The organism is Longimicrobium sp., from assembly GCF_035474595.1.
Classification (GTDB): Bacteria; Gemmatimonadota; Gemmatimonadetes; order Longimicrobiales; family Longimicrobiaceae; genus Longimicrobium.
Genome location: NZ_DATIND010000039.1, coordinates 1 through 40430 on the forward strand (window position 1 = coordinate 1; position 40430 = coordinate 40430).

The 40430-nt window shown below is 70.2% G+C and carries 26 protein-coding genes, 5 tRNA genes and 2 pseudogenes; 6 read left to right on the top strand and 27 right to left on the bottom strand.

What is annotated here, in order from left to right:
• Together VLK66_RS06585 and VLK66_RS06590 are read right to left on the bottom strand one after the other, a co-directional pair.
• Positions 1–929: glycoside hydrolase family 15 protein (locus VLK66_RS06585; protein ID WP_325308591.1), on the bottom strand; the 929-nt coding region annotated here is incomplete at its 3' end.
• Positions 930–1291: 362 nt separating this feature from the next.
• The gene (locus VLK66_RS06590) at positions 1292–1477 is read right to left on the bottom strand and encodes a hypothetical protein (RefSeq protein ID WP_325308592.1); all 186 of its coding nucleotides are present in this window, start codon (positions 1475–1477) and stop codon (positions 1292–1294) included.
• Positions 1478–1919: 442 nt separating this feature from the next.
• On the opposite strand from VLK66_RS06590, the gene VLK66_RS06595 reads away from it, so the two are divergent.
• Both VLK66_RS06595 and VLK66_RS06600 read left to right on the top strand, forming a co-directional pair.
• Positions 1920–4757, top strand: coding sequence for a TonB-dependent receptor (locus VLK66_RS06595; RefSeq protein ID WP_325308593.1), 2838 nt, complete (start codon positions 1920–1922; stop codon positions 4755–4757).
• Between the two features lie 229 nt (positions 4758–4986).
• Positions 4987–5559 carry an NYN domain-containing protein gene (locus VLK66_RS06600; RefSeq protein ID WP_325308594.1) on the top strand — a complete coding sequence of 191 codons (573 nt, stop codon included), beginning with the start codon at positions 4987–4989 and terminating at the stop codon, positions 5557–5559.
• 228 nt (positions 5560–5787) lie between these two features.
• On the opposite strand, the gene VLK66_RS06605 is transcribed toward VLK66_RS06600, so the two are convergent.
• From VLK66_RS06605 to VLK66_RS06630, 8 genes and pseudogenes are all read right to left on the bottom strand, one after another.
• Positions 5788–7089: a tetratricopeptide repeat protein gene (locus tag VLK66_RS06605; protein ID WP_325308595.1), complete on the bottom strand. Its 1302-nt coding sequence runs from the start codon at positions 7087–7089 to the stop codon at positions 5788–5790.
• A 43-nt stretch (positions 7090–7132) separates the two neighbouring features.
• Positions 7133–7705, bottom strand: a complete 573-nt coding sequence (locus VLK66_RS06610; RefSeq protein ID WP_325308596.1) for a hypothetical protein — start codon at positions 7703–7705, stop codon at positions 7133–7135.
• 289 nt (positions 7706–7994) lie between these two features.
• Complete coding sequence (locus tag VLK66_RS28595; RefSeq protein WP_349260488.1) at positions 7995–8144, bottom strand: GxxExxY protein; 150 nt, start codon at positions 8142–8144, stop codon at positions 7995–7997.
• Positions 8145–8247: 103 nt separating this feature from the next.
• A pseudogene (locus VLK66_RS28600) lies at positions 8248–8313 on the bottom strand (hypothetical protein); the annotation flags it as partial.
• 159 nt (positions 8314–8472) lie between these two features.
• The gene (locus VLK66_RS06615) at positions 8473–9828 is read right to left on the bottom strand and encodes a sigma-54 dependent transcriptional regulator (protein WP_325308597.1); all 1356 of its coding nucleotides are present in this window, start codon (positions 9826–9828) and stop codon (positions 8473–8475) included.
• Between the two features lie 173 nt (positions 9829–10001).
• Positions 10002–10442 (bottom strand): IS200/IS605 family transposase, encoded by a 441-nt coding sequence (gene tnpA / locus VLK66_RS06620; protein WP_325308598.1) that lies wholly within the window; start codon positions 10440–10442, stop codon positions 10002–10004.
• Between the two features lie 461 nt (positions 10443–10903).
• Entirely contained in the window at positions 10904–12361 is a 1458-nt protein-coding gene (locus VLK66_RS06625) for a S8 family serine peptidase (protein WP_325308599.1), read from the bottom strand.
• Between the two features lie 181 nt (positions 12362–12542).
• Entirely contained in the window at positions 12543–13985 is a 1443-nt protein-coding gene (locus tag VLK66_RS06630; RefSeq protein WP_325308600.1) for a S8 family serine peptidase, read from the bottom strand.
• A gap of 445 nt (positions 13986–14430) precedes the next feature.
• Between VLK66_RS06630 and VLK66_RS06635 the strand changes: the two genes are divergently transcribed.
• Positions 14431–15849 (top strand): HD domain-containing phosphohydrolase, encoded by a 1419-nt coding sequence (locus VLK66_RS06635; protein ID WP_325308601.1) that lies wholly within the window; start codon positions 14431–14433, stop codon positions 15847–15849.
• A 97-nt stretch (positions 15850–15946) separates the two neighbouring features.
• Here the strand turns inward: VLK66_RS06635 and VLK66_RS06640 are convergent, their stop codons facing one another.
• The 3 genes from VLK66_RS06640 to VLK66_RS06650 form a co-directional block, all read right to left on the bottom strand.
• Positions 15947–16165 (bottom strand): hypothetical protein, encoded by a 219-nt coding sequence (locus VLK66_RS06640; protein WP_325308602.1) that lies wholly within the window; start codon positions 16163–16165, stop codon positions 15947–15949.
• Positions 16162–16386: a transposase gene (locus VLK66_RS06645; RefSeq protein ID WP_325308603.1), complete on the bottom strand. Its 225-nt coding sequence runs from the start codon at positions 16384–16386 to the stop codon at positions 16162–16164. Before VLK66_RS06645 ends, VLK66_RS06640 begins: the two co-directional genes overlap by 4 nt.
• 222 nt (positions 16387–16608) lie before the next feature.
• Positions 16609–17856, bottom strand: a complete 1248-nt coding sequence (locus VLK66_RS06650) for a GGDEF domain-containing protein (protein WP_325308604.1) — start codon at positions 17854–17856, stop codon at positions 16609–16611.
• 569 nt (positions 17857–18425) lie between these two features.
• On the opposite strand from VLK66_RS06650, the gene VLK66_RS06655 reads away from it, so the two are divergent.
• On the top strand, positions 18426–20018 hold the full coding sequence (locus VLK66_RS06655; protein ID WP_325308605.1) for a S8 family serine peptidase: 1593 nt from the start codon (positions 18426–18428) through the stop codon (positions 20016–20018).
• A 101-nt stretch (positions 20019–20119) separates the two neighbouring features.
• Here VLK66_RS06655 and VLK66_RS06660 read toward each other — a convergent pair whose 3' ends face one another.
• The 9 genes and pseudogenes from VLK66_RS06660 to VLK66_RS06700 all read right to left on the bottom strand — a co-directional run bounded on the left by VLK66_RS06660 (position 20120) and on the right by VLK66_RS06700 (position 33891).
• The gene (locus tag VLK66_RS06660) at positions 20120–22129 is read right to left on the bottom strand and encodes an amidohydrolase family protein (RefSeq protein ID WP_325308606.1); all 2010 of its coding nucleotides are present in this window, start codon (positions 22127–22129) and stop codon (positions 20120–20122) included.
• A gap of 298 nt (positions 22130–22427) precedes the next feature.
• Positions 22428–22868, bottom strand: a complete 441-nt coding sequence (locus tag VLK66_RS06665) for a hypothetical protein (RefSeq protein WP_325308607.1) — start codon at positions 22866–22868, stop codon at positions 22428–22430.
• A 331-nt stretch (positions 22869–23199) separates the two neighbouring features.
• On the bottom strand, positions 23200–23925 hold the full coding sequence (locus VLK66_RS06670) for an SH3 domain-containing protein (RefSeq protein WP_325308608.1): 726 nt from the start codon (positions 23923–23925) through the stop codon (positions 23200–23202).
• A gap of 134 nt (positions 23926–24059) precedes the next feature.
• On the bottom strand, positions 24060–25316 hold the full coding sequence (locus VLK66_RS06675) for a hypothetical protein (RefSeq protein WP_325308609.1): 1257 nt from the start codon (positions 25314–25316) through the stop codon (positions 24060–24062).
• Between the two features lie 358 nt (positions 25317–25674).
• Positions 25675–27015 carry a GAF domain-containing sensor histidine kinase gene (locus VLK66_RS06680; RefSeq protein ID WP_325308610.1) on the bottom strand — a complete coding sequence of 447 codons (1341 nt, stop codon included), beginning with the start codon at positions 27013–27015 and terminating at the stop codon, positions 25675–25677.
• Between the two features lie 177 nt (positions 27016–27192).
• Positions 27193–28239, bottom strand: a complete 1047-nt coding sequence (locus VLK66_RS06685) for an alpha/beta hydrolase (RefSeq protein WP_325308611.1) — start codon at positions 28237–28239, stop codon at positions 27193–27195.
• A 208-nt stretch (positions 28240–28447) separates the two neighbouring features.
• Positions 28448–29797 carry an epoxide hydrolase family protein gene (locus VLK66_RS06690; protein ID WP_325308612.1) on the bottom strand — a complete coding sequence of 450 codons (1350 nt, stop codon included), beginning with the start codon at positions 29795–29797 and terminating at the stop codon, positions 28448–28450.
• Between the two features lie 302 nt (positions 29798–30099).
• Positions 30100–30915: pseudogene (locus tag VLK66_RS06695) on the bottom strand (alpha/beta fold hydrolase); the annotation flags it as partial.
• 588 nt (positions 30916–31503) lie between these two features.
• Positions 31504–33891: a sigma 54-interacting transcriptional regulator gene (locus VLK66_RS06700; protein ID WP_325308614.1), complete on the bottom strand. Its 2388-nt coding sequence runs from the start codon at positions 33889–33891 to the stop codon at positions 31504–31506.
• Between the two features lie 402 nt (positions 33892–34293).
• Here VLK66_RS06700 and VLK66_RS06705 point away from each other — a divergent pair, with 402 nt between their 5' ends.
• Together VLK66_RS06705 and VLK66_RS06710 are read left to right on the top strand one after the other, a co-directional pair.
• Positions 34294–35973 carry an FAD-dependent oxidoreductase gene (locus VLK66_RS06705; protein ID WP_325308615.1) on the top strand — a complete coding sequence of 560 codons (1680 nt, stop codon included), beginning with the start codon at positions 34294–34296 and terminating at the stop codon, positions 35971–35973.
• Between the two features lie 368 nt (positions 35974–36341).
• Positions 36342–38717: an alpha-ketoacid dehydrogenase subunit alpha/beta gene (locus VLK66_RS06710; RefSeq protein WP_325308616.1), complete on the top strand. Its 2376-nt coding sequence runs from the start codon at positions 36342–36344 to the stop codon at positions 38715–38717.
• 1116 nt (positions 38718–39833) lie between these two features.
• Here VLK66_RS06710 and VLK66_RS06715 read toward each other — a convergent pair.
• The 5 genes from VLK66_RS06715 to VLK66_RS06735 form a co-directional block, all read right to left on the bottom strand.
• Positions 39834–39916: transfer RNA gene (locus VLK66_RS06715), tRNA-Ser, on the bottom strand.
• Between the two features lie 21 nt (positions 39917–39937).
• Positions 39938–40011, bottom strand: a tRNA-Pro gene (locus VLK66_RS06720).
• 35 nt (positions 40012–40046) lie between these two features.
• A tRNA-Ser gene (locus VLK66_RS06725) sits at positions 40047–40133 on the bottom strand.
• Between the two features lie 9 nt (positions 40134–40142).
• A tRNA-Ser gene (locus VLK66_RS06730) sits at positions 40143–40229 on the bottom strand.
• Between the two features lie 41 nt (positions 40230–40270).
• A tRNA-Gln gene (locus VLK66_RS06735) sits at positions 40271–40343 on the bottom strand.
• Positions 40344–40430 lie beyond the last annotated feature (87 nt).

The window sequence follows — 40430 nt, forward strand, 5'->3', positions numbered from 1 at the left end:
GGAATGCCGTCGCCTTCCTCGGCGCAGCGCTCGGCGATCCACTGCATGAACGGCGCGGTCTCGTCCGTCAGTCCCAGGCGAATCAGCGCGTACAGGGTGAACGCGGCGTCGCGCACCCAGGTGTAGCGATAGTCCCAGTTGCGCGCCCCGCCCAGCGCCTCCGGCAGCCCAAAGGTGGGCGCGGCCACCAGCGAGCCGTGCGGATGGCTGAACAGCATCTTCAGCACGAGCGCCGAGCGGTGCACCTCGTCGCGCCAGCGGCCGCGGTAGGTGGATTTCCCGATCCACCGCCGCCAGAAGTTGGTGGTGCGCTTGAAGGCCTCGGCCACGTAGTGCGGGGCCGAGGCGGGCGAGCGGGCGGAGACGTCGCCGACCTCGAAGACGAAGGTGGCCGCCTCGCTGTGGCGCAGGGTGAACTCGGCCACCGCGTCGCCCTCGTGGAAGCGCACGGGGATGGTGGTCCACAGCCGCGCGGCGACGGTCCCGTCCCGCGGCGTGAAGAGGACGCAGCCGTCCTCGCCCCTCGCGCGGTGCGTCTCGGGGCCGTAGCCGAAGCGCGGGGCGCAGCGCACGCAGAAGCGCAGGTCGCCGCGCACCGCCTTCACCCGGCGCACCACGGCACGCACGTGGTCGCTCTCGCCCACGGGCATGAAGTCCGAGATCTCGGCCACGCCGTCGGGCGAAAGGAAGCGGGTGAGGAGGACGTTGGTGTCGGGGAGGTACAGCTGCTTCAGCCGCGCGCCGTTCAGCACCGGCGACAGCTCGAAGCGCCCGCCGCGGCCGCGGTCCAGCAGCGAGCCGAACACCGGCGGCGAGTCGAAGCGCGGCGCGCACATGAAGTCGATCGTGCCGTCCCGGCAGACCAGCGCCACGGTGTGCAGGTCGCCGATGATGCCGTGGTCCTCGATCGGGGGGTAGTCGCGCTCCATTCGCCTCGCGCCGGGCTCGGGGTCATGCCGCGTTTCGCCCGCGGACAGGGCAAGACCCGTGCGCCGTCTGCCGCGAAGGCTGGAGGCGGAGGACGGAACTGTGCCGAAGTGATGAACGGATGAAGACCAAGGGCGCTTGGGCGTGTTTGGCGCCGAGGCGCCAAACCGGGCTGCGCGCGCGGTAGGGCACGATACTACTGTGCCCAACCGCGCCGGGCCCCCGCCGCGCAACGCATCTTCCCGATTCCCAGGCATCTGCGCGGGCGCGGCGGGTTCCCGGCCCTTCGGGCGCGCATCCCTCACGCGGTTCGTGGCAGGACCGAACGATCGTCCCCCGCATCGCGGCCGCGGGGGCGCAAGGTCTACACCGCCTGCACCTCCGCCAGGCGGTGTCGGTGCTTCTTCTTGCCGCCCTGCTTCCGCGCGGCATCCACCGCGGCGCCGACGAGCGCGGACGCGAGCGCCGTCACGATCTCCGAGCCGTGCTTGCGCACCAGCTTCCGCACGCGCTTCCTCAGCGACTTCTTCGCCTTCTTCCTGTGGCCCATGCTCGTCCTCCGTCCGGGGTTCGAGAGCGGGGTGCCCCGCACGCGGCGTACCCGCAACGGCGCTGCATCGTCACAATTCCGTCACGAATCTCCATCCCTCCTTCAATCTCCCCGTTCCCGATCGAGATTGGCCGCGGAGCCATCCCCACGGAGCGATTGGGCCCTCGCGGGGACAATCTCCCGGAAATCCCGCCCGCGTATGGGCCCCGATGCGCCGGAATGCTTGATCTTGCAGCGGATTCGGCGTATCGTGCGCTCCATTCACCGCCCGCCCCTGACGCACCTTCCGCCCGGTCCACCGCCCCAGCGACCCGCGCCTCCGCGCGGACGGACGGGCGTTCCCGCAAACGCATCGCCCGCGGCCGCCGCCCGTCTCCCGGCGGCGTGCCGCCGTTCCTCGCCGGCGCCGCCGGCCCGCCCCTCCCCATCCAACGAGGACCGCATGCCCCGCAGACCCGTACGCAGCCTCGCGCTCGTCGTGGCCTTCCTCGCCCTCACCGCCGTTCCGGCGCTGGCCCAGCAGGACGGCAGCGTGGGCGGCAGCGTGAAGGACCCCACCACCGGCCGCGCCGTGGCCGGCGCCCACGTGGACGCCGTATCGAGCGACGGGCGCGTGGTGGGCAGCACGACCACCGACGCGCAGGGGAACTACCGGCTGGCCGGGCTGCGCCCCGGCTCGTACACCATGGTCATCAAGAACGAGGGCGGCTCGGAAAGCAGGCTTGGCGCGGTGGTCGCCGCCGGGCAGGCGTCCACGGTGAACGTGGAGATCTCGGCGGGCGCCGTCGCCCTGAACCCGCTGGTCGTCTCGGCCTCCAAGCGCCCCGAGAAGGCGCTCGAGGCGCCGGCCCGCGTGGAGGTGGTCTCCGAGCGCGAGATCGAGGCGCGCCCGGCCATCACCACCGTCGACCACCTGCGCTCCGTCCCCGGCGTAGACATCGCGCAGACCGGCGCGGGGTCGGCCAACGTGGTGGCGCGCGGCTTCAACAACATCTTCTCCGGCGCCCTGCACGCGCTCACCGACTACCGCCTCACCGGCGTGCCCAGCCTGCGCGTGAACTTCCTCCAGTTCGTTCCCGCCAACAACGAGGACATCCAGCGGATGGAGGTGGTGCTGGGCCCCGGCGCGGCGCTGTACGGGCCGAACACGGCCGACGGCATCCTGCACATCATCACCAAGAGCCCGCTGGACGAGCAGGGAACCACCCTGGCCGTGGGCGGCGGAAGCCGCAGCACCCTGCAGGGCGAGTTCCGCACGGCGCAGCTGCTGGCGCCCAACTTCGGCGTGAAGCTCAGCGGCCAGTACGTGCGCGCCGACGAGTGGCGCTACACCGACCCGGCCGAGGTGCTGGAGCGCAACAAGTTCGCCTCGAACCTGGCCTTCTACCGCGCCGACCTGATGCGCGCCTCGGGCATCACCCAGGCCGAGGCCGACGTGCGCATCGCCCGCATCGGGCAGCGCGACTTCGGCATCGAGCGCTGGAGCGGCGACGCGCGCGCCGACTGGCGCGTGAGCGACGACTTCACCGCCGTGCTGAGCGCCGGCGTGAGCACCGAGGTGAACGGGATCGAGCTGACCGGGCTGGGCGCGGGGCAGGCCCGCAACTGGCGCTACACCTACGGCCAGCTGCGCGGCAACTGGCGGCGGCTGTTCGGGCAGGTGTACGTGAACCACAGCGACGCCGGCGAAACCTTCCTGCTGCGCAACGGCGCGCCCATCGTGGACCGCTCGAGCGTGGTGGTGGGGCAGCTGCAGCACGGGTTCGACCTGGGCACCCGCCAGCGCTTCACCTACGGCGGCGACTACACCTGGACCAACCCGGTGACCGAGGGAACCATCAACGGGCAGTACGAGGGGCACGACCAGACGCGCGAGTTCGGCGCCTACCTGCAGAGCGAGACGGCCATCACCCCCAAGCTGGACCTGGTGCTGGCCGGCCGCATCGACACGCACTCGGCGCTCCCGGACCCGGTGTTCAGCCCCCGCGCGGCGCTGGTGTTCAAGCCGGCCCCGGGACACGCGCTGCGCCTCAGCTACAACCGCGCGTTCAGCACGCCCAGCTCGCTGAACCAGTTCCTGGACCTGGGCTCGTCGATCCCCAACGACCAGCTGGCTGGGCTGGGGTACTCGCTGCGCATCCAGGGAACGGGCGACGTGGGCTTCTCGTTCCGCGACGCGGGCGGCAACTACCAGGTGCGCTCGCCCTTCACCCCCGCCGGGCTGGGCGGCCCCGGCCAGCTCCTCCCCGGCAACTCCACCACGCTCTTCCCGCTGGCGGTGGGCGTGCTGGCGGCCCGCGCGGCGCAGGCGGGAACGCCGCTGCCGCCGACGCTGGTGGCGTACCTGAGCGGGCTGCACCCGACGTCGGGGCAGGTGGGGCTGAACTACCTGAACGCGGTCACCGGGCAGGTGGGCGACCTGGCCTCGCTGGCGCTCCCCGACGTGAAGCCGATCCGCGAGTCGCCCTCGAACACGCTGGAGGCCGGATACAAGGGAATCCTGGGCGACCGGCTGCTGATTGCCGCCGACGCGTGGTGGTCGCGCAAGGAGAACCTGGTGACGCCGCTCACCATCCAGACGCCGCTGGTGCTGCTGAACGGGCCGCAGCTGGGCGCGTACCTGGTCCCGCGCTTCATGGCGGACCTGGGGATGAGCCAGGCGCAGGCCACGGCGCTGGCCGCGCAGCTGATCGGCAACGCCACCTCGCCCGGGCTGGCCACGATCCCCGTGGGCGTGATCTCGGCGCCCAGCGTGCACGCCAACAGCGCGCAGCTGCTGGTGACGTACGTGAACGTCGACGAGAACATCGACCTGTGGGGAAGCGACCTGTCGGCGCGCTTCATCGTGAACCCCGAGTGGTCGGTGAGCGCCAGCGGCTCGTACGTGAGCGACGACCGCTGGCAGACGCGCAACGCCGGGCTGGTGACGCTGAACGCGCCCACGAAGAAGGCGACGCTGGCGCTGACCTACGACGCCGCCGAGGGGAACGGCTTCTCGGGCGAGGCGCGGATGCGCTACACCGCGGGCTTCCCGGTGAACTCGGGGGTGTACATCGGCACGCGCTGCCTGGAGGGCGCGTCGACCAGCCCGCTGGCCGAGGACTGCGTGAGCGCGTACACGCTCTTCGACATGAACGTGGGGTACCGGCTGCCGGTGCGCGGGCGCAAGACCACGCTGCAGGTGGCCGTCACCAACCTGTTCAACGAGGGCTACCGGCCGTTCCCGGGCACGCCCAACATCGGCCGCACCATCCTGGCCCGCGTGAAGTACGACTTCTGACTGCGAGCGGTGGGGCGATGAACAGAAGGCCGGACGCTCTGTCCGGCTTTCTGTTCAGGTCCTGCCGAGCTTCTGTTTACCTTCCTCTTGACTGCAGCGCCTCCGGGCGCTAGACTTGTCGTCGCTCCCCACCTGCGGGTGGTGTGAGTACATAACTCCGGGGGGTTGGGCCTTATTGGCACAACCCCTCGTTATTTTATCCAACTACAACTCTCTTGGAGCCGTAGCATTGGATACCACGCCTTTCCCGAGGCCCTTCAAGCCATCCGTAGAGATCTTCGTAGACGGGCCAAACTTCAACCTGGCGCAACGGTACGAAGGCATTCCGTTCCGTATCGACCTGAACCTGCTCGCTACGCGGCTCAGCCGAGGTTATCACTTCGTCAAGCTGCGGTACTACACGTCGCCGCTCCCCGATCAGCACAGCCACAGCTACCGCGCGCAGCAGCGGTTCTTCGCGCAGGTCTCCCGCAGCAGCCGCATCGAGCTGGTGCTGGGGCGCCACGAGCCGCGCATCGACCGGGAAACCGGCCGCAGGTACCACGTCGAGAAGGAAACGGACGTGAACCTCGCCGTCGACATGGTCGTCGGCGCCTACCGCGACCGCTACGACGTGGCGATGCTGGTGGCGGGCGACAGCGACTACGTCCGCGCAGCCGAAGCGCTGAAGGATCGCGGCAAGCAGCTGGTGTGGTGCCCGCTTCCGGCACAACGAAGAGTCGACCAGCTGGCAAGGCTGGCCGACGGAACGCGGGAGCTCGATCTCAAGTTCCTGCGGACCTGCGCACTGCCGCAGCGGTAGCGCGCACGATCTCGCCGAAGCGGCTATAGGAGCGGAGGCGGAGCCTTACGCCGACGCCGGTCCAGGATCCGGCGAACGCTTCGCATGCTGATCTGCATCCCCCTGTCGAAGCCATCCTGATCGTCCGGACGTTCGGCGGAGGCGAGGGGGACTGGTTGCTCTCCATCCAACGGCAGGGCGGAGGGATCGTCGTCTTTCATCGCCAATCTTCCGAAGTCGGCCCGACGATCATGCAGCGACCGCCCGCTCCAGCGTGGCCAGGTCCGCATCGACGCGGGCGAGCTCGGGGAGGAAGCCTACGGCGTCGTAGATCTCGCGGGCGGCCTCGAGGTAGGCGCGGGCCTCGGACGGGCGGCCGCAGGCGGCGTGCAGCAGGCCGTAGCCGTGCAGCACCGCCGCCTCCTGCTTGCGCGGAAGGCCGCGCTCCTGGCAGACGCTGAGCGCCTGCTCGTAGAACACGAACCCTTCCTCGTCGGCCCTGGCCCGCGCGATCCCGCCCAGCAGCAGGTACACGTCCACACAGTCCTCGATCAGCCGGTCCACGATCGCCAGCTCCTCGGCGCGGCGCGCCTCTTCCTGCGCCTCGAACAGACGCCCCTGCCGCAGCAGCACGTCGCCCAGGTTGGTGCGCACCGTCATCTCCCAGCGCGGCTCCAGCCTGCGCGCCAGCGCCTCGCGCAGCACCGCCTCGGCGCCCGGCAGGTCGCCGTGCTCGGTGAGCAGGAGACCGCGGTTGTTCAGGTAGAAGGGCATGGCGTCGTCGGCGCCGGTGGCCTCGATGCGCTCGCGGGCGCGGGCCAGCAGCGCCTCGGCGTCGGCCAGCTCGCCGTGCTTGATGGAGATGACGGAGAGGTTGGTGTAGAACGGCCATTCCAGCGCGGGATCGCCCAGCCCGCGGGCGATGGCCAGCCCGCGCTCGTACCAGTCGCGCGCCCGCTCGCGCTCGCCGCGGTCGTCGCAGAGGTTGCCCATCCCCTGGCAGGCGATGGCCTGCGCGGCGGCGTCCATCTGGTCGACGGCCAGCGCGTGGCTCTGCTCGTACCACTCCCACGCCTCGTCCGGCCGCCCGGCGGCGCGCGCGGTGCGGCCCAATCGGCGCAGCGCCACGATCTGCGGCGTCTTCTCGCGCAGGTCGCGCGAGATCTCCAGCGCCAGGCCGTAGATCTTCTCCGCCTTCTCCAGCCGCCGGTCGGCTTCCTCGGCCTCGCCCGCGCGGATCAGCGCGGCGGCGGCGGCGGCCAGATCGCCCTCCTGCTGGTGGCGGATGGCCTCGAGGACGTGCGTGTACAGCTCCTCCAGCCGCTGGCGCGAGCGCTCGGCCAGCGCGGGGATCATCTCCGCCAGCCGCGCCGGGTCCACCACGCGCTTGCCCAGCGTGGCGTACGCGCCCGAGCGGGCCCACACCTTCTCGCGGTCCAGCCGCGACGAGCCGATGACGGCGTCGCTGAGCGGCAGGAACTCTTCCGAGTCGGGGACCAGCGCGAGCGCGCGCTCCACCAGCAGGTGCGGCGGCGACGACGGCCTGCTCACCAGATGAACGGGTCGAGGATTGGAGACGGGAAGCCGGCGGCGCTCAGCCGCCGGCCATGATGTACTTGCCCCCGTAGTACGAGAAGTGGGGCGTGGTGCCGGACAGCCGGGTGCCGTCGGTGCTGATGGAGCCGCCCAGGTTCACCCAGTGATCGCCCTCCCAGCGGGCGACGCCGATCGGGCCGCTGCCCAGCAGCACGCCGGCGAGCGGGAAGCTGAGCGTGACCGGGGTGTTGAACTGCACGCCGTGGGGGCCGAACTCGGCCACCAGGCGCTTGGCCAGCACCGCGTCCGACGGGAGGTCGATGGTGACGGTGGTGTCGCGCGGGAGCGCCCCGGCGGGGATGTCGACGCGGAAGCCGTTCAGCTCCACGAAGCCGCCCTCGCTGGCGCGGATGTACTTCTGCGCGTGGCGCGGCGGGCTCAGGTCGGGGGTGCCGATGAACTGCAGCAGTCCGCTGACGTCGATGCTCCCGCCCAGCGCGTGGGCCGGCGCGGCGGGCACGACGGGCGCGAGCGGCGCCTGCGCGCGGTCCGAGCAGCCGGCCAGCACGAATGCGGCGGCGGCCAGCGATACGAGGGTGCGGCGTATCCTCACGGCGGCTTCCTTGGGCATCTGGGTTCCGTACAGCGCACCTTACGGTGCAAGCAGATGCCATGCCGATTTCTTTACCCCGAGCTAACCTGTTTCCGTTGAATGACTTCGGATTGAAGCGGGAGATGGAGGCGCCACCGTGCGGGCGCGAGAGGCTGCACAAAAAACAGGCAAGCTCACCAAATCGGGGAATCGCACGACCAACATCGCTGGATCTCACGCGGAGACGCGGAGTCGCTTTCCTGCACCTCCGCGTCTCCGCGGCTCCGCGTGAGGCCAACGGAGTTCGGAGACGCAGAGATATCGTGAGTCAGCCTACCATCTGGTCGATCCGCAGCAGGGAGCCGGGACCAGGGACATGGGAATTCACCACCCGCTGCAGACCGTCCTTCATCGTCGCCGACCCGAAGTTGATCAGCAGGCCTACCGGGAGTCCGAGGAGACGGAGATAGGTCAGCACCCGCTTCGCATGAACCGGCGCTAATCTTTGGACGGTGAGTCCGCGTTTCTCGATCGATGTCGGCCAGAATGGCTTCGTAGACAGATTCCAGCATGCCGGGCCCGAGTTGCGTGTGGATCCGGAACGCAGCGTCGATGATGGTCCCCGTGATTTCGTCGGTTTCGCGCATTCAGAACTCCTTCGCTCAGAAACACGGCGTGAGTTCGAATTTCTCCGCGTTCTCTCCAGGATCGTTGATCTCACGCGGAGTTGCGGAGACGCGGAGTCGCCGGCCCTGCACCTCCGCGTCTCCGCGTCTCCGCGTGAGATCCAGCGATGCAGAGGACGCTCACTCCAGGCCGTACTCGCGGATCTTGCGGGTGAGGGTGTTGCGGTGGACGCCCAGGACGTCGGAGGCCTTGCCGAGGTGGCCCTGCACCAGCTTCAGCACCTCGCGGATGTGCAGGCGCTCCACGTCGGCCAGGTGGAGGCCGGGGGCGTAGCCGGCGAGCGGGGCGCCGGTGCCGTCTTCCTCGGGCGCGGGGGGGCTGAGCTGGTCGAGGGGAAGGTGCTCGGGGAGGAGGACGGTGCCGTGCGCCATGAGGACGGCTCGCTCCAGCACGTTGCGCAGCTCGCGGATGTTGCCCGGCCAGGCGTGCTCGTGCAGCCGCTCCATCACGCTGCGGGCGATGCCGCGGATCTCGCGCCCGTAGCGCGCGGCGTTCAGCGCGACGAAGTGGCGGACGAGAAGGTCCAGGTCTCCGCCGCGCTCCACCAGCCGCGGCAGCTGCAGGGTGACCACGGCCAGGCGGAAGTACAGGTCCTCGCGGAAGGTGCCGTCGGTGATGGCGGCACGCAGGTTCTTGTTGGTGGCCGCGACCACGCGCACGTCCACGGGGATGCGGTCCTCGCCGCCCACGCGCTCGATCTCGCGCTCCTGCAGCGCGCGGAGGATCTTGGCCTGCAGCGCCAGCGACATGTCGCCGATCTCGTCCAGCAGCAGCGTGCCGCCGCTGGCGCGCTCGAAGCGGCCCACCTTGCGGGCGATGGCGCCGGTGAACGCCCCCTTCTCGTGGCCGAACAGCTCGCTCTCCAGCAGGTTCTCGGGGATGGCGGCGCAGTTGAGGGCCACGAACGGCCCCGCCGCGCGCCCGCTGTTGCGGTGGATGGCGCGCGCGACCAGCTCCTTTCCCGTTCCCGACTCGCCCAGGATGAGCACCGTGGCGGGGGAGCCGGCCACGCGGCCCACCATGCGGAAGACCTCGAGCATGGCCGGGCTGGCGCCGATGGCCGCCTCGTCGTCGCCGTCGCCCACGTCGGCGGGGGTGATGGGGATGACGTCCTCGGCCTGGAACACCTCGCGCAGCGCCGCGCCCAGCTCTCGCGGGTCCGGCGGCGAGGCGAAGACGCCCAGCACGCCGAGGCGCGACGCCTCGACCATCATCTGCATGGTGGGGCGCGACGCGAGCAGGACCATCGACCCCGTGGGGACGCCGGACTCGGCGATGCGGCGGACGAGCGCGAGGTCCGCGGCGGGAAGGTCGAGCGAGAGGACGAGCGCGGCCCAGCTCCCGCCTCGGAGTTGCTCCAGCCCGTCGCCCAGGGTGGCCGCGGCGCGCACCTCGGCGCGGCCGGCGACCGCCTCGCGGACGGCTTCGGCCGCGGCGGCGGCGGGCTCGATGACCAGGACGGCGGGACGCGGCATCGGCGGCGGGCGCGGTGGGGCGCGGGTGACGGACGGCGAAACGGTGAGGCGGGAATCTGAGGGATTCTGCAAAATGGTGCAACAGCGGGGGGCGGGTGCGCGCACCCCGAATGGAATTCGGGGGCAACAACAGCACAAAGTCCCTTCGGGACTGCAGCCTTGGCATCGTGCCGCTAAGCCGGCCGTTTTGCTTCCGCTGGTTGGGCCGGGGGAGGCTCGAGGAGCGGCCAGAGGCGCTGCTCGCGGTGATGCTCTTCCTGGTTGAGGATGTACTCGGTGATGATCGGGACATGGCGCTTCGACACGCTGAAGGCGCCGTAGCCACTCTGCCAGCGGAAGGTCCGATAGAACCCGTGCGCATGGTTCATCGCGTGCGCCGATGAGCCCTTCACCTGCTTCACCAGCATCGCGGGAGCGAGCGTGGGCGGCACCCGGACAAGGAGATGCACATGATCCTCGATCCCCCCGATCGCCAGCACATCGGCCCGCAGCCGCGTGCAGTCCGCCTGGATCAGGTGATACACCTCCGACCGGAGCGGCTCCACCAGAAGCGGCGCGCGCTTCCATGTCGTCCACACGAGATGCAGATACAACTGCGTCCACGCGTCGCTCATGTTGACACCAGAAGTGAATGAACGGGTAGATACCTGGAGAGCAGTCCGCGGAGCGGACTTTGTGCAGTTGTCGGGGGTGAATTCTATTCACCTTTCCGACCAGCGCAACCGGAGCGGCTCCACCAGAATTCACATCGGAAGTGGGATGAACGGGTAGATGCTGGAGAGCAGTCCGCGCAGCGGACTTTGTGCAGTTGTTGCGGATGCATTCCATTCACCTGTCCGGGCGAGCGGGAGGGCCATTCCTCAGGAGTGAGCCAGGTCGCCGAGCGCCCGGAGGCCGGGACGGTGATGCGCGCACTGTAGCTGGATCAAAAGCAAGCCGGGGTCGGGAGCCTTTCGCTCCCGGCCCCGCCCGGCCGGCCCGCCCAGTATCTGTCGCCCCGATGAATTATGGGGTGTGCTGTTTACCAGACCGCGGCATCACCCGATCGCGGGCGAACCGGCCGCTTCGCTCGCCCTCACCGGTACGCCCGGGCGGCCTGCACCGCCGCGTAGGCGTCCGCGTAGCCGGTGCCCTGCTCCCAGAGAGCGTAGCCGGGCTGCGGGCGGGCGGTGTTCTCCAGGATCGTTTCCACCTGGTCGGGCGTGAGCCTGCCGCCCGCGGCCTCCTGCATCAGCGCCACCACGCCGGCGATGTGCGGCGCGGCCATCGACGTGCCCGACATGCAGGTGAAGTCGTCGAGGTTCTGGAAGCCGATGTTGCAGGCGTTCAGGTCGCTGGTGATGCCCAGCGGCGCCACCACGCCGGTCGACGAGCGCGCCGACACGATGCGCACGCCCGGCGCGGTCACGTCGGGGTGCAGCAGCGGGTCGCCCGCCACGCCGCGCGACGAGAAGCCCGCCAGCACCGGCGCGCGGCCCGTGGCGTCCACACACTGCGACGCGGAGTTGGTGGGGTCGAGCACGAACAGCTTGCACCCGGCGGCCACGCTGATCACCCACGGCGCCACGCTCAGGTAGTTCATGGTGTTGGCCGCCGGCCCGTCGTTCCCCGCGGCGAAGACCACGGTGATGCCGGCGTCGTGCACCGACTTCATGGCCTCGATCACCGGGTCGGTGGGATCGAAGTCGCCGGTGCCGCCCCAGGAGTTGTTCACCACCTTGATGTTGTACTTCACGCGGTGGTCGATCATCCAGTCCACCGCCTGCAGCACCGAGGCGTACACGATCTCCAGCGTCTCGCCCGCGCTCAGGCCGATGAGGCTGGCGCCCGGGGCCACGCCGCGGTACGCGCCGAAGCTGGTGCCGCCGTTCCCCGCCGCGATGCCGGCCACGTGCGTGCCGTGCCCGCCGGTGTTGTCGGTGTTGGGAAGGTTCTCCACCGCCAGCTCGCCGCCGGGGCGCGGAAGGCTGGTCGTATCGTCCGTCAGGTAGGCGAAGTTCAGCGTGAACTTCACGTTGGCGACGGTCTTCGTCGGATACGCGACGTCGGAGTTCAGCCCGTTGATGCCGCTGTCGAGGATGGCGATGCCCACGCCCTTCCCCGTGATGCCGCCGTTCCACGCCATGTCGGCGCGAAGCGACTGCGTGCTCTCGCGCAGGAGGGTGGGAACGGCGCGGTTGGCGTAGATGCTCTGCACGCCGCCGAGCCCCGCCATCGCCTGGATCTGCGCGGGGGTGCCGAGGGTAACGAGCATCGACAGGTTGCGGAAGGTCATCACCCCGGCGCCGAGGCGCATCACCTGGTTGGCGATGGCGAGCTTCGAGGTCTTGGCCGGATCGAAGTTCACGATGGCGACCAGCTGCTGCGCGGGCGCCGCCACGGCCAGCGCGCTCGCCAGCTTCGCGTCGATCTTCGGCCCGCTGGCGACCGTCGCCAGCCGGGCGGGTCCGGCCGGGGCGACCGCCGTGGGCTGCGCATCGTTGCATGCCGCCAGCGCCAGCGCGGCCAGGGAAAGAAGGAGAGTCCGCTGCATCGTTCCGCGTCGTCCGTCATCAGGTTGCGGCCGCCACCGGGTGCGGCGGCCGAGGTTCGTTCATCTTCGCGTCTCCAGACTCCGCCAGGTCTCACGCGGAGGCGCGGAGCCGCGGAGGCGTGTCCCCGGCACCTCCGCGTCTCCGCGTGAGATCCAGGGGTGCCGGGGAGACGCGGAAGCGCTACCGCCGCACTGACATCACCGCCGAGTAGGCGTCCAGGTAGCCGGCGCCCGCCTCCCACTCGCCGTAGTACGGCATCGTGCGGGCGCTCTTCGTGATCGCGCGGTAGACCTGGTCGGGAGTGAGCCTGCCGCGCGCGGCCTCCTGCATCAGCGCGATGGTGCCGACCACGTGCGGCGTGGCCATCGACGTCCCGCTCATGCACGTGTAGTACGGCACGAACGTGGTGGGGATGGCGCAGTCCAGCGCGTCGCTGGGCGCGTTCAGCGCGTTCATGGGCGTGCCCGTGCTGGCGCGGGCCGACACGATGTTGGCGCCCGGCGCGGTGATGTCCGGATGGTACAGCGGATCGTTGCGGATGCCGCGCGACGAGAAGTCGGCCAGCATCGAGGTCCCGCCCGCGCAGAGCGAGGCGGAGTTGGTGGGGTCGGGGGAGACCGTCTTGCACCCTGCGGCCACGCTGATCACCCACGGAGCAACGCTGTACGGATTCAGCGTGTTCTCCCCCGGCCCGTCGTTCCCCGCGGCGAACACCACCGCGATACCCGCCTTGTAGACCGCCTTCGTGGCCACGTTGGTGGGGTCGTTCGGATCGAACGTTCCGCTCGAGCCCCACGAGTTGTTGACCACCTTGATGTTGTACTTCGCGGCGTTGTCGATCAGCCAGTCGAAGCCGGCCAGCGCCCAGAACACCACGATCGTCTCGCCGGTGCTGATGCCCACCAGGTTCGCGCCCGGCGCCACGCCCGTGTACTTGCCGGCCGACGACGCGCCCGAGCCGCCCACGATTCCCGCCACGTGCGTCCCGTGCCCGCCGGTGAGGTCGGTGTTGGGGACGTTCTCCACGAACAGGTTCGCCCCGACGGCGGGAAGCGTCTCGTCCTGCGTCACCAGGTCCTTCATGCTTCCCAGCACCTTCACGTTCTGCACGACGTGCTCGGGATAGTGCACGTCGGGGTTGAACAGCCCGTCGATGCCGCTGTCGAGAATGGCCACGCCGATCCCCTTCCCCGTGTAGCCGGCCACGCGCGCCAGGTTGGCGCGGATGCTGGGGACGCTCTCGGCCAGGAACCACTTCAGCTGCTTGTTCGAGTAGAGCGAGACCACGCCCGGCACCGCGGAGATGCGAGTGATCTGCGCGGGGTTGGCCACGGCCGCCACGATCGGGAGGTGCTTGAAGCGGATGATCCCCGCGCCGGTGGCCCGTACGGCGCTGGCGACGGCGTCGCCGCTCGCGAGGCTGTCGTACGTCACCAGCACCTCGAGCTGGTCCAGCGGCCCGGCCAGCGCGAGCGCCGAGGTGAGCACCGGGTCCACGTCCACGCCCGGGGCGAGGGTGACGCGGTGCAGGGTGTTGGGGGCGCGGTCCGGCCCCAGCGGCTGTGGGTCGTTGCACCCCGCGGCCAGTGCGGCAACCGCCGCGAGCGCGAGCCAGCGTTTCATCGTGCGTCCTCCAGCGTGACCGAGTGTGAACCCGTGAGCGTTGCGTTCCGTGCCCCGAGGAAAGGCAATCGCGGGTCCACGTGCCATCTCCCCTGCACCGCTTTGGTGAAACTGCGGAATTCGGAAGATGGGGATGAGAGGAGATGAAGATGAACGGATGGGGGTGGATCCGCATCGCAAGTCGATGCGATAAAAGTTTTTGGATCAGATCGAGGAAGACGGATGACGGATCGTCGCGGCGCGGGCGGGGAGTGGGGAGGATGCCGAAAAACGGGATCGCTCGGCGCGACATCGTGTGCGATGTGCAGCATCGCCGATCAGGCTAATTTCACATTAATGGTGCAGAACGGATTCGCATTTCGGTGAATCCAGTCGGGGCACGGCGCGTGCTCTGTCATCGTTGAAACGGTTTCTCGATCTCCTTCGCGGACGGGCACGGGCAAAGATGGCGACCCACGTCGAAGCACAGCTGGCCGCCGGCACTCCGCCGGAGGACCCGGTCCTTTCCCTGCTCGACGCCGCGGCCGAGGCGTACCGGATGCACGACGGCGCGCTGCGCGGCGAGCTGGCGATGGCGCAGGCCGACGCGCGCTCGTCATCGGCGGAGGCGGAGCGCTGGCGCGCCGAGGCGCAGTCGGCCGAGGCGGACGCGGAGTCGCTGCGCGGCGAGGTGCGCGCGGTCCGGAGCGAGCTGGAGGGCGCTCACCTGGCATTCCAGCGGCAGCGCGAGCGCGCCGAGACGCTCAGGCACGCGCTGGTGAGCGTGCACCGCGCGCTGTTCGGGGGGAACGTCTACGAGATGATCCTGCGCGCGTGCATGCAGATCACCGGCGCCACGCGCGGCCTGTACATCTCCTCGCGCGCGGGCGGGCGGATGCGCGTGCGAGCGGCGCACGACGTGGACGGATATCCCGACGCCGACCCGTCGCCCTTCATCTGCGCGCTCAGCCGCCGCGTGATTGACCGCAACGAGCCGGTGGTGTGCAACGACGGCACCGACAACGGCGTCGCCGACATCCCCGCCCCCACCTCCGACGGCGAGCGCTTCCGCAATCTCGTCGTCAGCCCGGTGGTGGTCATGCAGGACCTGGACGGCGTGGTGATCGTGGGCGACAAGCAGGGCGGCGGCTTCGACCCCAACGACGTGGAGACGCTGCTTTCGGTGGGCCACCACGCCGGCGTGGCGGTGGAGAACCGGCGGCTGGAGCAGGCGCTGCAGATGGCGTACGTGTCCACCGTGAGCATCCTGGCCGACGCGGTGGAGGCCAAGGACCCGTACACGCACGGCCACTGCGAGATGGCGTCGCGGTACGCGCGGCTGGTGGCGGGGCGGATGGGGCTGACGCCGCAGGAGCAGGCGGTGGTGTGCTACTCGGCGCTGCTGCACGACGTGGGAAAGATCGGCGTGAGCGACGGGGTGCTGAACAAGCCCGGGCCGCTGCTGCCGGAGGAGATGGAGCTGATGCGCGCGCACGTGCGGGTGGGGCACGACCTGCTGCGCAACGTGCCCGTGCTGCAGCCGGTGGCCGACGTGGTGCTGCACCACCACGAGCGCTACGACGGCGACGGCTATCCCGACGGCCTGCGCGGCGACGAGATCCCGCTTCCCGCGCGGATCGTGGCGGTGGTGGACGCCTACTGCGCCATGATCACGCGGCGCAGCTACAAGGAGGCCTACACCGAGGACCACGCACGCGACGAGATCCGCCGCTGCGCCGGCAGCCAGTTCGACCCGGGCGTGGTCGACGCCTTCCTGCAGGTGCTGGAGACCCCCGAGGCCGACGATCCGGACGAGGACGCCTGGGCCGAGTGCCTGGTCCTTCCCGGGCTGGCGGACCGGCAGCTGCTGCGCAAGGCGTCGTAGGGGACAGGGGGCGACTCAAATCTCCCACCCCCCGAATGAATTCGGGGGCAACAACGGCACAAAGTCCCTTCGGGACTGCGGCCTCGGCATCGTGCTGTCAGCCCGACAGTTTTGCTGCCGCTGATTCGGCCGGGGGAGGCTCGAGGAGGGGCCAGAGGCGCTGCTCGCGGTGATGCTCCTCCTGGCGGAGGATGTAGTCGCCGATGACCGGCACGTGGCGCCTGGACACGCTGAAGGCGCCGTAGCCGCTTTGCCACCTGAAGGTCCGGTAGAAGCCGTGCGCATGGTTCACCGCGTGCCCCGATGAGCCCTTCACTGCTTCACCAGCATCGCGGGGGCGAGCGTGGGCGGCACCCGGACAGGGAGATGCACATGATCCTCGATCCCCCCGATCGCCAGCACATCGGCCCGCAGCCGCGTGCAGTCCGCCTGGATCAGGTGATACACCTCCGACCGGAGCGGCTCCACCAGAAGCGGCGCCCGCTTCCATGTCGTCCACACGAGATGTAGATACAGCTGCGTCCACGCGTCGCTCATGGTCACACCGGAAGTGGGATGAACGGGTAGATGCTGGAGAGCAGTCCGCGAAGCGGACTTTGTGCATTTGTAGCAGGTGAATTCTATTCACCTGTTCGGCCCCGGCAAGCGGGATGGAGATGAAAAGAAGCGGAGCAGCAGAAGATTCGTCTTCCGCTGCTCCGCTTCTTGCCGATCATCACCGATGGGGCCGGATGCGGGCAAGCATCCCTGTCCTGTCCTCTACCGGCAGCCGCGGGCGCGCTTCACCTCGTACAGCGCGCGGTCGGCGTCGCGGACGAGCTCGTCGGGCGAGGCGATCTCGGGGCGGTACTCGGCCACGCCGGCGCTGACCCCCACCGACCCGTTCAGCCGCATGCGCACCCGCTCGGCCAGCGAGTGCGCGGCCGCTGCGTTCCCGCCGGGAAGGATGGCCAGGAACTCGTCGCCGCCGTAGCGCACCACCACGTCGCTTCCGCGCGCCTCGGAGCGCAGGACGTCGGCCACCTGGCAGAGCACGCGGTCGCCGGCCTGGTGCCCCTGCGCGTCGTTCACCGCCTTGAAGCCGTCCAGGTCCAGCACCATCACCGCCAGCGGTTCGCCGCGCCGGGCCGAGGCCCACGCGTGCTCCATCACCACGTCCATGTGGCGGCGGTTGGCCAGGCCCGTGAGCGAGTCGGTGAGGGAAAGGCTGCGCACGCTCTCGATCAGCCGGATGCGGCGGAGCGCCATCTCGGCCTGCAGCGCCAGCGCACGCATCACGTCCCAGTCCTCGGGCTCGAAGACGCGGTCCTCGCGGCGCTCGGTCAGCACCAGCACGCCCTCGTCGGCCACGGGAACGTGGGCCACCTGCGACGTGGCGGGGTCGCCGAAGAGCGGCGCGGCCACCGCGCAGGGGCCGCCGGCGCGCGCGTCCAGCGCCTGCATCAGCCCCGGCTCGGCGAAGCGCGGGTCCCACAGGAGGCAGGCGCGGTACTCCGTCGGCGCGGCGCCGGGGCGGGCGGGGGCGCGCAGCATCCCGCGCGCGGGCTCGCGGACGAACGCCAGCGAGGTGTGCGCGCCCACGATGCGCAGCGCGTGCTCGGCCAGCGCGCGGAACACCTCGTCCTCGGCCGCGGCGGCGTTCAGCTCCTCGAAGTAGGCGATGAGCTGGTCCGGAAGGCGCTGGCGCTTCAGCTGCCGCATCCGCTCCTGCCGCAGCGCGGCGATGCGCGCGCGCGCCTGGGCCAGCAGGTCGCCCTCGCCCTCGCAGGGAAGGCGCCAGGTGCCGGACGCGGCCAGCAGCACCCCCTCTTCGGGGCCCGATTCCAGGAGCAGCACCAGGTCCTGCACGTCGGCAGGCACTTCGATCATCTGCTCGACCGCGGCGCGCACGGCCTGCCGCGGCCCGCGCTCGTCGTGCGCGGGCGCGCGCGTGCCATCCGCGATCCACCGCGTGGGCGTGGCCATGAGCACGCCCAGCGTCCGGTCGTCTCCGCGCCGCAATCGCATCAAGGTCCTCCCAAAAGAAAACGGGCCGATCCGTCCCGAAACCGACAGATCCGCCCGTACCCAAAGACCAGCTAAGCTATTGCCTTCATTTGGCTTGCCAATATAAACGTGTTCCCTAAATGCGTCAATCGGTGTCCTCGCACGGGGACGGCCATCCAGAAATTCAACATTCCCGCGTTCGCGCAGGGTTCAAAAAAGGTGACGGAGCAGGGCACGGTTCGGCGGCGCACCCCGTCCGCGGGCGACGATCAAGGCTGAGGATGACCGGAGCCCACGTCACCAGACGCCGAGATTCATCGACAGCCGCTCAGGATCTCAGGAACGCGAAAGAGCCCTGCATTCACGAGAGATGCAGGGGTTCATTTCGCCACGGCACTTCACATCGGAGGCGAAGGAAACGCCAGGCCGACGCTTGCGCCGTCGCATGCGGGAGTGCGCAACTTACTCGTTATACAATCTTTTCGGGATAATCCTTGCGCGGAGTTCAGGGAGGAGCTACTCTGGACTTACGATAAGGTGTGCTCCTAAAGGAGCGCACTCGTAGAAACTCATTATGAGGAGAGTGGCGCATGAGAAACAAGTGGTTGCACTGGGCGGCGGCCTCACTGCTGGTGGCGCTCGCCGCCTGCGCCGACGAGGTAACGAGGCCCGACCTGCGGGCGCCGCAGGCATCACGCACTTCGCGCCGGGGCGACGTCGTACCGGACCGCTACATCGTCGTCTTCCGGGAGACGGTCGGCGATGCGCCCGGGCTGGCGCGGCAGCTCGTGGCGGCGCACGGAGGGACGCGGCACTATACCTACCAGCACGCGCTGAAAGGCTTCGCCGCCACCCTTCCCTCCTCCGCCATCGAGGCGCTGCGGCACAATCCCAACGTCGCCTACGTCGAGCCGGACCGGGTGGCGGCCCTCGACCAGACCGCGCAGCCGAGCCCCGTCTGGAACCTGGACCGGGTGGACCAGCGCCGTCTGCCGATGGACGGCACCTACTACTACGCCTGGGCGGGCGCCGGCGTCACGGCGTACATCATCGACACGGGGATCCAGACGTCGCACCCGGAGTTCGGCGGGCGCGCGCAGGTGGGCTACGATGCATTCGGGGGGAACGGCCAGGATTGCACCGGCCACGGGACGCACGTGGCGGGCACCGTGGGCGGCGCCACGTACGGCGTGGCGAAAGCGGTGAAGCTGGTGTCGGTGCGCGTCTTCGAATGCACGAACACCACCACCTGGTCGGCGGTGATCGCCGGCATCGACTGGGTGCGCCTGCATCACCAGACGCCCGCCGTGGCCAACCTGTCGCTCGGCGGCGCCGCGGACTCGGTGGTGGACGCCGCCGTGCGCAACCTGATCGCCAGCGGCATCACCGTGGTGGTGTCGGCCGGGAACGATGCGGCGGACGCGTGCAACTACTCGCCCGCGCGCGTGGCCGAGGCGCTGACCGTGGGCGCGACCGACCAGACGGACCAGCGGACGTCGTTCTCCAACATCGGTAGCTGCCTGGACGTGTTCGCGCCGGGGATGAACATCACCTCGGCGTGGATCAACGGAGGCTCCAACACGATCAACGGCACGTCGATGGCCGCTCCGCACGCCACGGGTCACGTAGCCCTGTTCCTCCAGGAAAAACCGGCCGCGACCACCATCGAGACACGTGATCGGGTCGTCGCCAACGCCACACCCGGCCTCGTGACCTCGGCAGGCGCGGCGTCGCCCAATCGACTGCTGAATACGCGGCTAGGCCGGGACTACGGCGCACGTTCGCCCGTGCACCGGACCTATCAACCATACTTGGTAGACCATAGCTACTCGCTCGCGCCGGGCGCGCTGGATTATCCGCTCGAGAAGCTCGACTACTTCTACACGGCGAGCGATTCCTCCGCCGGGCACATTCCCCTGTACCGCTGCAGAGACCAGACCTACTACAATCGCAACCTGCTTTCCGTGAACGGCAGCTGCGGGATCTTCACGCAGGGCGTGCTCCAGGGCTACATCGCGACCTCACAGGTCACCGGCACCGTGCCGCTGTACCGGGTCTACCATCCGGGGTATCATGACAATCTGTACACCAAGAGCATTACGGAGGTGCAGGACAAGGTGGCCAACGCCGGGTACGTCGATAAGGGCATCATAGGCTACGTGTACAACACGCCGTCACCCTGAGCGGCACCCCCGGCCGAGGATCGGCGGGCTCGCCAAACGCATACCGGCCCCGCGATCGATGGCGATTGCGGGGCCGGATGCTTTCGAGATCCACCGGTGGATCAGGGGACCGGGGCGACCCCGATAGCGGCGTACAGGCGGTCCGGCTGGTAGACGACGCCGTCCTTCACCACCAGCCGCGTGCGGCGCACGTCCGAGATGTTGGTGGTGGGGTCGCCGTCCACCAGCACCACGTCGGCCAGGCGTCCGGCGGCGATGGTGCCCAGCTCGCCGTCGCGCTTCATTACCTGCGCCGCGCCCAGCGTGGCGATGTACAGCACGTCGGCCGCCGGGATCCCCGCCTGTACGTACAGCTCCAGCTCGCGGTGCAGCTGGAACCCCGAGAGCGCGTCGGTTCCCGCCACCAGCCGCACCCCCTGGCGGTGCAGCATCCCCACGAGCTGCACCATGCGCCGGTAGCTCTCGCGGTAGCGCGCGTCCATCCCCTCCGGCACGGGCAGGCCGCCGGTAAGCAGGCTGCGCCGCACGTTCACCGGCAGCCGGTCCGCCACCGCCGCGAAGTCCGGCGACACCTCGCCGCTGCGCGCGGTGAACATCCCTTCGAACGCGTTCAGCGTGGGGTCCACCACGATGTGCCGGTCGCGCAGCAGCGCCACGAAGCGCTGCACCTGGGGCGACGACAGGTCCAGCCCGGCCGCCATCGCCGCGGGGCGGGTGAAGCGCGCCGGGGTGCGGGTGTCGATGCTGTCGCCCAGGAAGTTCAGGACGAGGAAGTTGGCGTGCTGGATCTCGTCCATCCCCATCCGCACCCCGTCCTCGGCGGTGAGGTGCCAGGGGATGTGCCCGCTGACGCGCATCCCCAGCGCGTGCGCCCGCTGGATGATCCCCGGCAGCAGGGTGGTGTCGAGCGAGCTGTAGACCTTGATCTGCTCCGCGCCGAGGCGGCGGTACGCGTCCACCGCGGCCCGCGCCTCCTGCGGCGTCGACACCTTCAGCCCGGTGGGCGCCGTGAACGGCCCCGGCCCGTCGATGAAGCCCGCGATGATCAGCCGCGGGCCCAGCTGCTCGCCCGATGCCCAGCGCCGCCGGAGCGTGGTGACGATGGTGGTGTCGTTGCCCATGTCGCGCACGCTGGTGACGCCCGCGGCCAGGTGCATCAGCCCGTCGATGGGGCTGTTGTGCGTGTGCATGTCCCACAGCCCCGGGAGCAGCGTCTTCCCCGCCCCGTCGATCACCTCCGCCCCCGCCGGCACGCTTACCGACCCCGCCGGCCCCGCGGCCACGATGCGGTTCCCGTCGATCACCACCGTCATCCCGGTGCGGCGGACGCGCGCCGCGGGGTCGAACACCGCCACGCCGCGAAAGACGAGGGGGTGCCCCGGATGCCGCGCCAGGGTGCGGGCCATCTCCGCGTAGCGCCGCTCCTCGGCCGCGTCCTGCGCGCGCACGAGCTGCGGGAGCACCGATTCCCATCCCGCCTCCACGGTGCCGCCCCACCCGCCGCCCTGCGCGAAGAAGCGCCGCTCCGGTGTGAGCCACAGCGTCATCGGCTCGAAGCCGAAGCCGGCGATGCGGTACTCGGTGACGGTGCGGGTGCGGCCGCCGGCGCTCACCTGCAGGTCGCCCACGCGCTCGAGGGTGGCGCGCCCGCCGGGAAGCAGCGGGAGCGCGTGGTCCGGCGCGTCGAGCAGCGCCCGCGCCAGGATCCCCGCGTCGGACGCATCGTTCATCGCCGCGTAATACGCCGGCCCGCTCACGGCGGCGTCGCCGTGCTCGGCCGCGCTGCGCCAAGTGGCGCGGCCGTTCGCGATCTCGAACCGCTCGTCCACCGGGTTCTTGTAGTAGTCCACCCCGGTGGTGTGCAGCATCGCCGGAAGCCCGTCGGCGCCCAGGCGGACGTGCGTCTCCAGCTCGGCCCCCCGCCCGCGGTCGTTCACCTTCGAGGTGAAGCGCAGCTCGCCGTCGGGCATCGTCCACCCCCGCAGCTCGCCCGCGCTGCGCTCGCCCAGGACCACGGTCCAGCGCGCGGTGTCGGAAGCCGCGGGGTTCTGCGCCGGGAGGCGGGCGGCGGAAACGAGGCACAGCGCAAGGAGGATCGCGGGTCGTTTCATGGGAGAGCTGGCTGAAGGGGAACGGGTGGAGACGAAAATCGGCTTCCCGGGAAGTAGGGGCGATTCGATAAGGGGCGCAAGACGGACGTGAAAGGAGGGGAGGGCGCCGCAAGGAGCGTCCTCGCGCGCCGGACCTTCGCGCGCGGGGATTCGCGATCGCGCCGATGCCGGCGTCATCGATGCTTCCGCGGCCGGGCCGGCGAAGCGCCGCCACGCCGGAACGCACGAAAGGATCTCCGCCGGGGGTCGGCTGCCGCACGTGGCGGATGGCGGGAACCCGACCGCCTCCCCCGGCGGTTCAGATCATCACGGGGATTCTGCCGATGTCCAGGAGCAGCGCGTCGAGGCAGCGGCTGCTCTTTCCCCAGTCGAACATCTGCCCCTTGATGGCCGTGCTCGCCCGCACCTCGGTGCGCGGGTCGGTGCGGCGCAGCGCCACGAGAACCTTTCCCTCCCACGACCACAGGTCCGAGGGGAGGACCGCCTCCACCATGCAGCCGTCGCTGGCGAGGTGGAATTCGTGCAGCACCTGGCCGTTGCGGGCCAGGGAGCACAGCAGCGCGGCCAGCGCCTCGTGGATGGGCCGGTCGACGGTGGCCACGCGCTCCTGCCCGGTCTTCACCCCCAGCCGCGCGTAGATCGGCTGCGCGATCCCGATGAGCGGAGAGAGGGGAATGGGAACGCCCGTGAGCGCCTGGAACGGCCTGTCGAAGAGCTTCAGGAACTGTTCCGCGCTCATCCGGCCCCTTGCCTGCGCCGCATGCTCGCCCACCAGCTGCCTCACCTGCGGCGAGCGGGCGAACGCCGCCAGATCCGATGCCGGCGCCGGAGCCGGAGCCGGTGCCGGTGCCTGTGCCGGCTCCGGAAGCCGGGCACCGCCACCCGCCAGCGGCGCCCCGCACGACCAGCAGAACCGGCCCTCCGCCTTCACTCCGCAAGCCGAGCAGTACATGGGTGTCCTCCGGATGGAGCGGTCACGGTCCGGCGTACGCTGCCCGTAGCCGCCACATTCGCTCCATACGACGCGGGGCGCTGCGTCCACGGCGCCCGTTGTGGTATTCGATCTATCGTCAGCGTCCGCACTGGCCCGGCTGCACGGAGCCGCCAGGCGCGGGAGCCGGCAACGGCGAGATCCACACCTCGATCAGCCCCGGCCGAGCGTGGAACAGCCCAAGGCGCTGGCGCGTCAGCATCGGCCAGAGCGGCATCGTCACCGTGTAGCCGCGCCGCGCCAGCTCGGCTTGGACCCTGGTGCAAACGACGCGCGCGAGAACACTGTCACCCTCGAAAAAGTAGCGCACGCCGCCGTAGGTCTCGGGGCGGTTCTCGCCCGCAGGAAGGACGTGCTCAGGCGTGCCGACCCGCCAGTCGTCGTGCTGCTTCAGCGCCAGCCGCACGCGGGAGACCGTCTGTCGGTCGCCGGGATCCTGGTACTGGAGGGTGATGCGAGTCGGCCCCGGCACGTACGGCGCCGCAGATCCGTGTGCCGCCTGCCCTGACGGCCCCTCGGCCAGGTAGCGCCTGCTGGCCCACCCCTCGATCCCGCGCACACGGATGCGCGCCCAGTCCGGCGCGCCGCCGGGCAGGATCTCCACTGGCTCGCCTCGCCCGGCGATGGTCAGGACAGGCTGGGTGCTGCCAGGCCCCGCGCGCACGTTGAGGTCCGGCGCGATGACGAACGCCGTCGCCACAGCCGCGATTACCGGCGATGCCGAGATCTGGCCCGATCCGAAGATCACGCGTACGAGCCCGAGCGCCACGCCGAGCACCATCCACTGTGCGACGTATCCGCGCATCCCGGTCGAGGGGGATCTGCCACCAGGAACAGAGGCACCGGTACTCATCGATTGCAATCCTTATCCAGCGGAATGGAAGGGATAGTTGAGTTCGAAGAGATGGGAGATGCGGATCAGTCTCGAAGCGAGCCACTCTAAGAATCGTCGGGGAGATTCGCTGCGATCACCAACACCAGCAGGCCGAAACCTAAGGCGGCGCCCACCTTCAGCGCCTCCACACTGATGTAGCGCGCCTGCCAGGCGTCTTCCTCCGCCTCGCGCCGCCACATCGCGCCCACGGCCGCGGTCGTGAGAAGGGCCGCCAGGACCACCGCGTCGAACACGGGCGCGCTGGCGTGCTGGAACATCGCGGCGAACGCTCCCGCCACTGCATCGGGGAGCGCTTGGAAATGACTGGCAGCAGGGGACCAGGTGTTGAGCATCCACGCATGCTCGTGCCACGCCACATCGATGCCGGCGGCCACGTCCGGCAACCCGGCGGTGACTGTCAGCAGCAGCGCGAACGCGCTTCCCACGGAGAAGCCCGCGAGCGCCATCGGACGCTCGCCTCGTCCACCCTCCCACGCCGTGCGGAACTGATCAATGGCGAGCCGGCCCAACATCCCGAGGACGAACACCAGCGCCCCGGCGACGCCGAGCACCGCAACGAACGCCAGGACCACCATCAGGACCACGCCGACCGCGGCGAGGATCCATGCAACGATCGGCGCGAGGAAGTGCAGGATTGGCAGCAGCAACGAGGCATAGCACCAGCGGAGCAGCGGAACCGTCAGCCACACGACCGCCGTAGCTGCCACTGCCGCCAGCGCGTACTTCACGAGGGTCAGACCGAGGGCGCGCACCAGATGGACCAGCGCGTACACCACGCCAATGGCGAGTCCGATTCCCGCCAAGTACGGAAAGATGACGGCGACAAGGGTGGAGATGAAGTGGAACACCGCGCCGACGATGCTGAAGACGAAGGCGAGGATCACGCCAACTGTGCTCGCTATCTTCACCAGCACCACCCCCATCCAGCTTAAGAGCACGACTGATCCGAGCCCCACGCACAGCCCCGAGAGCCCGTTCGCCAGCCGGCCCGGTTTCATGAAGACGAGAGAGGTGACGAACAGGATGGCGAGGTACCACCAGAGACCCACCACCAGCCATTCCGCGAGCAGGGGGCTCCACGCGGTACCCGCCCCGGTGAACGCCAAAGTGTTCTCGGTGAACCGGAGCACCGACAACGTTGGGTTTGCGAGCCACTGCGGCGCCCAGTGGTTCGCCACGTATGCCAGGAAGCCCCGGAAGTTGTAAGTGAAGAAAACGAGACCTACGGCGAGGTCGGCGCCCAGCAAACGCCAGTTGAAGCTGGCAGCGGGCTTCTTGACCGCGGGAAATGGAGATCTCATGATCGCGCAACACGGAGGGATGACGCCATTGTGAAGGTGGCACGTTAACGGACAATTCCCAGCGGCGGAAGAGTCTTGTCGCCACATGCGGGTACCCGCTGGCAAGATGGCTTGGCAAACGAACGCCGTAGCTCCGCCCCCAACGCCGGCCCGCCTTCGTCGTGCTCAGGGTGCCACTCACAACGAAACTGCCCTGCCACCCGTGAGGCGACAGGGCCGCAATTCGTTTGCAGCGCAACAGCGGAGGCGGAGGAACAGCCCCTGCCTGTGCCCCAGCGTACCGTGACCGCCGCGTCAGCCAAAAACCAGTGGCAAGCACGCATCTCCCGCCAGCCGAGCTTCGGCGACCGGGGGATGGTCAGCCCGCGGCCCCGGCCTCGGCTCGAATCGTGGATGAAGATGCGGCCGCGGGGAGCGTGAACTGGAACCTGCTCCCTCGCCCCGGCTCGCTCTCGGCCCAGACCCGGCCGCCGTGCGCTTCCACCATCCCCTTGACGATGGCGAGGCCGAGCCCCAGCCCGCGCCGGTCCGACCGGCGGGCCTGCCAGAACCGGTCGAAGAGGTGGGGGAGATGCTCCGGCGGAATCCCGGGTCCGCTGTCCTCCACCCACCACCGCACCTCATCCCCCTCCGCGCACGCCCCGACCTCGACCCGCCCGCCGGCGGGGGTGAACTTGAGCGCGTTGCCGAGCAGGTTGCCGAGCACCTGGAGAACGCGGTCGCGGTCGGCCATCACCGGGGGAAGCGGTTCGTCCAGCCGGAAGCCGATCTCGATCCCCTGCTCCTCCGCGGTTCCCCGGTGCGTCTCGATCGCCTCGCGCACGATCGGCCCCACCGCCTCCGGAGCGGGGTCGATGGCCAGCCGCCCCGCCTCGATCCGCGAGATGTCGAGCAGGTCGTCGATCATCCGGTTGGCGCGCCCGGTGGAGCGGAGGATGGTGCGCAGGGTGCGGCCGAACACCCCGTCCCGGAGCTCCGGCGAGGCCTCTTCCAGCAGGTACGAGGCGCCCTGGCCGACCGTGTTGATGGGGTTGCGAAGGTCGTGCGACACCACGCGCAGCACCTCGTCGCGCGCACGGACCGCCTCCTGCGCCGCGCCGTACAGCCGCGCGTTGTCGATGGCCACCGAGGCGATGCGCCCCAGCTCGCGCGCGAGCACCAGGTCGTCGGCCTGGTAGTAGCGGTCGGTGCGGGTCGAGGCCAGCGCGAGCCCCCCGAGGCGGCTTCCCCGCGCCAGCAGCGGCACGTACATGAGCGAGGTGGGCGCCAGCCCGCTCCACGCTTCGTGCTCCTCCTCGCTCGCCGCGTTCCGGCGCAGCCACTCGGCGGTCACCGGGGAGATGAGCACCGGCTCCTCTTCCTTCAGCCCGAGCGGAAAGGCCGAGGTACCCTCCGAACCGCCGACCTCGGCCACCAGCCGCTGCAGCTGCGGGAGGCGGCCCGGATCCACGTGCGCGATCCCGAGCGCCCGCACGCCGCCGTCGGGCTCCACGACGTCCACCACGCACATGCAGGCCACGCGCGGCACGGCCAGGTCCGCCAGCGCCTGCAACGCGCGCGCGTAGTCCAGCGTGCTCGCGAGCGTCTGGCCGGCCTCCATGAGAAAGCGGAGCGCCTCGCGCGTGCCGACCCGCGACCGCTCCAGGCCGCGGTCCTGAGGAAGCTCCGAGGGCGCTTCGATGGAACTCGTGCCGCTCATGCTCGCTCCCGCTCGAAGAAATCCCGGCCACCCCGCGCCTCGCCGCAAGATACGCACGCGCAGCGATCGCCGCCCGCCTCGCGCGCGCCGTGCGGCGAAGAGGGATGGCGGCGAGGCGGACGCGGTTGACGGAGCGGGGACCGGTTCGGCGGGCTCGCGGGCCGGACGAGCGCCGGATCAGTAGCCGTCGACCTCCACGACGGCGTCAGCGAAGGCTACGGGGGCTTCCTGGGGCAGGTTGTGGCCGACGCCGCCCGTGACGACCCGGTGTGCGTATCTCCCCGAGAACTTCCCGGCGTAGGCGCTGGCGTCCGGGTGTGGCGCGCCGTTGGAATCGCCCTCCAGGGTGATGGCGGGGACGGCGATCACGGGAGCACCGGCGAGCCGCCTTTCGAGTTCGTCGTACTTCGCCTCGCCTTCGGCCAGTCCCATCCGCCAGCGGTAGTTGTGGATCACGATGGCGACGTGGTCCGGGTTGTCGAACGCGGCCGCGCTGCGCTCGAAGGTGGCATCATCGAAGCTCCACCGCGGCGAGGCGAGCTGCCAGATGAGGCGGTTGAAATCGTGCCGGTACCGTTCGTAGCCCGCGCGGCCGCGCTCCGTGGCGAAATAGAACTGGTACCACCACTTGAGCTCGGCGTCCGGCGGCAGCGGCGCCCGGTTGGCTTCCGGGCTGCCGATCAGGTAGCCGCTGACGGAGACGATCGCCTTGCAGCGCTCCGGCCAGAGCGCCGCCACGATGTTCGCCGTCCGCGCTCCCCAGTCGAATCCGGCGACGATCGCCCTCTCGATACCCAGCGCGTCCATCAGGGCGATGGTGTCGGCCGCGATCGCCGACTGCTGGCCATTCCGGAGCGTCTCGCCCGAGAGAAAGCGCGTCGTCCCGTGGCCGCGCAGGTACGGCACGATCACGCGGTAGCCCCTCGCCGCCAGCAGCGGCGCGACGCCGGCATAGCTGTGGATGTCGTAGGGCCAGCCGTGGAGCAGGACCACCGCGGGGCCGGCGGCGGGGCCGGCTTCGGCGTACCCTACGTTCAGGACGCCGGCATCGACCTGCTTCACCGGACCGAACGACGCGATTGTCCCCGGAGTGGTCGCGCCCGCGGGGCTCGTCCGGCTGGATTGCGCGTCCGCGGAACCGATCGAGGCGAGCTCGGCCGCGGCGAGGGCTGCCGCGGCGGCGCTCAGGAAGCCACGGCGGTCGAGGTGGATTGCTTCGGACATCATCTCTCCAGTCGTCCCTGGAATCCGGACGAAATCCCGGCCGGTCGCGGTTGCGCGGATGCGGCCGTTTCGCTCACGACGGCAGCGCTTTGCCGGACTGCTCCGCCACCATGTACGCGGCGTACCACTCGGGCCAGCCCGCGCCCGAGCAGGCCGCGACGTCTCGCGGGAGAGGCACGGCATGCGGCGCGTGCCCCTCTCCCCGCGGTCAGCGCAGGGTCCTGAACGACGCCCGCATCTCCCCGGTAAAGAGCGCGGGCTGCTCCCACGCGGCGAAGTGGCCGCCCCGGTCCAGCCGGTTGTAGTGGATGAGCCGGGGGTACGCGCGCTCCGCCCAGCTCCGCGGCGCGGCGTAGATCTCGTCGGGGAAGGCGCTCACGGCCACCGGGAGCTTCACGCCCCGCACGTCGAAGAAGCCTCCGCTCGCCGGAAGCTGCGCGGTGTCCCAGTACAGGCGCGCCGAGGAGATCGCGGTGTTCGTCACCCAGTAGAGCGTGACATTGTCGAGCACGTCGTCCCGCGTCAGCCCCTCCGTCTTTCCGTCGAAGACGCGGGCGATCATCTCCTGGCTGCGTGCGTCGTGGTCCAGCATCCAGGCCGCCAGGCCGACCGGCGAGTCGACCAGCCCGTACAGCGTCTGCGGACGGTTGTTCATCTCGATGGCGTAGCCCAGCCCCTTCTTGTAGAAGAAGTCCAGCTGGTCCCACGCGCCGCGCTCCTCGGGCGTGAGGCCGGCGGGCGGTGCCTGGCCGAACGCGAGCGCCTTCGAGACGTCGGCCGGGACCGTGGCCGCCATGTTGGTGTGGATGCCGAGCAGCCCCGGCGGCTCCTGCAGGGCCATCACCTCCGAGACGGCGTTCCCCCAGTCGCCGCCCTGCGCCACGTACCGCGTGTACCCCAGGCGCTGCATCAGCGTCGCCCACGCACGGGCGATGCGGACGGGGTGCCACCCCGGCGCCGTGGGCTTGCCCGAGAAGCCGTAGCCGGGGAGCGAGGGGATCACCACGTGGAACGCGTCGGCCGCGCTCCCCCCGTGCGCCGTGGGATCCGTCAGCGGCGCGACGACCTTCAGCTGCTCGATGACCGAGCCGGGCCACCCGTGGGTGATGATGAGCGGCAGCGCGTTCTCGTGCTTCGAGCGCACGTGGATGAAGTGGATGTCGAGCCCGTCGATCTCCGTGACGAAGTTCGGCACGGCGTTCAGCCGCGCCTCCACCTTCCGCCAGTCGTAGCCGCTCGCCCAGTAGCTCGCGAGTGCCTGCATGGTCGCCTGCTGCACGCCCTGCGACGCATCGGCCACCGTCTCCCGGTCGGGCCACCGCGTCGCGGCGACGCGCCGGCGCAGGTCGGCGAGATCCGCGTCGGGGATGTTCACGCGGAACGGACGAATCGCGGGATCGGTCTGCCCGCTCACCGCCAGCGGTGTGTCCAGCGTCACGACGTCGGTCATCGCGCTAACTCTCCTGGAAAGGGCGAGAAGGCCCGGCTGGCCGGCGGCGACGGTCGCGGCCGCGGCGGCGAGGAAGTGGCGGCGGGTGAGATCGGGCGGCTCGGGCATGCGGTGCCTCCTTCGGCGGGTGGCCACGGTACGGACGTCTATCCCTCCAGCGGGGACCAGCCCGGTCCCGCCGGTCGCTCACCGCTCCTTCGGTCGTTCCGATTGCACGATCGTTTCTTCACCTGGTCATGAGTCCGGCACGGCGGCGGCGGCATCGGCCGCCTGCCCCGTGCCCCTCTCTCCGTCAGCGCGGGCGGCCGGAACGCGCCGCGCAGGGTTCACGAATCCGAAACCACGTGGCCGATCCCGGCGGCGAGCTCGGCCGGGCTCGCGGTGGCGCCCACCGGCTCGGCGGCCACCTGGCGGGCGAACTCCAGCAGGTCGGCGTTGAACCGCTCCCCGTGCGTGCTCATCAATCCGTGCGGCGCGCCCGGATAGATCTTCAGCGCCGCGCCCGGGATCATCTTCGACGAGCGCAGGCCGCCCACGGTGATGGGCACGATCTGGTCGTCGTCGCCGTGGATGACCAGCGCCGGCACGTCCACCTTCCCCAGGTCCCGCCGGAAGTCGCTCTCGGAGAACGCCCTGATGCAGTCGTACGCCGCGGCCAGCCCGCACTGCATGCTCATCAGCCAGAACGCGTCCCGGACGCCCTGCGACACCTTCGATCCCTCGCGGTTGGCACCGTAGAAGGGCGCGCTCAGCTCCTTCCAGTACTGCGGCCGGTCCCCCGCTACGCCCGCGCGGATCCCGTCGAACGCCTCCATCGGCACGCCCTCGGGGTTGTCCGGCGTCCGCAGCATGAGCGGGGGGATGGCGCTCACCAGCACCGCCCCCGCCACCCGCGCCGTCCCGTGCCGGGCGATATAGCGCACCACCTCGCCGCCGCCGGTGGAGTGGCCCACGTGCACCGCGCCGCGCAGGTCCAGCGCTTCCGCCACCGCCGCCAGGTCGTCGGCGTAAGTGTCCATGTCGTTGCCCGCCCAGCTCTGCGTGGACCGGCCGTGGCCGCGGCGGTCGTGCGCGATGGCCCGGAACCCGTGCGAGGCGAAGAAGAAGAGCTGGTCGTCCCACGCGTCGGCGTTCAGCGGCCACCCGTGGCTGAAGACCACCGGCTGCCCCGAGCCCCAGTCCTTGTAGAAGAGCTGCGCCCCGTCCCTCGTGGTGATCGTCGGCATGGCGGCCTCCCTGTGGCCGTGCGGGGGAGAGAACCGGCGTGGACGCGGCAGCGTGCCCATCCACTCCCGGATGTACGGCGGGCAATGGAGCAGCTCGATCCCCTCGCCCTCGCACGCGGCCAGGAAGTCCACGCCCTCCAGGTCCACCAGCGTCACCTCGTCCAGATCGAGCGCAACCCGCCCGCCGCTGCTCCGGATGTGGACCCGCAGCTCGCCCACATCCTCCGGCTTGATGCGTCCGGCGAGCCGCAGCACCGCGGCTCCGCCGGCCGAATCCATTTCGATCTTCATGGTCATTGCGGGATTTCGGGCGGGCCGTGCGCGGAAGGAAGGGGCAAGCGGCGGGCCGGTGCCAAGCCATGGAACGGCAGGCACTTAGGATTTCCGCGAGTGCTGAATCGTCGGAAAATGCCGAGATTTCGGCGGGCAGGGGACGAAACAGATAGTCCTAAGTCCCAAGTCCCAAGTCCTGAGTGATCAGGCTGACATCGTATGCGCAGTTCAGCACTCAGCACTCAGCACTCAGCACTCAGCACTCAGCACTCAGCACTCAGGACTCAGGACTCGAGAACTTCCCAGCACCCAGACCTACCGTGGCCTGAAGCGCAGCTTGTCGATGCGCAGCGTCCGGATCTTCGAGTCGAGCGTCTGGCGGGGGATGCCGAGCCTGGCCGCGGCGCCCGATGGCCCGGAGACCCGGCCGCCGCACTCCGCCAGCGCGGCCTCGATCAGCTCCTTCTCGCGGTCCTCCAGCGTGGCCGCCAGGCGCACGGACGGCGTGGAAGGGCGGTCCGGCGGCCGCATCAGCCACGATTCGTCGATCGAGAAGGTATCGCCCTCGCACAGCACCACGGCGCGCTCGATCACGTTCTGCAGCTCGCGGACGTTTCCCGGCCAGTCGTACGCCTGGAACAGCGCCATCGTCGTCTTCGCCACCTGGCGGATGCGCTTGCCGGCCCGGCGGGCGAAGCGCTCCACCAGGTAGCCGGCCAGCACGGGGATGTCGTCCACCCGCTCGCGCAGCGGGGGAATGCGGATGGGGAACACGTTCAGCCGGTAGTAGAGGTCGCGGCGGAAGGCGCCGCTCGCCACGGCGGCCTCCAGGTCGCGGTTGGTGGCGGCCAGCACCCGCACGTCCACGCGGACCGGGCGGCTGCTCCCCAGGCGCTCCAGCTCGCGCTCCTGCAGCACGCGCAGCAGCGCCACCTGCGTCTCGGCCGGGAACTCGCCCACCTCGTCCAGGAAGATGGTGCCGCCGTCGGCCGCCTCGAAGCGCCCGATCCGCCGCTGCAGCGCGCCGGTGAACGCGCCCTTCTCGTGCCCGAACAGCTCGCTGGCGATGAGCGACGGCGGGATGGCCGCGCAGTTCACGCGGATGAAGGCCCGCCCCGCGCGCCGCGACCGCCCGTGGATGGCCCGCGCCACCAGCTCCTTGCCGGTGCCGGTCTCGCCGCTGATCAGCACGGTGGAATCCACCGGCGCCACCTTCGCCACCTGCGCCAGCACCTGGCGCAGCGCCGCCGACCCTCCGACGATCTCCTCGGCCATCGAGACGCGGTCGATGTCTTCGCGCAGGGCCAGGTTCTCGTTCCGCAACGCCTCCTCGGCGCGCTTGCGGTCGTCGATGTCCGTCCCCGTGGCGTACCAGTGGACCAGGCGCCCCCGGTCGTCGTGGAAGGGGCGGAAGCGGATGAGGAACCAGCGGTACTCCCCGTCCGCGCGCCGAATGCGCTGCTCGTTCTCGAAGGGGACGCCGCGCAGCAGCGCCTGGTGGCGTTCGTCGCGCAGCCGGGCCACGTCTTCGGGGTGGAAGGTGCGGGCCCGGAAGTCGGGAGCCATCACCTCCTCCATCCCCAGCCCGGTGTAGTCGAGCACGGCCCGGTTCGCGTAGAGGGCCGTGCCGTCGGGGGCCAGCACCAGGATGGTCTGCGCGATCGCGTCGGTGATCCGCCGCAGCTCCTGCTCGTCCTGGCGGAGACGATGCTGCGCCCGCTTCAGCTCCTCGATGTCGGTGTTGGTCCCGTACCACTCCACCACGCTGCCGACTTCGTCGAGCACCGGCTCGACGCGCACCATGAACCAGCGGTACTCGCCGTCGTGGCGCCGCAGCCGGACCTCGTACCCGGTGGGCCGGGCCGCGGGCGCGACCTCGCTGCGCCAGCGTGCCTGCGCGGCCGGGGCGTCGTCGGGGTGAACGATGGCGCGCGCGACGTCGGCCGCGGCGGCGGGGCGGTACGCTTCGCCGCGAGGGATCCCGGTGTACTCGTGCCAGCGCTGGTTGAGGTAGTCGGCCACGCCGTCCACGCGCACCCGCCACACCTGGGTGGGGATGGCATCGAGGATGGCGCGCAGCCGGCGCTCGGAATTCCCGAGCTCCGCCACGGCCCGCTCCAGCGCGGCCCGCGACCGCTCGCCCTCGATGGCGATCACGGCGATCTGCGCCGCGTCCTCGATCAGCTGGATCTCGCGGCTGTCCGGGGCGCGCGGCGCGCCGTAGTACATCGCGAAGGTCCCCAGCACGTCGCCGTCCTTCGAGAGCACCGGCTGCGACCACGACGCCCGCAGCCCGTGCGCGAGGGCGGCCCGGCGCGACTGTTCGGGAGAGGCGTCCGGCCACAGCGGGTCGGTCGCGATGTCGGGGATGACCACGCGCTCCTTCCGGAACGCCGCGGTGCCGCACGAGCCCATCGCGGGCCCGATGGGCACGGGGCTGAGCGCCCGGACCCAGGCCGCGGGAACGCGGGGGCCGGCCGCCGGCCAGAGCCGCGTGCCGTCGGCGTCCGCCAGCAGCACGGTGGAGATGATGCCGGGGTCCTGGGCGTCGACCGCGGCGCAGAGGTTGGCGAGGATGTCGGGGAGGCTCGCCCGGCCGGCGATCATCTCCAGCGTCCGCTTCGCCACCTTCAGCAGCGACACGGGAGGGTCGCCCGATGCGGCGTCGCGCTCCGGCGCCGGCGCGGCCCGGGCCCGGCGCACGCCGCCTGGAGTCTCTCCCTGCCGGCTCCGGTCGCGCCGGAGCCTGGCGGGAGGTTCGGAAGCACTCATCGCCATCTCCTGTTCGTTCCCGCCGACGATCCATCTGCCCGGAGGCTGCCTATCCCCCCTGCGCGGTCTCCAGCCGCGATTGAGATTCCGGGACGCCGCTCCGTCCCTCCGCCGGGTGCGGCCGGCCGGGCCGGGCTGCCCTGCGGACTCTCGCGGTTCGATCGTGTATGAGGCAAATAGAAGGCGGACACGCTGGAAGGCAACGCAAACATCTGGGTCTGTAACGAATCCGTCACCGCCGGGAGGTGTGACCCCGCGGCCCTTTACAGGGGCAGTCCCGCCGGGCATCGTGCGATGGAGCACCTTTTCGGACCCGATCGGGAGGACACCGGCATGGACGCCACCGCTCCGGACATCGCCGAGGTCCCGCCGGCCGCCGAGCGCATGTTCCCCGTGCTGACGCCGGCGCAGGTCGAGCGCATGGCGCGCCACGGCCGCGCGCGTGCCGTGCGCGCCGGCGAGGTGCTGATGCAGCCGGGCGACCGCGAGGCGCCGCTGTTCGCGGTGAAGGCCGGCGAGCTGGAGGTCGTGCGCCCGTCCGGCGCCGTGGAGACGCCGGTCGCCGTGCTCGGCCCCGGCGGGTTCACCGGCGAGCTGAACATGCTCTCGGGCCGCCGCGCCTTCGTCCGGGCGCGGGTGCGCGAGCCGGGCGAGGTGGTCGAGCTGAACCGCGAGCAGGTGCTCGCGCTGGTGCAGACCGACGCCGAGCTGGGCGAGATCCTGATGCGCGCGTTCATCCTGCGCCGCGTGGGGCTCATCGCCCAGGGGTTCGGCGACGTGGTGCTGGTGGGCTCGGCTCACTCGTCGGCCACGCTGCGCATCCGCGAGTTCCTCACCCGCAACGGGCATCCCTTCGCGTACGTGGACCTGGACCGCGACGAGGGCGTGCAGGCGCTGCTCGACCGCTTCGGCGTGTCGCTGGACGACGTTCCGGTGCTCATCTGCCGCGGCGAGGTGGTGCTGCGCAACCCCACCAACCAGCAGGTGGCCGACTGCCTGGGCTTCAACGCCGCCGTCGACGCCGCGCAGCTGCGCGACGTGGTGATCGTGGGCGCGGGTCCGGCGGGGCTGGCGGCCGCGGTGTACGCCGCGTCGGAGGGGCTCGACGCGCTGGTGCTGGAGACGAGCTCACCCGGCGGGCAGGCGGCCTCCAGCTCGCGGATCGAGAACTACCTGGGGTTTCCCACCGGCGTGTCGGGGCAGGAGCTGGCGGCGCGGGCCTACACCCAGGCGCAGAAGTTCGGGGCGCAGATGATGATCGCGCGCGGCGCCGCTCGCCTGGCGTGCGACGGGAGCCCGTACGCGGTGGAGCTCGGCGAGGAGACGCGGGTGCGGTCGCGCACGGTGGTCATCGCCACCGGCGCCGAGTACCGCGGGCTGGGGCCCACGCTCGAATCCAGGTTCGACAACGCGGGCCTCTACCACAGCGCCACCTTCATCGAGGCGCAGCTCTGCCGCGGCGCCGAGGTGGTGGTGGTAGGCGGCGGCAACGCGGCGGGGCAGGCGGCCGTGTTCCTGGCCGAAACCGCCGCGTGCGTGCACATGCTGGTGCGCTCCGCCGGCCTGGCGGAGACGATGTCGCGCTACCTGGTCCGCCGCATCGAGGAGCACCCCGGCATCGTCCTGCGCACGCGCACGGAGATCGAGGCGCTGGAAGGAGACGGCCACCTGGAGCGGGTCCGCTGGCGGCAGAACGGCGCGGATGCCGCGGAGACGCGCGAGATCCGGCACGTGTTCGTGATGACGGGCGCGGTGCCCGCCACCGCCTGGCTGCACGGATGCGTGGCGCTGGACGCGCACGGCTTCGTGAAGACGGGCCCGGACCTGACGCCCGACGACCTGGCCGCCGCCGGCTGGCCGCTCGGCCGCCCGCCGCACCTTCTCGAGACGAGCCTCCCCGGCGTGTTCGCCGTGGGCGACGTGCGCTCCGGCAACGTGAAGCGCGTCGCCTCGGCCGTCGGCGAGGGCTCCATCGCCATCTCCTTCGTGCACCGCGTGCTGCAGGACCGGTAGAGGATCGATTGAACCGCCTCCGAGCCTCACCGGCGGATGCGGGTAGCCCCGGGCCCGAAAGGTGCCAGGTTCAGGCAGGCTGCGAATCCGGCCCTGCTGGATGTCACCGGGCTGACGGAGGAACGGGAGGACCCCGTGAATTTCTCCGTTTCCTCCGCTCCCTCCGTGTGATAGTTTCAGGGGTGCCGGTGCGCAACGGATTTTGCGGAGGGATGAGAAGTGTGTATGCCCGACTGGAAATCCAGCCGGGCATATGTACTTTCCAGCACACCTGTGTGCCCCGGCCCCGGATCCGCATGGCATCGAAGTAGCCTCGGACCGTTGCCGCGCCCGCGCGAGAACCCGTATCGCAACAAGGAATCCGTTCATTGCTGACACCTGACGAGATCATCAGGGACTACCGCATCGCCTTTCGCAGCCGCCAGGTGAGCACGCTCGCCGTCGGCGAGGTGATGCTCGGCCGCGCCATGTTCGGCATCTTCGGCGACGGCAAGGAGGTGGCGCAGGTGGCGCTGGCCCGGGCGTTCCGCCCCGGCGACCTGCGCTCCGGCTACTATCGCGACCAGACGCTCATGTTCGCGCTGGAGCTGCTCGACGTGCGGCAGTTCTTCGCGCAGCTCTACGCGCACACCGACGTCGAAGCCGATCCGGCCTCGGGCGGGCGCGGGATGAACGCCCACTTCGCCACGCGCATGCTGGACGGCCAGGGGCGCTGGCTTCCGCTCACCGAGGGCTACCAGTCGTCCGCCGACATCTCGCCCACGGGGGGGCAGATGCCCCGGCTGCTGGGGATGGCGTGGGCCTCCAGCCTGTACCGCAACCTGGAGGAGCTGCATCCGTTCACCGACTTCTCGCGGGGCGGCGACGAGGTGGCGTTCGGCACCATCGGCAACGCGTCGTGCGCGGAGGGGGTGTTCTGGGAGGCGATGAACGCCGCCGGCGTGCTGCAGGTGCCCATGCTCATGTCCGTGTGGGACGACGGGTACGGCATCTCCGTTCCCAACGAGATCCAGGTGGCCAAGGGGAGCATCTCCGAGCTGCTGGAGGGCTTCCGCCGCACCCCCGGGAGCCCCGCGGGCTTCGAGATCGAGGTGGTGAAGGGGTGGGACTACCCCGCCCTGGTGGAGACCTACCAGCGCGTGACGGAGATCGTCCGCCGCGAGCACGTGCCCGCGCTGGTCCACGTGGTGGAGCTCACGCAGCCGCAGGGGCACTCCACCTCGGGGAGCCACACGCGCTACAAGTCGGCCGAGCGGCTGCAGTGGGAGCGCGAGCACGACGCCCTGCCGCGGATGCGGGCGTGGATCGTGGAGCAGGGGATGGCCACGGCGGAGGAGCTGGACGCGCTGGAGAAGGAGGAGACGCAGCACGTCCGCGCCGCCCGCGACGCCGCGTGGCAGGCGTACCAGTCGCCGATCGAGCAGGAGGCCGAGGCGCTGGCGGCGGTGATCGACCGCGCGGCGGCCGATGCGGGCGAGGCGCGCGCGCGGCTCGAGGCCGAGCGCGACGACCTGCGCCGCCGCAAGGCGCCGCTCCGGCGCGACCTGGCCGTCGCCGCGCACCGGGCGCTCGTGGCCGCGCGGGGCACGCCGGCCACGGAGCCCCTCCTCCGCTGGCGCCGCGAGCAGGAAGCGCGGATGGCGGAGCGCTACCACACGCACCTCCTCTCCGAGTCCGACGAGGCCGCGACGTGCGTTCCCGTGCTGCCGCCCGAGTACACGGCGGATTCGGTCGAGGTGGACGGCTACAAGGTGCTGAACGCCTGCTTCGACGCGGCGCTGAAGCGGGACCCGCGGGTGATCGCGTTCGGCGAGGACGTGGGACGGCTGGGCGACGTGAACCAGGGGTTCGTGGACCTCCAGGCGCGCTACGGCCACCTGCGCGTGGCCGACACGGGGATCCGCGAGGCCACCATCATGGGGCAGGCCATCGGCATGGCGCTGCGGGGCCTTAGGCCCATCGCGGAGATCCAGTACCTGGACTACCTGCTCTACGGCCTGCAGATCCTTTCCGACGACCTGGCGACGCTGCGCTACCGCACGGCCGGCGGGCAGAAGGCGCCCGTCATCATCCGCACGCGCGGGCACCGGCTGGTGGGCGTGTGGCACTCGGGCTCGCCGATGGCGATGATGCTGGGCGCGCTGCGGGGAGTGCACGTCCTCGTTCCCCGCGACATGACGCGGGCCGCGGGCTTCTACAACACGCTCCTGCGCTCCGACGACCCGGCCGTGGTGGTGGAGGTGCTGAACGGGTACCGGGTGAAGGAGCGGCTCCCCGCCAACATCGGCACGTTCACGCTGCCGCTGGGGGTGGTGGAGGTGCTGCGCGAGGGGACGGACTGCACGGTGGTCACCTACGGCGCCTGCTGCGCCATCGCCATGGAGGCCGCGGCGGCGCTGGAGACGGTGGGGATCAGCACGGAGGTGATCGACGTGCAGTCGCTGCTCCCCTTCGACGTGGACGGCGGCATCCTCCGGTCGATCCGGAAGACCAGCAAGGTGCTCTTCCTGGACGAGGACGTGCCCGGCGGCGCCACCGCGTACATGATGCAGGAGGTGGTGGAGCGGCAGGGCGGGTTCCACTGGCTCGACGCGGCCCCGCGCACCCTCTCGGCGGCGGCGCACCGCGCCGCCTACGGGCGGGACGGCGACTACTGGTCCAAGCCCAACGCGGAGACCGTCTTCGACGCGGTGTACGAGATCGTCTCCGAGACGGCGCCTGCGCGCTTCCCCTCGCTCGCCTGAACGGGAGCGGCGCACCTCAGGTGAAGGGGTGCCGGGAGCAGATGGACAAGGTCGCCGAATGGCTCGGGATTCAAGATGGATTCGGTCGAGGAGCGGTGAAACGGCGGTACACCAGAAACGAAAACGGCCCCGCCGGTCTAATAAGAGCGGCGGGGCCGTAGATCGTTTCAGCGCAACAGCGGAGACGGAGGGGCTCGAACCGCGCCCGCCGCATTTCGAGGGCAGTGCCTTGCCAGTTAGACTACGCCTCCAGAACTACTCCGACTTCCCAGTCGGGACGGCCGGATTTGAACCGGCGGCCCCTCGCTCCCGGCAGGAACGGCTCTGCCTTTGATCGTTGCCGTTCCGAATCAGAACACGTTTATCGCCAAATTCTTGCTGAGATGGTGCGATCGCGATAGCGTGGGCTTTGCCTTCAACGTTGGCCGCGCCCCGCGGCCAGTCCTGTGACCGATCAGCTGAGGGGGCAGTCATGTGGATACTCAAAAATCAGCTTGCCTGGACGTTGCCTCTCATCGCGTTTCTCGGCGGAGGGACCTCCACGGAGTTGCTCGCCAGGCGCGATCTCGCGGCGGTGCAGCCATGTACGGAGTGCAACATTGTCGAGGAAGGAATCTGGAACGAAAACCTTATCAACACGACGGTCTATGGGTACAGTCAGGACACCCATCGATTCTACCCAGTGACCGTTACGGCTGTTTACAGGGAGGGCCCCTATCGAGTTCTAGACTGGTACGATCCCGTTTCCGGCAGGCGCGGACATGACGACGCGACGAGGTATTACTCGTACCGGAACATGCAGAACATACGGGCTCGGGGCAACCAGCCTGATCCATCCCAAGTCGAGACCCAGGAGCGGAATGGCTGGCTGGCGAGCTGCGCCATGGCCCTACGGGGACGCGCGTCCCACAATCTAGCCGAGCAGTGGATCGGCGAACGCGGATGCTGCGAAAGCACCGCGGCGCGGCGCTATGGGCCGAACCACGCAGTATGCGGCTGACCGGCGGTTCCGAACGCCGGACGGGCCCGCCGGGTACAGCGATCGCAACTACGCCAACGCAAAACGGCCCCTGCGATCGTAAGATCGCGGGGCCGTTTGCGATTGCAGCGCAACAGCGGAGGCGGAGGGACTCGAACCCCCAAGGGCTTGCGCCCGCCGCATTTCGAGTGCGGTGCCTTACCAGTTAGACTACGCCTCCAGAACTACTCCGACTTCTCAGTCGGGACGGCCGGATTTGAACCGGCGACCCCTCGCTCCCGAAGCGAGTGCTCTACCGGGCTGAGCCACGTCCCGAAGCCCTTTGTGCCACACCTGCACCTGCATCCGAACGGACCGGGTGGGATTCGAACCCACGAGGGCTGTTACACCCCACACGATTTCCAATCGTGCTCCTTAAGCCGCTCGGACACCGGTCCAGGGCGGAGCGGAGAGGGCGGGATTCGAACCCGCGTCTGCCTTTTGAGCAGGACGGTTTAGCAAACCGTTGGTTTTAGCCACTCACCCACCTCTCCATGCCAGTACGCGCGCGGTCAGCCCACCGCGTGCGCCCGAGTTGCCCCCCCAGGGCTCGAACCTGGACTTTCCTGATCCAGAGTCAGGCGTGTTGCCAGTTACACCAAGGGGCAGCGGTGCCCGTTCCCTGTTTCAGGGTCTATACTCCACGGGCGAGGAGAGAACAGAGCGGGAGACGGGGCTCGAACCCGCGACCCTCA

Excerpts from the sequence above, each read along its gene's own strand:
- VLK66_RS06590 (WP_325308592.1), bottom strand. The coding sequence starts at position 1,477 with ATGGGCCACAGGAAGAAGGCGAAGAAGTCGCTGAGGAAGCGCGTGCGG.
- VLK66_RS06595 (WP_325308593.1), top strand. The coding sequence starts at position 1,920 with ATGCCCCGCAGACCCGTACGCAGCCTCGCGCTCGTCGTGGCCTTCCTC.
- VLK66_RS06610 (WP_325308596.1), bottom strand. The coding sequence starts at position 7,705 with ATGCCCAAGGAAGCCGCCGTGAGGATACGCCGCACCCTCGTATCGCTG.
- VLK66_RS06615 (WP_325308597.1), bottom strand. The coding sequence starts at position 9,828 with ATGCCGCGTCCCGCCGTCCTGGTCATCGAGCCCGCCGCCGCCGCGGCC.
- tnpA (WP_325308598.1), bottom strand. The coding sequence starts at position 10,442 with ATGAGCGACGCGTGGACGCAGTTGTATCTGCATCTCGTGTGGACGACA.
- VLK66_RS06625 (WP_325308599.1), bottom strand. The coding sequence starts at position 12,361 with ATGCAGCGGACTCTCCTTCTTTCCCTGGCCGCGCTGGCGCTGGCGGCA.
- VLK66_RS06630 (WP_325308600.1), bottom strand. The coding sequence starts at position 13,985 with ATGAAACGCTGGCTCGCGCTCGCGGCGGTTGCCGCACTGGCCGCGGGG.
- VLK66_RS06635 (WP_325308601.1), top strand. The coding sequence starts at position 14,431 with ATGGCGACCCACGTCGAAGCACAGCTGGCCGCCGGCACTCCGCCGGAG.
- VLK66_RS06645 (WP_325308603.1), bottom strand. The coding sequence starts at position 16,386 with ATGAGCGACGCGTGGACGCAGCTGTATCTACATCTCGTGTGGACGACA.
- VLK66_RS06650 (WP_325308604.1), bottom strand. The coding sequence starts at position 17,856 with ATGCGATTGCGGCGCGGAGACGACCGGACGCTGGGCGTGCTCATGGCC.
- VLK66_RS06655 (WP_325308605.1), top strand. The coding sequence starts at position 18,426 with ATGAGAAACAAGTGGTTGCACTGGGCGGCGGCCTCACTGCTGGTGGCG.
- VLK66_RS06660 (WP_325308606.1), bottom strand. The coding sequence starts at position 22,129 with ATGAAACGACCCGCGATCCTCCTTGCGCTGTGCCTCGTTTCCGCCGCC.
- VLK66_RS06665 (WP_325308607.1), bottom strand. The coding sequence starts at position 22,868 with ATGAGCGCGGAACAGTTCCTGAAGCTCTTCGACAGGCCGTTCCAGGCG.
- VLK66_RS06670 (WP_325308608.1), bottom strand. The coding sequence starts at position 23,925 with ATGCGCGGATACGTCGCACAGTGGATGGTGCTCGGCGTGGCGCTCGGG.
- VLK66_RS06675 (WP_325308609.1), bottom strand. The coding sequence starts at position 25,316 with ATGAGATCTCCATTTCCCGCGGTCAAGAAGCCCGCTGCCAGCTTCAAC.
- VLK66_RS06680 (WP_325308610.1), bottom strand. The coding sequence starts at position 27,015 with ATGAGCGGCACGAGTTCCATCGAAGCGCCCTCGGAGCTTCCTCAGGAC.
- VLK66_RS06685 (WP_325308611.1), bottom strand. The coding sequence starts at position 28,239 with ATGTCCGAAGCAATCCACCTCGACCGCCGTGGCTTCCTGAGCGCCGCC.
- VLK66_RS06690 (WP_325308612.1), bottom strand. The coding sequence starts at position 29,797 with ATGCCCGAGCCGCCCGATCTCACCCGCCGCCACTTCCTCGCCGCCGCG.
- VLK66_RS06705 (WP_325308615.1), top strand. The coding sequence starts at position 34,294 with ATGGACGCCACCGCTCCGGACATCGCCGAGGTCCCGCCGGCCGCCGAG.